We start from the raw sequence: 57,671 nt of genomic DNA, 5'->3' as shown, positions 1-57,671 counted from the left end.
CAATTAAATCTAATTTAATAGCACAACTCACAGGTCCAGTTCGTTGGACACAATCAGTACAAAGCATGGTGGCCGATGGTGCGACAAAATTTGTAGAGTGCGGACCAGGGAAGGTTTTACAAGGTCTTGTGAAGAAAATCGCTCCAGAAGCCGAAACAGCAGGTGTTTAAATTCAGGGATTAAATGATACAATGATAGAGTGAGCTAATAATTTGTTCATTTCTGTAAAAGAGAAGCCCAACTTGATTTTTCAGGTTGGGCTTCTTTAATTTTAAGAAAAGCGATTAAAATCGCCAACTATGGGAACAAAGGAATGTTTTTTATAAAACGATTTAAATCGTTTTTATCACCCTAATTGAAAATCCGTTGTTCCCTTATCTTAGCCCCAGAGCGAGTTAGATTATGAATGAGCTTCCAAAACCACACGAATAGCTTCTTGCGATAAATTAGCAATTTCCTCACCAGTTTTACCTTTTGGCTCAATTGGCTCAAGCACTGTCCAAGAGAGTTTTGAGAAAGAAACCAACGGGAAAAGACCACTGTTTGGGTCAAATTTATTGTTGCCTTTAATAGCAATCGGAACAACTAACGCATTAGGTGCCTTTTTCAGCAAAGCATTGATTCCACCTGCGGCAAATGGTTTCATCACACCCGAACGAGAGCGAGTCCCTTCTGGAAAAATTACAGCGGAATAATTATTTTCTCCAATATATTTACTCAAACGTAAGATTTCGCTTACAGCTTGTTTGCCATCTTTACGGTCAATTAGAGCCGCATTACTTTTATGCAGATTGTAAGAAATACTTGGGATTCCTTTCGCCAACTCTATTTTCGATACAAAAATCAATTTATATTTACGCAAAAACCAATACATGGCAGGAATATCAAAAGTACTTTGATGATTGGCAATAAAAACAATTGGTCGGTCAGTTGGTAGTTGATACAATTGTGTAAATTTTACAGTTGTTCCCGTCAGGTACCAACCATAGGTAATGAAAAAATTCAGTACATAGACAACTTTCTGTTGGGCATTTCGGCCGAAAATAGTAAAAGCTATCACTTGAAGTACGTGAAATATAACCAACAATAGGCCAAAATAGACCAAATACACCGAACTGAGAATGTAATCAATAATCTTTTTCATGTCACAAAAATACGTAAAAAGCACATAGTTTGCAGAAAAAGTGTAATAATCTGCGTTTTTTTCTAAAATAAGAAGTACCTTGCACCGTTGTTGAAACTAAACTTTACATTTCAGATACTAATATGGAATTATCCAATATGAGATTAGAGGTGATGAAGTTCGTTGGTCAAAAGATTGACTACTTTGTTGACGAATTTCTAAAACCGATTGACACAAACTGGCAGCCAACTGATTTTTTGCCTGACTCAAGAAGTGAAGACTTTTTGGTTCAAGTAAAAGAATTGCGTGAAACAGCCAAAGATTTGCCCTACGACTATATTGCGGTTTTAATTGGCGATACAATTACAGAAGAAGCTCTTCCAACTTACGAGTCATGGCTGATTGATGTTGTGGGAGTTGACCAAGTTGATGAGCCAAATGGCTGGGCCAAATGGGTGCGTGCTTGGACTGCCGAAGAGAACCGTCACGGAGATTTATTGAATAAATTTTTGTATTTATCTGGTCGTGTGAATATGCGTGCTATGGAAACATCAACACAGTATTTGATTGCCGATGGCTTTGATATTGGTACTGGTCGTGACCCATACAAAAACTTTGTTTACACATCGTTCCAAGAATTAGCAACTAATATTTCGCACCGAAATACTGCAAAATTGGCAAAAGAGTATGGAAATACGCCTTTGGCAAAAATTTGTGGTGTAATTGCCGCCGACGAAATGCGTCATGCAAGAGCATACAAAACTTTTATCAGTCATATTTTTGAAGTTGACCCATCAGAAATGATGTTGGCTTTTGAAGATATGATGAAGAAGAAAATTGTGATGCCTGCTCACTTCTTGCGAGAGACAGGAATAAATATGGGACAAACATTCTCTCATTTTTCAGATGCAGCTCAACGTTTGGGTGTTTATACAACCTATGATTACATCGAAATCATGGAGTCGTTGTTGAAAGACTGGAAAATTGATAGTATTCAGAATTTGAATGATGCAGGAGAAAAAGCTCGTGATTATTTGATGGCTCTCCCAAGCAGATTGAGAAGAGTAGCCGAACGTACGAAAATACCAAATATCGAATATCAGTTTAGTTGGATTTCGTAAGTTTTGGAGATAGATTATAAGTATTAATAATGAGTCACCCTTGACAAAATGGATTACTCAAACCCCTTCGTTAGGTTAGTTCTGTGAAGGGGTTTTCTTTTTGTCTTGACAAAACTTATTCCAAAGTTCTGTTCCTTTGGCTTGTTGCATATTTTTAAGTTGAAGTAAATCTACACACATTTTCTGCACATCTTTTGTGAGAGCATAAACCGCCGCACGAGCATAATAGGCATCAATATTAAGCGGATCTAAGGCTATACTTTTTGCTAAGTCTTTGATTGCCAATGAGTAACGTTTCGCTTCGACATTGATATTTGCTTGCATCAAATAATAATTCGATTCATTGGAATCAATTGTATCTTTTTTTGCTTCATCCCCTCCGCTTTTACGCTCCATTTTTTCAGACCAACCCATATCAAAGCTCATTTTTACCTCACTATTCACTGGTTTTCCTTCCCAAGTGGCCGGTCTCCACTTTCCTGCGGTTGATTTGATGGCTTTTATCAAATACTTGTTATAGTTTGAGTGTGTGCTTTCCAGAATATCAATTCCTTTAATCTCACCTTGTCTTGTGATGATGAATCGAGCATAAAAATCCCCAGCCTTATATTCTGGGAAGAAAAAGTTTTCAGAAATAAACTGAGAAGCCGACCTGTCAGCATCCATAAAGAGTGGTTCAAGATAATTAAATTTAGAGACAAAAATTGTATCCTGACCTTTGGTGCGAAATGTCTGTGGGCTAAAACCTAAATTATGAAAACGAGCAGGAATAAAAGATAATCTCAGAGCCTTTGACAAACTCGTTGAATCTAAATTTACAGCTCTAATAATAAGTTTTATATCATCTAAGCGTTCAATTTTGAAAGTTATGTTTTTACCGAAATACAAAGTATCATTTTTTACTTGGTAGGTTCCTCGCCCAGTTTTGCCGTTAATTGTTACTTGAAACGAGTCATTTGGCATGAATGTATAGCGTAATTGCATATTCCGAATGTCATCTTTCAGAATAGGACTACCATCATAGAGAGAAATATTATCTTTTACCCACTCATCAACAATTTTTTGTTTAAATGTTTGAGCAAAGATTTGTGTAGAGATGAATAGAAAGGTTAGTGTTTTGTACATTGCATAGATAGTTATGGGGGGACAATTTAGTGAAAAATGTAAAACAAAAAAAAGAGAAGATTTGATAACTTTCTAAAAACACTCCAAATCTTCGCCGAGGATTAATCACAAAATGTGTAAAAACGAAAAAAGGCTTACTTTTTCAAGTAAACCTTTTAGAAGGGAGGTAGATGGGGCTCGAACCCACGACCCTCGGTACCACAAACCGATGCTCTAACCGACTGAGCTACAACCTCCATGTTGCTTGTTCTAATTCACAAACCGATGCTCTAACTGACCGGCAAACGTTTTGTGAGCTACAACCTCCGTCTCGTATTTGAGACTGCAAAGGTAGAGGTATTTTTTTATTTCTCAAAAAAAATTTGCTCAAATTTATTCAACCTGCTAACTTCGGCATTATGAGCGAGCGTAGAACATCTTTTTTTGACACCAAAATAGAGTATTTAAAAGGTGTAGGGCCATCAAAAGCCGAGATTCTCAACAAAGAGTTGAATATCTTTACTTTTGGTGACTTGATAGAATATTATCCTTTTCGCCACGAAGACCGCACACAATTTCACCGAATTTGTGACTTGAACGATACGATGGCTGCCGCACAAATAAAAGGACGGTTGCGTTCTTGGGAAAAAGTAGGAGAGGGAGCAAAGGCTCGATTAGTGGGGCAGTTTACCGACGGCACTGGTATTTTAGAACTCACTTGGTTTCAAGGTATCACATGGGTCGAGAAAAACCTTCGACTTCAAGGCGATTATGTTGTTTATGGAAAACCAAGTGCATTTGGTAGTAAATGGCAAATTACGCATCCCGATATGGATGTGCTTACGCCTGAGAACGAACGAGGGGGATATTTTCAGCCAGTCTATCCATTAACTGATAAACTTCGTAAGAAATACATTGATAGTAAGCAAATTAGCCGTTGGATGCGGACTTTGCTCGAATCTGCCGTTACGAATATCAGAGAAACTCTGCCAGCTCCGTTGGTGCAGAAGTTTCGACTGATTTCTAAGCAGGAAGCAATCTATCATATTCATTTACCCATCAATCAAGAAGCACTTCGGCAAGCTACACGACGCTTAAAGTTTGAAGAGTTGTTTTATAATCAGTTTCGGTTGATTAAGCAAAAACTCATTCGTAAGCATGATTATGCTGGGCAGGTTTTTGATAAAACGAAGCTATTGACTGATTTTTACCAAAATCATTTACCCTTTGATTTAACCAACGCCCAAAAGAAAGTGATTCGGGAGATTTTCCATGATATGCGTTCGGGAAAGCAAATGAACCGACTATTGCAAGGCGATGTAGGTAGTGGAAAAACAATCGTGGCATTTATTACGATGTTGTTGGCTCTTGACAATGACGCCCAAGCGTGTTTGATGGCCCCGACCGAAATTCTTTCCGACCAACATTATACTGGTCTGAAAAAATTTGCTGATTTGATGGGTATTAAAATTGTTGAGCTCACGGGTTCGGTCGGAAAGAAACAACGCCGAATCATTGATGCGGGCTTGCTCGATGGCAGTATTAATATTATTGTCGGCACACACGCTTTGCTCGAAGACCACGTGCAGTTCAAAAATCTCGGTCTTTGTGTGATTGACGAGCAGCATCGTTTTGGTGTAGCACAACGAGCCAAACTTTGGGATAAAAATCAAAATTTCAGACCGCATATTTTGGTAATGACTGCCACGCCGATTCCTCGAACGTTGGCTATGACGCTTTACGGAGATTTGGATATTTCTATCATTGATGAACTTCCAAAAGGACGAAAACCCATCAAAACACTCCATAAATATGATGCAGACCGACTGCGAGTGTTTGAGTTTTTGAGAAGCGAAATTCAGAAAGGCCGCCAAGTTTATATTGTTTATCCACTGATTGAGGAGTCGGAAACGTTGTCATTCAAAAACTTAATGGATGGCTATGAGAGCATTGCGAGGGCTTTCCCAGAATATGCGTTGAGTATTGTGCATGGAAAAATGGGTTGGAAAGAAAAAGACTACGAAATGCAGCGTTTCAAGAATAAAGAAACCGAGATTTTGGTGGCAACGACCGTAATTGAAGTAGGTGTTGACGTGCCAAATGCTTCGGTGATGCTGATTGAAAGTGCCAATCGTTTCGGGCTTTCGCAGTTGCACCAATTGCGTGGGCGTGTGGGACGTGGAGCAGAGCAATCTTATTGTATTTTGATGACTGATCATAAATTGAGTAAAGATACCCGCCTCAGAATTGATACGATGGTCAGAACCAACAATGGTTTTGAAATTTCGGAAGTAGATTTATCGTTGCGTGGGCCAGGCGATATGGCAGGTACACAACAAAGCGGAATGCTTGACCTAAAAGTGGCGGATTTGGCTAAAGATGGCGAGATTTTGAAATACGCTCGTGAAGCTGTTATGGAAATTCTGGACAACGACCCCGAATTGGAATCGACTGAAAATCAGCCAATTAAACAGCACGTAAATGCTTTGAGAAGTAATGAAACTAACTGGAGTCGGATTAGTTGATTGCTGCGGAGTATTTTTGGTTTCGGTGTCTGATCGGAGTCGAAGACACTGAAACCAAAAACCTCATTCAAATTTATCTTTCATCAACCAACCCATGCAATACCTAAAACACCAAAAATTTGCCGATGTCGAAATGTTTCGCTTTGGATATTCACCCATTGGTAAGCCGTGGTTGAGTGTTTATTGCTATCTTATTGATAATGTATTGATTGACACCGCCCAGACAAATTGCCAAGAAAAAGTACTGGAAACTTTTCAAAATAAGCAAATTGATAAGATTTTACTCACGCACTGGCACGAAGACCATTCGGGCAATACTGCCAAGCTCGCTAAATTTCACAATGCTCAAGTTTACGCACATCCGTTCACACAAGAAAAACTCCGACAAGGTTTTGAGATTCTGCCCTACGAAAAATTCCTTTTCGGAAAAATAAAGCCATTTCGAGGAAAAGTGTCTGATTTTGAAGTATTTATCGAAACTCCGAATCATAAACTTGTACCCATTTTTACGCCAGGCCATGCCGAAGACCACACGGTTTTTCTGGAAAAAGAAAACGGTTGGCTTTTTTCGGGCGATTTGTATGTGGGTGTAAAAATCAGGGTTTTCCGTAAAGGCGAACAGTTTTGGCCGCAAGTTGAGGCTTTTCGTAAAATATTGACCTATGATTTTGATGTGTTGTTTTGCGGGCATCACCCTCGGCTGAAAGATGGTAAGAAAATGTTGGCTCAGAAACTCCAATATTTTGAGGACTTTGCAGGAAAAGCACACCATTTTCATCAAAAAGGCTTTACTACCAAAGAAATTATGAAAGCCATGAGGTTTCGAGAAAACAGCCTGTTAAAACTTTTACTCTCGAATGATGTTTCAGTAGAATATATGATTGAAGCGGCACTAAATAAATGTTGAAAATATTTTTTCTAAAACACTAACAAAGTGTTTCGCCTGAGTTAATCATACAAACAATTCATTGTAACTTGCTGGATATTAGCATTATACATTCTCAATTATACATTATCCATTATGCGTCAGCACTCATTTATTCTCTAAACTAAAAAAACAAAACTATGAATCGCAGAAATTTTATTCAGACTTCGGGTTTTACACTCGGAACATTGGCTCTTTCTGGAAAAAGTTTATTGGCTAATATGTTGGCCGAAAACCCGTACAAAATGCGTGAATTACGTGGCGGAGTGGGCGTTTTCACCGAACGTGGAGGTACGATTGCTTACCTAAATACTAAAAAGGGCTTTGCGGTTGTCGATTCGCAATTTCCCGACCAATCGAAGCATTTGATTGATGAATTGAAAAAGCTTTCCGAAAAACCTATTCAACTATTAATCAACACTCACCATCACGGCGACCACTCGGGCGGAAATATTTCTTTCAAAGGTTTGGTCGAACACGTAGTTGCTCACGAAAATTCGTTGAAAAACCAAAAGGAAACCGCTCAAAAGCAAAAATCGGAAGATAAACAATTGTATCCAGATGTTACGTTTTCGGACACTTGGAAGCAAAAAGTAGGCAAAGAAAGTATCAAAGCTCATTATTTCGGAGCGGGGCACACAAATGGCGATAGTTTTATTCATTTCGAACATGCTAACATCGTGCATACGGGCGATTTAGTTTTTAATCGTCGTTATCCGTTTGTTGATAGAGCGGCAGGTGCTTCGGTAAAAAGTTGGATTTCAGTACTTGATAAAGCCCTTTCGACTTTCGATAGCGAAACCCTTTTTGTATTTGGTCATGCCTTCGACCCTGAGAAAATCACAGGTACAAAAGAAGACATCAAAGTTTTTCAAGACTATCTTTCCAAACTTCTCGTATATACCGAAAAAGAAATAAAAGCAGGAAAAACGAAGGAAGAGTTTTTGAAAACAACAGCAGTACCTGGAGTTACAGAAATGAAAGGAGATGGCATTGTACGTAGTTTACAAGCCGCCTACGAGGAGTTGGGCGGAGTATAAAAAACGATAATGGCCTGACTTACAAATATTTATCAACCAATAAACATTTTTTCTGAACAAAGAGTTATGCTGATTATAGATAAAGACAATATCGTTTTTTTCAATTTAATCATGAACCGTTATGAGCAATGGTATGAATAGTGAGAAAGCAATTCTTTGGGCAGAAAAATGGACTCCGATTGTAATTGATGTTGAAGGTGTAGAGCATCCACCTCGTTATGAGGTTTCAAATTTTGGGAGGTTGAGAAGTTTTCAGAATAATGAAAAAGGCGAAATTATAAAAGGTTCTGTGATTCAGGGTTATCGTTCGTTGAATATCCGATTGCCGAAAGGCAAATCTTTTAACCGATACGTTCATAAATTGGTGGCCGAGACTTTTGTTGAAAAGCTAAGTCCCGACCACAAATTTGTGATACACCTCGATTTTGATAAACAAAGTAATCATTTTGAAAACCTCAAATGGGTTACAAAAGATGAAATGGTGGCTCATAATAAGCTAAACCCTGCGGTTATCAATAAGCCAATTCCAAGACGAACAAAAAACTATAAATTGACTGAAAGTAAGGTCAAGATGATAAAAAAGATGCTTCTGCATGACAGCACTCGCCTAAAAATGATTGCTAAGCAGTTCGGAATTACGCATACGCAACTCAACCGCATTCGTTCAGGCGAAAACTGGGGTTATGTTACGATTGATTGATATTTTACAAGGAAGGCTTCGCTCAAAGCGAAGCCTTCCTTATTATTGATTATCAAATTTTTAGATTTATAAAATCCTCATTTGCTTCAAAATTTTATTCGTAATTTCGATACGTTTTGCAACAAATTCGGGCATTTCTTTTTCTAAAGGCTTATTTACTCTCAGAGCAAAAAAGTAAAGATTATCTTTCTTTTCTACATACCCCACAAACCAACCAATATCTTTTCCACCAGCTTGAGCCCAGCCCGTTTTGGCTCGTAAAGTATAATCGGTGGTTTGTTCTCGAATCATTACACGCTTCACAATTTCAAAAGTGCGTTTCGAGAAAGGCAATTTTTCTTCGTGTAATTTCACCAAAAATTCCAGTTGATTTTTGGGTGAAATCTGCAAAGCTGAACTTTCTCCCAACCAAAAAGTAGTCAAATCTTTCCCGATATTGTGGTTGCCATACTTACAAGCCTTCAAATATTTATTGTAATTCTTCTCTCCAATTCGGCGAGCCAATTCCTGATAAAACCACACTGTTGAGTTTTTGTAAGCTTCGGTTAGGTTATGGTCTTTGTCCCAAACAGGCAGCCAGCGTTTTTGCCCATCCCATTTAATTATGTCATTTTCATCTTTAATTGCCCCAACTTCTAATGCAATCAATGAATTCGGAATCTTGAAAGTCGAAGCGGGCGAGGTTGCTCGTACAAAATCTGCTTTATCGCTTATTTTATAGGTTTTCTTTTTGAAATCGTACAGATAAAAACCGCCTTCAAGGTCGGCTTCTTTGAAATATTGGCTAAAATCGACCAATTCTTGGGCAGAAATACTGAAAAACGAACAAATAAAAAGGCTGGCAAAAAAGATTTTTTTCATTGCTTGGAGAAAGAAGGTTAATTTTGATGAAATGTTTACAAATATAGAAAGCAAAACCGAGAAATTCTCCGAAGAAAAAGGATTGTTCTGACAATATTTTGCTTTTAACTTTAAGAGTTTTAATATGAAATATCACCGAGTTTTAGTCGAAGCCATCGTTTTTGCTTTGCAACAGATTTTCAACGAAAATCGCCAAGCCGATAAAGTTATTGAGCAAGTTTTGAAATCAAATAAAAAGTGGGGGAGTAGAGATAGAGCCTTTATTGCCGAAAATACCTACGAAATTGTGCGTTGGTGGCGTTTGCTGAAATTCGTCTCAAATATTAACTGTGTAAAAGTTGAGGAGGAAGCACTTTTTTGGCAGATTTTTGGCTCTTGGCGAATACTTCAAGGCGATAAATTACCCGAATGGACGGAGTTTTCAAAACTTAATCCAAAAGAGGTTCTGGCACGAAACGAAGAAGCAAAAAATACCAGAAAAGTCAGAGAATCAATTCCTGATTGGATGGATGCCATCGGTGATCAAGAATTGGGCGAAAATTGGGAAGCTGAACTGCATGCCATGAACCATCAAGCAAGTGTCGTTTTAAGAACAAATACGTTGAAAGTCAACAAGTTAGATTTGAAAAAGGCATTCCGAGAAATAGGTATTGAAACTGAAACTCTGCCCAATGTAGTCGATGCTTTGGTTTTGCCGAAACGTGCCAATGTTTTCGCCACCGAACTTTTCAAGAAAGGAATGTTTGAAGTACAAGATGCTGGTAGTCAGCTAATTGCCTCGTTTTTGGATGTAAAAGCAGGAATGCGAGTAATTGATGCCTGTGCAGGTGCGGGCGGAAAAACGCTTCATTTGGCAACGCTGATGGAAAACAAAGGCCGAGTAATAGCGATGGACGTGGAGGATTATAAACTCCAAGAACTCCAACGCCGAGCCAAACGCAATGGAATTGGTAATATAGAAACCAAATTGATTGAAGCAAAAACTATCAAGAGATTAAAAGAAAGTGCCGACCGCCTTTTGCTTGATGTGCCATGTTCGGGTTTAGGTGTTTTACGTCGAAATCCGGACGCAAAATGGAAGTTGAAGAAAGATTTCTTGGAGAAAATCAAGCAAACCCAAGCCGAAATCATTACAAATTACTCAAAAATGCTCAAACACGGTGGTAAAATGGTTTACGCCACATGTAGCATTTTGCCTTCGGAAAGCGAAGAACAAGTACAAAAATTCATCACTCAAAACCCTGAATATCAATTAATTGAAGAAAAACGCACCTCGCCAGCCAAAGATGGCTTCGATGGGTTTTACATGGCTTTGATTGAACGAAAGTAAATGCAAAAAGCCCAACTGGCCTAAACTCAAATAGCCGTAGGTAAAACCTACGGACAAAAATTGAACCAGATAAAGGCAATCCTGCAAAGGGTTGAACAATAAGAGTTCAACCCTTTGCAGGATTGCTTGTTCAAAATTTATATCTTCCCAGAGTTTTACTCAGGGCTATTCAAGTTTAAGTCCGTTGGACTTGAAAAAGGATAAATAAATATTATTCTTTGGCTGGATTTCCTATTATCCACCCTTTTTGTGTATCAATTTTTCCTATATTTGACCAACAAATTCAACGCTATAAAACATACCTATTCAACAAAACCAAACTATGAAATACATAGCATCTATTGACCAAGGCACAACCAGCACTCGCTGCATAATTTTTGATAAAAAAGGAAACATTGTTTCGGTCGGACAAAAAGAACACGAGCAGATTTACCCAAAACCAGGTTGGGTAGAACATAATTCAGAAGAAATCTGGAAAAATACGCTCGAAGTAATTGCCAAAGCCCGAATCAATAAAAATATCAAGGTCGAAGATATTGCCGCTTGCGGCATAACCAATCAACGAGAAACCGCCGTAGTTTGGAACAAACGCACAGGAAAAGCCTACTACAATGCCATCGTGTGGCAAGATACTCGTGTGGGTGAAACTGTAAACGCCCTTACGAAAAGTCATGGTTCACAATTCTTTCAAGACCGCACGGGTCTGCCTTTGGCGACATATTTCAGCGGTTTGAAAATCAAGTGGATTCTCGATAACGTAGCAGGTGTGCGTGAAGATGCCGAAAAAGGCGAAGCAATTTTCGGAAATATGGATACGTTCTTGATGTGGAATTTGACGGGTGGCGTTAAAGGTGGCTTACACATTACCGACGTTACGAACGCCAGTCGAACGCAACTAATGAACCTCGAAACCGTTCAGTGGGATGCCGAGTTGGCCGCAATCATGAATATCCCACTACAAATGTTGCCCAAAATCGAGCCAAGTAGCAAAGTGTATGGCAAAATAGTATCCGATGCCATGAATGGTGTGCCATTAGCAGGAATCTTGGGCGACCAACAAGCGGCCCTCGTCGGACAAACTTGTTACCAACCTGGCGAAGCCAAAAATACTTACGGAACGGGTTGTTTTATGTTGATGAATACAGGCACAGAAATCGTTCCGTCGAAAGCGGGTTTGCTCACAACCGTTGCTTATCAGTTCGAAAATCAGCCAGTTCATTATGCACTCGAAGGCTCGGTTGCGATTGCTGGTGCATTGGTGCAATGGCTACGTGACAACATGGGAATCATTCAGAAAAGTACCGATGTGGAGGCTCTCGCCAAAACAGTTGAAGATAATGGCGGAGCGTATTTTGTTCCAGCCTTTTCGGGGCTTTATGCACCTTATTGGAAATCATCGGCTCGTGGCGTAATTGCAGGTCTTACTCGCTACGTAAACAAAGGCCACATTGCTCGTGCGGTTTTGGAAGCAACAGCTTACCAAACCCGTGATGTATTGGAAGCCATGGAAAAAGATTCGGGAATAGAAGTTTCGTCGCTCAGAGTTGATGGTGGAATGGTTGTGAATGAATTATTGATGCAATTCCAGTCGGATATGCTCAAAGTGCCAGTAATTCGCCCAAAAATGATTGAAACTACCGCATTGGGTGCTGCTTATGCCGCAGGTTTGGCCGTTGGTTTTTGGACAAACTTAGATGATTTGCTACAAAATTGGGGCAAAGACAAAACATGGAAACCAAAAATGAAAGCCGCCGAACGCAAGAAATTATATTTAGGTTGGAAGAAAGCAATCAAGCGTTCGTTTGATTGGGAGAAGTAAGAAAATGTAGAATTACGAATGTAGAATTACAAATTTTGAGTTTACCTTTGAGCCAATAATGAGTATTTTTTTATTCACTCATTCGGAACGGGCGGCGTTCCGCTTCACTCAATCACTCATTGAAAATGACAAAAGTAGATTTTTTAGTTATAGGCTCTGGCATTGCGGGTTTGAGCTTCGCACTGAAAGCCTCGGCAAAAGGTAAAGTATTGGTTCTGACCAAAGTAAATGCCGACGAAACCAACACCAAATATGCACAAGGTGGAATTGCGGCCGTTTTCGACCCTGACACCGATTCTTTTGAAAAACATATTAGCGATACACTCATTGCTGGCGATGGGCTTTGCGACCGAAAAGTTGTTGAAATTGTGGTTAAAGAAGGCCCAGACCGTATTCAAGAATTAATTGAGTACGGTACAAACTTCGATAAACACGATGGAGAATATGACCTTACTCGTGAGGGCGGACATTCAGAAAATCGAATTCTCCACTATAAAGATATCACAGGCAAAGAAATCGAACGTGCATTGCTCGAAGAAGTCAGCAAAAACCCAAATATCGAAATCCTGACGCATTACTATGCCGTTGAGCTAATCACGCAACACCATTTGGGCATCGAAGTAAACCGTGAAACCAATGATGTAACTTGTTATGGCGTTTACGCCTTAAATTTACAATCAGGAGAAGTCGAAACGATTTTATCGAAAATGACCGTGATGGCAACAGGTGGTGCGGGGCATATCTATTCGGCAACCACCAACCCTGTTATTGCCACGGGCGATGGCATCGCAATGGTTTATCGTGCCAAAGGACGTGTGCGTGACATGGAAATGATTCAGTTTCACCCAACATCACTCTACAATCCTGGCGAATACCCAAGCTTTTTGATTACAGAAGCCGTTCGTGGCGAAGGTGGTGTCTTGAAAAATAAAAAAGGCGAAGAGTTTATGCACGGCTACGACCCTCGTGGTTCGCTTGCTCCACGTGATATTGTTGCTCGTTCGATAGATGCCGAAATGAAAAAAACGGGTGAAGACCACGTTTATCTTGATATTTCGTTCAAACCAAAAGAGTTGATACTTCAACACTTTCCTAATATTTATGAAAAATGTCTGAGTATCGGGCTTGATATTACTAAAGACCAGATTCCAGTTGTTCCTGCCGCCCATTATTTGTGCGGCGGAATTTTGGTCGATGAAATGGGTCGTTCAACCATCAATCGTTTGTTTGCCTGTGGCGAATGTTCTTCAACGGGTTTACACGGAGCAAATCGTTTAGCATCCAATTCACTGCTCGAAGCAGCGGTTTTTGGCCACAGAATTGCCCAAGATGCCCTCGATGACTTTGATAATCTGACTTTCCAAGAGAACGTACCAGACTGGAATGAATTTGGAACAGAACAATCGAACGAAGAAATTTTGGTGACGCACAACCTCCGAGAATTACAAAGAATGATGGCCGATTACGTTGGAATCGTCCGTTCAGATTTTCGTTTGGAGCGTGCCATGCGACGCCTAAAACTTATCAAAGACGAAACCGAAGAGTTTTACAAGAAAACAAAGCTTTCGATGAAACTCTGCGAATTGCGTAATTTGGTGCAATGTGCCGAACTCGTAATCAAATGTGCCATGAAGCGTAAAGAAAGTCGTGGACTTCATTATACAACTGATTATCCATACAAGCTGGGCGGAAAGCCAGAAAACTCGGTTTTGTAGTAGCACAAGTTGAAAACTTGTGCGTGATACATAATATCTTTGTAGCATAAAAAGCTTAAAACTATGGGATTTAAAAAGTTCAAAATAATAGATGATGTCGTTAATCATTTCCAACTTTCCTTTCAGAAAGAGAACTTTCTATTTGATACAAAGCAAGAAAAAATGCCAGAATTTCTGAAGTCAGAGTTAGACTATGTAATGAAAAATATTCCTTACAAAGTTTCGGAGGCAGCAATCAGAGAGAACATTTTATACCCCATCTTAAAAGAAGTTTTCAAGAAATATGATGACAAACTGATGCTTTGGGCAAATAAAAGTATAAGTTTCAGTAAAGAATTAAGTGGAATGCCTGATTATATATTGGCCAAACAATCTGAACGAGGTAAAATTATTTTTGGTAAACCACTTTTAGCAGTGGTAGAGGCCAAAAAAGATGATTTTGAAGGCGGCTGGGCTCAATGCTTACTCGAAATGTACACCATTCAAAAGATAAATGGCAAGCCAGAAATACCAGTTTTGGGTATTGTAAGTAATGGCGATAATTGGGAATTTGGAAAATTAGAAGGGAATCTTTTTACTGAAAATGCACTAATTTATAGCCTATTTCCTTTGGATACACTTTTTTCAACACTCTCTACATTCTTCGAGTTATGTAAAGAAAATGCTGAAAAGCTATAAAATTGTATTTCTAAAATATTTTATCTATTTTTGCACCCCGATACTAAAAAGTATCAAGTTGCTTTGTCGAAGCGAATGGTTCTTTCGGCAGAGTTTTTTTACACTCTAAAAAAAAAATCGAACCAATGTCACAAAAAATCAGAATCAAATTGAAGTCATTTGACCACAATTTAGTGGACAAATCGGCTGAAAGAATTGTGAAAGCTGTAAAATCTACAGGTGCAGTTGTTAGCGGTCCAATTCCGTTGCCAACTCGTAAAGAAATCTTCACAGTTTTGAAATCACCTCACGTTAACAAAAAAGCACGTGAACAATTCCAATTGTGTACTTACAAGCGTCTTATTGACATCTATTCGGCAAGCCCGAAAACAGTAGATGCCTTGATGAAATTGGAGCTTCCAAGTGGTGTTGATGTTGAAATCAAAGTGTAGTTTTGATAAAACGTACTATAAAAAGCCTATTTGTTGAAAAGCAAATAGGCTTTTTTGTTGCATACCTACGGCATGCTAAGTGATTTTAGTATATTTTTCTTCTACCAATATTTAATCCCTACGGGATTTGAGTACACAAAAATCAACTATTATTAAGACATTTATAATATCTAAATGATTTATAATAAACACATTATGACTAAAATGCTCAGAATTCAGCACTCAGCACTCAGAACTCTTTGAGTCTATTGTTTTTATTCCTAAATTTGCACTAATTCTAAGCGATTTACATTCACCATAAAAGATTCAAGAAGTCAAAATGGCATCTACTAAAGAAAAAGCCCCAAAGGTTAAATACAGTAAAGAAACTTATATGTATTGGTACGAATCAATGTACCTCCAAAGAAAATTTGAGGAAAAAGCAGGGCAATTATATGGTCAGCAAAAGATTCGTGGTTTTTGTCACTTATATATTGGACAAGAAGCTTGTTCATCAGGAGCGGTTTCGGCTTTAACAAAAGACGATAAATGGATTACTGCTTACCGTGACCACGGACACCCGTTGGCACTTGGCACTGACCCAAACAGAATCATGGCTGAACTTTTCGGAAAAGTGACAGGAACAACCAAAGGAAAAGGTGGTTCGATGCACATTTTTGATAAAGACGTTAATTTTATCGGTGGACATGGTATCGTTGGTGCTCAAATTCCTTTGGGTGCAGGTATTGCTTTCGCCGAAAAATATAAAGGAACTCAAAACCTATGTATGTGTTATTTTGGTGATGGTGCAGTGCGTCAAGGTGCATTACACGAAGCATTCAATATGGCCATGACATGGAAATTGCCAGTAATCTTTGTGGTAGAAAACAATGGTTATGCAATGGGTACATCGGTAGAGCGTACTTCAAATGTGCGTGAGCTTTATACAATCGGAGAAGCTTATGATATGCCATCTGAACCAGTTGATGCAATGGACGTGGAGATGGTACACGAAGCTGTAAAACGTGCGGCTGACCGTGCAAGAGCAGGTGAAGGCCCAACTTTCTTGGAGTTCAAGACTTATCGTTTCCGTGGACACTCAATGTCTGACCCACAAAAATATCGTACAAAAGAAGAAGTTGAGCAATGGAAAAGCCGTGACCCTTTGGAGATGGTTCGTGACCGAATCTTGACAAACGGCGTTGCAACAGAAGCAGAACTTGATGCGATTGATGCGAAAGTAAAAGACATCGTTGAAGCCTCTGTAAAATTTGCGGAAGAATCTTCATATCCAGAGCCAGAAGCAGCATTTGAAGATGTTTATGTTGATACAGATTACCCTTTCTTGAGAGAGTAACGATACACTGAAATAATATTTTGAAGCCAGTTTTGACATTCAAAACTGGCTTTTTCTATAAATATACATCGAGTTTTTATTTATAATTGTCTGAAAATAAGATATTTATCATAAATTTGAAAAAAAAACACTTTTTCTAAAACATAAACACAAACATTCAGTTATCCTTATACTTTGATTTATATCTGAAAAGCCCGAAAGTGCTTTGTATATCTCGAATCTGAGAAAAACATCGCACAGAAATCTGACTGTGGAGCTAAACTAACTTTTCAATAAAGTAAAGAAATGAGTAATTATTCGATTAAAGATTTAGAACAACTATCTGGTATCAAAGCCCATACGCTACGGATTTGGGAGCAACGATACAACATTATCAACCCCAAAAGAACAGATACCAATATCCGTACTTATGATGATAATGATTTAAAACTCGTTCTGAATATCGCATTACTCAAAGACCATGATTATAAAATCTCCGAGATTGCGAAGCTGAGTTTAGAGGAGTTATCAAAAGAGGTTTTGGCCATTTCTGATAAACAACTCAATTATCCCGACCAAATTCATGCCCTCACGATTGCGATGATTGACATTGACGAAGAACGCTTCGAGAAGATTATGTCAACCAATATTCTCCAGTTTGGCTTCGAGAATACGATGATAAATATTATCTATCCATTCTTAAGCAGAATCGGTACACTCTGGGTTACTGGCTCAATTGGCCCAGCACAGGAGCATTTTATTACAAATTTAATTCGACAAAAAATTATTGTTGCGATTGATGGACAAATCATCAAACCTAACGCCGATTCTAAGAAATACATTTTATATACACCCGAAGGCGAATTTCACGAAATTCCGCTTTTATTTGCTAATTTTATCTTGCGAGCAAGACACAACAAGGTGATTTATTTAGGGCAAAGTATGCCATTTTCGGAGTTGGAATTTATTTGTCAACACCATAAGCCTGATTGTTTGTTTACTGTTATTACGTCAACTCCTGGGCAAGATGAAATACAGCAGTATGTCGATAAACTTGGTGATACTTTTCCTGATGTGAAGATTTTACTAACGGGATATCAAGTAATTGCACAAGGTCTTGATTTACCAAAAAACGTTGAAGTAGTAAATAACGTAAGACAACTAATGGAATTTGCCGAAGGTTGATAATAATAGTCGGCAGTCGATAATCCAAAACAACGCAATAAAAAAAGTGGCTTGATTTTCTAAAAATCAAGCCACTTTTTTTATTTACTGAGATGTAATTTGTTCCACATCTTTAAGATGTGGAACAAATGTTTTATATAATCTCCTTATTTTTCCCTTTCGTGAAAGTATAAATCAAAACACCAATTCCGAGCAATACGGCAGGAATACTCAAGATTTGTCCCATATTCAATGCCATTTTATCTTCAAAAGCTTCTTGGTTTTCTTTCAAGAATTCATAACAGAAACGAAGACCAAAACACCAAATCAAGAAAATTCCGAGAAGCAAACCACGAGGCGTTTGTGCCTTATACTTATTCCAAAGGAAATACAATACTCCAAAAAGCACTAAACATGAAAGAGCTTCGTATAATTGTGCTGGGTGGCGAGCAAAACCTTCGGGTGTCATCACAAGATTGCCGTCAGGCGACATACTGAAAAGATTAAATCGAAACGCCCACGGCAGATTACTTTCTTTGCCCACAATCTCGTGGTTCATTAGATTTCCCATACGAATGAAGAAACCTGCTAAGGCTACCGTAATTACTATGCGGTCAGCCACCCACAAGAATGGTTGGTCTTTGTGACTGCGAGCGTAGATAATCAAAGCTGTTACGATTCCGACCAAAGCACCGTGGCTTGCTAAGCCTTGGTAGGGTGGGGTAATCATATCGAGCAGAAAAGTGCCTGGATTTTTTAGAAAACTATCAAATTCATAGAAAAAATAATGTCCAAACCGTGCACCAATAACAGTGGCTACTATCATGACGAATAGAAGTGTATCAAGGTCTTTTTCGGATTTGCCTTCTTTTCTGAAAATATTGAGCATAATTTGGTAGCCCAACAAAAAGCCCGAAGCAAACAAAAGCCCGTACCAGCGTAATTCAAAACTACCAAGTTTTGCTATAATCGGATTGACATTCCACGGAATTTCTAAAAGAGTCATCTATAATTGGTTTTGAAATTTCCTCAAAAATATGAGTTTTCTCTGAGAGGTTGCGTAATTTTGTGACAGATTGTTTAAAAATGTTGTTAGTGGTAAGTATTAATGTAGAATTAAGAATGTATAATGTAGAATGTATAGTGTTGATTATTAGCAAATTATACAATTGACACTGTAACTTTTATCTCTTTTATAAATCGTAGATTTAGTGATAAATCTAAAAAACAAACAAGTATTACTCATCTTCTATCCATATTATTCCCCCATCGGGGGGCAGGGGGCTTATGAAAATAAACATCGGTATCATTGGTGGGGCTGGCTACACAGGTGGCGAATTGCTCCGTATTTTGCTCAATCACCCACAGGTAAATATTAGTTTCGTTAATTCGAAAAGCCAAGCAGGAAAACCTGTTTATTCAACGCATACAGATTTGATAGGCGAAACCGACTTGCTTTTTACCGACCAAATGCCTTTCGACGAAGTTCAAGCAATTTTTCTTTGCTCGGGCCACAACGAATCGAAAAAGTTTTTGGCAGAAAATACGATTCCTGAAAGCCTCAAAATCATTGACTTAAGCACCGATTTCCGTGACCAAAGTAATGGTTTTGTCTATGGTTTGCCCGAATTACAACGTGATTTGATAAAAACAGCAAACAAAATAGCCAACCCTGGTTGTTTTGCCACGAGTATTGAGCTGGCTTTGTTGCCTTTGGCCAATGCAGGATTATTGAATGAAGATGTACATGTGAGTGCCGTAACGGGTAGCACGGGAGCAGGACAATCGCTTTCGGCAACTACGCATTTTAGTTGGAGAAACAACAATATCTCTATCTATAAGGCTTTTACGCATCAGCACCTAAAAGAAATCAACCAAAGTCTTAAAACTTTGCAACCTGCTTTTGGGAAAGCCGTAAACTTTATTCCTTATCGTGGGAATTTTAGTCGAGGTATCATGGCGAATGTTTATACCAAATTTGCAGGAACGATTGAAGAAGCAAAAGAATTGTATAAGAATTATTATGCTTCGCATCCATTTACGAATTTGAGCGAAGCGGCCGAAATAGACTTAAAGCAGGTCGTAAATACCAATAAGTGTATTCTGCATCTCGAAAAACACGATGATAACTTATTGATTACAAGCATCATTGATAATCTAACCAAAGGAGCTTCTGGTCAAGCCGTACAAAACTTAAACCTTGTTTTTGGATTAGAAGAAACAACTGGATTGAAATTGAAGTCGGTTGGTTTTTGATAAGTTTTTTCCTTTTCGTTGCCTTTGATTTTCTTTTTTCGCTGCCTGAGCGGAGTCGAAGGCAGCGAAAAAAGAATCTTTCTCCTTCATAAAATTTCCTTTCTGCAATATTCCGCCATATTTTTTGTTATAAAACTGCCATAAAAGGTTAAATTTGTAGGTCTAAAAAATAAAATGCTGATAATCAGACACTAAAATCTTGACATATTGTCCGATTTTTGGTTTTGGTTAGGTATTTGTTACCAGTAAAACTTTATAAAAAGAGAATTAACGAACAAGAAATATAAAATGCTTAATTTTTTAACAAAAGGTATCAGCCAGATTTTCGGTACGAAGTCTGATAAAGATAACAAAGAGTTACAACCCTACGTAAAACTCACCAACGAAGAATTCGTGAAACTTGCGAGCCTTTCGCACGATGAATTTAGAGCTAAGACTAAAGAACTACAAGACTATATTGCTCAGAAACTTTCGCACATTGACGACCAAATCGACGCCCTCAAAGAAGGAATCGACAACAATCCCGATATGCAGGTTGACGAAAAAGAGGTTAGTTTCAAGAAAATTGATACCTTGAAATTGGAGCGAAACAAAGAGTTGGAAGTTGTTTTGTTAGAAATTCTTCCGAAAGCCTTTGCAATCGTTAAAGAAACCGCTCGTCGTTTCTCCGAAAACTCTGAAATTGCAGTTACGGCAACACACCTCGACCGTGAGTTGGCCATGAGAAAATCGCACATCACGATTGAAGGCGACAAAGCTATTTGGAAAAACCAATGGGTAGCAGCAGGAAACCTAATGACTTGGAACATGGTGCATTACGATGTTCAGATTATCGGTGGTGCGGCACTTCACAAAGGTAAGATTTCGGAAATGGCTACTGGTGAAGGTAAAACATTGGTGGCTACTTTTCCAGCGTTTTTGAATGCTTTGGCAGGAAAAGGCGTACATATCGTAACGGTCAATGATTACTTGGCTCGTCGTGACTCCGAGTGGATGGGGCCAATTTTTGAATTTAATGGCATCACTTGTGAGTGTATAGATAAATATCCTGCCAACTCAGCCGCTCGTCGTGCTGCCTATCGTGCGGGAATTTGCTACGGAACAAACAACGAATTTGGTTTCGATTACCTACGTGACAACATGGTAAACGACCCTGAAGAACTCGTACAGCGTGAACACCATTATGCAATGGTCGATGAGGTTGACTCAGTTTTGATTGATGACGCTCGTACGCCATTGATTATCAGTGGCCCAATGGCTCGCACGGGTGACGAAGAATTGTTTATTTCTCTAAAACCACGTATTCAGAGAATTGTAGAAGCACAAAAAGCATTGACCAATGGTTATTTGAATGAAGCCAAAAAGTTAATTGCTGCTGGAAATAAAAAAGATGGTGGTTTGGCTTTATTCCGTGCATTCCGTGGTTTACCGAAAAACAAACCATTGATTAAATACCTTTCGGAGTTCGGAATGAAAGCCATGTTGCAAGAAACCGAAGCAATCTACTTGGCAGAAAACCAAAAATTAATGCCAGAAGCCGATGCTCCGTTATATTTTACTATCGACGAAAAAAACAACTCAATCGAGTTGACGGATAAAGGTATTGATTTCTTGACAGGCGAAAGCGAAGACCATAGCTTCTTCGTAATGCCAGATTTAGGTGTTGATTTGGCAGCCATCGCAAAATCTGACTTAAATGAGCAAGAAAAAATCTTGAAAAAAGATGAAGTCATTCGTGATTATTCTACTAAAGCCGAGCGTATTCACGCCGTTAACCAATTATTAAAAGCCTATACTTTATTCGAGAAAGACGTAGAATATGTGGTAATTGATAATAAAGTAATGATTGTTGATGAGCAGACAGGTCGTATTATGGATGGCCGCCGTTGGTCAGATGGTTTGCACCAAGCCGTTGAAGCAAAAGAAAACGTAAAAGTTGAAGACTCGACTCAAACTTACGCTACGATTACGCTTCAAAACTATTTCCGTATGTACCACAAATTAGCGGGTATGACGGGTACGGCCGAAACCGAAGCGGGCGAGTTCTGGAAAATCTATAAATTAGATGTAGTTTCGATTCCGACCAATAGAAGTGTTGTTAGAAAAGATCAAGAAGATAAAGTTTACAAAACCGTTCGTGAAAAATATAATGCCGTTGTTGATGAAATCACGGAATTAGTTAGCATTGGTCGTCCAGTTTTGGTGGGTACAACTTCGGTTGAAAATTCTGAGATTTTGAGCCGAATGCTCACACTTCGCAAAGTTCCACACCAAGTATTGAACGCTAAACAACACGCCCGTGAGGCCGACATCGTAGCGGAAGCAGGAAAACCTGGTACTGTGACGATTGCAACCAACATGGCTGGTCGTGGTACTGACATTAAACTAACGGCCGAAAGTAAAGCGGCTGGTGGTTTGGCAATTATCGGTACCGAACGCCACGATTCTCGTCGTGTTGACCGCCAATTACGTGGTCGTGCGGGTCGTCAGGGAGACCCAGGAACTTCGCAATTCTTTGTTTCTCTCGAAGACCAATTGATGCGTTTGTTTGGTTCTGACCGTATCGCTTCCGTCATGGATAAAATGGGTATGGAAGAGGGCGAAGTGATTCAGCACTCAATGATTACGAGTTCGATTGAAAGAGCCCAAAAGAAAGTGGAAGAAAATAACTTCGGCACTCGTAAGCGTTTGATTGAGTACGATGATGTAATGAACGTTCAGCGTGATACCATCTACAAACGTCGTAGAAATGCCCTTTTTGGCGACCGTCTTTCGTTGGATATTGCCAACATTTTGTATGATACTTGTAGCGACATCGTGATGAATGCCGAAGGCAACTACGATGAGTTTGAACTACGTTGTATGCAAAAATTGGCGATTCAGCCAGAAATTGCTCGTGGCGAATTCTCAAAAGGAAATCCGAAACTCGTAGATAGACTTTATTTACAAGCTGAAAGAGCCTATAAAGCCAAAAACGACGAGATTCGTAAGAATATGTTGCCAGTTTTGGAAAATGTTTTGAAAGACCGTCGTGCTTTGGTAGATGAGCCATTTATTGCGATTGTGGGCGATGGAAATCAAAATATTGGTCTGTACTGTAACTTGAAAGCAGCCGTTGATAGCGAAGGCCGTGAATTGATTAAAGAAATCGAAAAACACATTTCGTTGAGCGTGATTGACCAAGAATGGAAAGAACACCTCCGTGATATGGATGATTTGAAACAATCGGTTCAGAATGCTTCTTACGAACAAAAAGACCCATTGTTGATTTATAAATTTGAAGCCGTTGAGTTATTCAAAAACTTCTTGAATAAAGTAAACGCCGATACCGTAAGTTTCTTGATGAAAGCAGGTATTGTAGAGCTTCGTTTCCAACAAATGGCTCCGCCAAAAGTCGAAACACCAAAACTTCAAACCAATAAATCGAGTGATGAAGAGGGTGGAGATGCTCCAGCAAAATTGAATCCTTTGCGTAATGTAAAAATAGCTGACCGTAATCAACGTGTGAGCGTACAGTACAAAGATGGTACCGTAAAACGTGACATCAAATACAAAAACGTAGAAGATGATGTGATTGCAGGAAAAGCAGTTTTGGTTGAATAAAACCGCAATAGATGTATAACAAAAAGGCTGTCTCGAATTATTCAAGACAGCCTTTTTGTTATAAAGTAAGGCTTAACGATTAGTATAAGATGTTAAACCTGCCGCATATTTTGATGCAGTTGTTACTAATTTTCCAGTAGCATCTTTTGCTTGTGTAGCCAATAAACCACGAGTAATGATGGTGTATGCTCTTCCTGGAGTAACACCTGTGAAACTCAAAGTCTGAGAAGCGGTAATACTACCCTCTGTTGTTGTTGTTGATGTACCGTTAAGTTTTACCACAACAGGAACTGTTACCGAACCACTGATATAATTTGGCAATTCAACCGCAATAAACTTATCTCCACCTTCTTTTGGTTTTATTCCCGTAGCAGCACTTGAACCTAAAATTGTTACTTCGGCATCAGCGGTATTTGCCACAAGGTTTATCACTCTAAAAAATACTTTATTGCCAGAAGTCGCTGGTAAATTGTCTTGAACGACAATAGGAGAATAGCTTGGGGCTAAACCCGTAGCTATTACAGTATAGAGTTTACCAGATTCGAGATTAACATCACCCGAAAGAATTACAGCATTATTGACTGTTGGGGTAGTAACCGAAACTTTAGCAGCACCTGCCGATAAATTGGCATAATCTTGTGCAGGAAATGCACTACCATAATTAATAAGCCCAGGTGTAGTAGGGGCAACTGTCAACAGACCCGAAACTTTCTTGTCGTTCACAAAAATTGCAACTCCCGGAGCATCTGGAGCAGCATGAACAAACTTAACTTTCGCACCCTCTGCCGTTATGAGATTAGTTAGAAAGCTATTTTCATCGCCGCAGCCTCCCAAAAAGAGCGTCGAAATTAAACTTATTGATAAAAGGTATTTCTTCATTTTAAATATAATTAAACATTTTTATCTCGAAAAATAAAAAAGAAATGAGAGACTTATTTTTTAGAAAACCACAATTCGTACGTATGATAATCATTGTTATTACCACCGATGAGGTCGAGCGAATTACGATTCCATACATATTCAGAATTGTATCTTGGACGCACACGTTGAGCGGGTTTGCCATTATTATCAGCCGATAGCTGCGTAGTTACTGGCAAGGTAAAGCCTAAGAAAACATCGCTGCTATAATTATAACGACGCATATCAACCCATGACTCTAAACAGCCAATTCCCCAAAGCGAAATATACTTTTGGGTCATAATATCGCTAAGTTTCAAATCGGCAGCAACATTTATTACAGCAGCACTTGCTAAATAATCTGTTTGGTCTTTGGCTGCCACACCAACATAATTCATGTGTGCCGTGATACCATTTTTGTAGGCTTCAAGAGCTTTTGCTTTATCTCCTTTTTTGAATAAGGCCTCAGCTTTGATGAATTGCAATTCCGAGTAAGTCATAATCGGATAATCAATTTTATCTTGGAACATATATTTTCCTGTGAGAGCTGTTACACCAGGTACGGTATTCCAAAGAGTCGGGATACGAGTATTGACATTGGCAGAATTCGGGTCGCCGAAAGTTGTATTTACTCCACGGTATGTTCCATCAACTGAAGGCGAAAGCGTAAGTGCCAAACGAGGGTCTTTCGCTTTAAGGATTGTGCCGTCGAGCAAAGCAACTATGTAAGCACTTTGGCGATAACTACCCATATTATTACGAGTTGGACCAAAGAAATTGGCATCGGTCGAGCTTGTTCCTGCGTGCGGAATATTAAAGTTATCGGCATTACTTACAAATGATTTATCTACATACTCAATTACTTTATCAGGGTTATATGTGCTTTTATTGCTTAAATGGTGAGCATTACGTGCCAAAACACCATAAACAAACTTTATCCATTTGGTGCGGTCGCCTTTGTAAACTAAATCGCCACGAGATAAAGATGCTGTTGAAACAATACCATCCGTACGGTTAAGGTCAGTCAGAGCATTATTAGCTACACGTACAACCTCTGCGTAAACTTCCTCTTGCGTATCATAGTCGAAAACGTAACGGTTTGGCTCAAACATTTCTTTCAAAATCATTTCGCCGTGATAATCGGTTGTTGACTGCCAGCTCCATGCTTGAATCGCTTTTGCTACACCTGAGTAGTCCCATTTGCCTTTTTCTTCTCCGTCTTTGATTTGCAACAACAAATTTTGGCCGAGAGCGTAATAATGTTGCCTCCATTTTTCACCAGCGGCATCGCTACCAGCGGCATATCCATGTCTGTCCCAAGTGTTACCCGCTGCCGAAGCATGCCAGTTTTGAATGTATTGACCAATATAACGAGAATCGAAAGCTTCACCACGCACCATACTTTGAAGTAAAGCAGGTAAAAGTACATGCCCTTCAGCAACCTGTGGGTTACTTGGGTCTTGATTGATGTCGAGGTATTTTTCGCAGCTACCCAAGCAAAGGCTTAGAAAAAGTAGTGCGAGTATTTTTATTTTTTTCATTTTGTCTAAAACTTAAATTTTTCACATAAACCTTAATTAAAACCCTGCTCTAATACCAAAAGTAATATTACGAGGCATAGCCAAAGTACCATAGTCGAAACCACTGGCACCAGCACCTCCCGAAGTAGCGGTAGTACCGTTTACGTTAGGGTCAGCACCTGTGTAGTTGGTTAGCAAAAAGAGGTCAGTTCCTGTTACGAATACGCCTGCTGAACGGAAAACTTTCAAAGGTTTTAAGATTCTTTCAGGAAATGTATAAGCTAATGTAATATCTCTCATTCTCAACCAATTGATGTCTTTTTCTACAAATTCAGACTCTGGAAGCGAGGTAAAGAAATCCGAACGATATAATGGTGAAACTTGAATCGTATTTGTTGTTGGGTTGTCAGAGTTTTCAAGTCCATCTCTCAACACACCTTTAAATACAACTGGGGTTTCACGGTCTAAGAATTTATTGCTCAAACCAGTTCTAAACATATAAAAAGCGTTTCCATTAAATACATCGCCGCCTTTACGAATATCAAGCAAGAATGAGAGATTGAAGTTTTTATAGCTAAATTTGTTCGTCAAACCAATCGTAAAATCTGGTGTTCTATCGCCAATTGGCAAGAAGTTGGCATTGATGATTGGCAAACCACTACTTGGATTTATCAAAATATCGCCTTTCGGATTTCTCAAATAGCTATATCCACCAATCGCCATTGCACTTCCAGCACCACGTTGGTTATAATCAAGATTCATGTTGCGGAAATAATTTTCTAAATCACCCACGAAAGCACTTGCACGAGCATTACCAAACAACCAAGTATCCGAATTATAGTATTCAGGAACACCCGCAGGAAGGTTTTTTACATCGGTTTTTAGTTTTGTGAAGTTTAATAGCATATCCCAATTGAAATCAGTTTTTTTGATTACATTGGCACGAAGTTCTACTTCTGTTCCTTTATTATAAAAATCACCACCATTCAACAAACCAAAAATAAAGCCCGTTCCGTAGCTCAAACGTTGCGTAACGATTTGTGCAAAACGGTTTTGTTGATAGTAAGAAGCATTGATTCCAAAACGATTTTGAAGAAATGATAATTCAGTACCAACTTCAAAACTTTTACCTTTTTCAGGCGTAAGGTTTTCATTCCCACCAAAGAAACCGTAAGCAAAACCACCACCAGTAGTAGTTTGTGGTGTAAGGCTTGATAATACTTTGTACGGTGGTGCATCTTTACCAACTTCGGCATACGATGCTCTAATTTTACCAGAAGTAAGCCATTGAATATCTTTAAATGCGGGAAGCTGAGTAAACTCAAAAGCCGTATTTATCGAAGGATAAAAATATCTATTGTTTGCTTTTGGTAGGGTAGAAGACCAGTCGTTTCTTCCCGTTACTGTTACGCTTAATAAATTATTATAGCTCCACATCATTTGGGCAAACACACCCATACGGCGTTGTTGAACAAGTGTCAATTTCGCACGTTGGGTAGTTGGGTCAGTATTATTGATACTATTGAAGTCAGAAATATATAATTTCTCACCATAAGAAGCATTTACTTCATATCTGCTATCATATACATCGCCACCGACTTGGGTTGAAAATCTAAATTTTCCAAATTGCTTATTTACAGAAGCAATCAAGTTACTTGTAATTAATTGACCGTTCTCTACATAATTATCAATCGCACCTTTACGACCAATACCTAAGTTAGATTCTGGATTTACGAAGAAATTACCCAATGTTGAATAAAACTCTGGCCCAAAACGCCCTGTAAATTTCAACCAAGAAGTTGGCTTATAATTCAACTCAAAACGTCCAATCGTACGAGTAGAACGGTCTTGGTTTTTGTTGCGGTTTAGGTTAAATAATGGATTATCAAGCTCGCCAGAGTCAGAAATCAAACGACGACGAGTTCCATCAGGGTTTTGCCAGTTTGTAATATCATCATTTGCAGGCCAAGCCAATAAACCAATATAAAAACCACCATCACTACGAATAGGCTTCACATTGAGCGACTTTAAGAACTGAATTGAGGTCGAAATATCTAATTTTGGACTAATATCAGCATCACCCTTCAACATGATTGATAAACGCTCATATTTGGTTGTTGGTACAATACCTCCTTGATTAGTGTAAGTAGTAGAAAAACGGTATCTAACAGCATCTGTTCCACCTTGCACACCTAAATTATGTATCTGAGTTTTACCTGTTTGGTAGAAATTATCTAAATTATTGTAGATAGTAGATTCCGTACCATATTTTGGCCCAAAGAATGATAAAGCAGTAGCCGAAGGCGAACCATTGAAACCACGACCATATACTTGCTGTGTTTCGAGTGTACGATACACTTGAGAGAAACCAAACGAGTTATTATAATCAACCCTTGGACGACCTTTCTTTGCTTTTTTGGTTGTAATTAAAATTGCTCCCGAAGCTCCATCCTGACCATAAAGAGCCGCCGCTTCTGGGCCCCTCAAAACTGTAATAGTTTCAATATCTTGAGGGTTAATTTCACCTGCACGGTTCATATAGTCATTACCACGGTTAGGACCATCACTCACCAAAGCACCTTGACCGAAAGTACGGTTATCAAGAGGTAAACCATCAACCACAAAAAGCGGGCTGTTGCTTCCTCCAATTGATGTTACTCCACGCAACTGAATTTGAACCGAAGCTCCAGGTTGCCCACTGGTTGAGGTCATACTCAAACCTGCGGCACGCCCTTGTAAAGCGGTCATAAAGTTTGAACGTTGCGTTTCAGCAACATCATCACCTTTTACCTCTTGAATAGAGTAACCAAGCGTGCGACGGTCTTGTTTGATACCTTGAGCGGTTGTCACGACTTCTTCAAGCATTGCGGCAGATGATGCCAAAACTAAGTCAATTGTAGTTTGATTGCCAACTTTTACACTTTGTGTATCGAAGCCAAGAAAACTAAATACTAAAGTAGCATTTTGAGGAACAGTTATTTTGTATTTACCATTTCCGTCTGTAGAAGTACCTTTGCTTGTACCTTTGACTGAAATACTGACACCGGGCATTGCCGAACCATCTTCTGAAGAAGTAACCGTTCCGCTGATTGATTTTTCTTGGGCTAAGGCTTGCTGATATAGAAAAACAGAAAGAACCACGACCCAACATCGTAGAGTTTGTTTCATATAGAATGTAGAAAAAAGGTTTATTGATGACTAAACTATCGCAAGATAATAAAAAGTAGTGTAGTTGCTTATTGCTCTTAAATGTTTTCTTAATGATATATGACTACGATCATAATAATTTGAGCAAATATCTATGTTTGTAATGTGCCTAAAATGTAATTTTTGAAACATAATTTCGGCAAAATACGATTATTGGCATAATTTTTATCAAAGTATTTATAGAAGTTCAAAATCAATTTCATAACTTTGCACTCCGAAAAAGTTTAGAGTTAAGTAAAAATATTATTTTTTGAAAATTAAACTTGATTATCAATTAGTTAATCAAGTAAATCCGATAAATTAAAGCGGTAGTCGCACTATCAAAACAATGGCAAAAAAAGAAAAATCAGGTCTTGACATCATCGAAAGTCCAGAAGCTTTACAACAAGAATTCAACAAAGCAGAAGGCTTCTTGAAAAACAACCAAAAATTATTGACTATCATTGGTGGTGGTATTTTGGCAGTTGTGTTAGGAGTAGTTGGGTATAATTATTATACAAATTCTCAAGACGAAGAGGCACAAGCAGCTATGTTCAATGCTGTTTACGCTTTTGAAGCCGATTCATTAAAACAAGCTCTAAACGGAACAGGTGGAAACGAAGGGTTATTGGCTATTGCTGATAACTACGGTGCATCGAAAGCTGGAAACTTAGCAAAATTCTATTCAGGCGTTGCTTTAGTAAAACAAGGCAAATACGATGAAGGTATTGAGCAATTGAAAGGCTTTAGCTCAAACGACCTACTCGTGCAAGCAAGAGCGTATGTTTTGATTGGTGATGCCTACATGGAAAAGAAAAGCGTTGAAGATGCTATCACTTACTATCGAAAAGCGGCAGATTACCAACCAAATAAAACCTTCACACCTGTATATTTAATGAAACTTGCTACTGCTTACGAAGTTGCTAAGAATAACAAAGAAGCAATTAGTGTATATAGCGAGATTATTGAAAAATACCCAGAATCAATTGAAATTGGTAACGCCAAGAAATATAAATCCAAACTCGAAGGCACTGTCGGCGAGTAAGAACTTGGTTATGCAATAAAAATATAATCAAAGGGATAAGCCGAAGTAGGTTTATCCCTTTTTTTAATTTATCTCGAAAAAATATGTCGTCAGCTAATAAAAATTTAAGTGAGTTCAATACTGCAGGCTTACCTGATGTGAGCCAAAAACGTTTTGCAATCATCGTTGCTGAATGGAACGAAGAAGTAACCGAAGCTCTTTTTGAAGGTGCGTATAAAACCCTCATAGAAAATGGTGTAAAAGCAGAGAATATCGTAAGAGCCAATGTGCCAGGCAGTTATGAATTGAGTTTTGGTTCGCAAGTATTTGCTCAAAAAGCCGATATTGATGCTGTCATTGCTATCGGTTGCGTGATTCAAGGCGAAACCAAGCACAACGACTACATCAATCATGCAGTAGCACAAGGATTGACCAACGTTTCGTTGAAATATAATAAGCCCGTTATTTTTGGCGTATTAACCCCAAACAACCAACAGCAAGCCCTCGACCGTGCAGGCGGTATTCACGGCAATAAAGGCGATGAAGCAGCGATAACAGCGATAAAAATGTTAGGGTTAGCCTAAGAAAATGCAAAAAACAAGACCAAACATATCGAAAACAGCTTTTTGGGATGTCAATTTTGAAGAAATTGATTTCGAGAAGAATAATGTCTTTGTTGTGGATAAAGTCTTTAATTATGGAAAATTCAATGACCAATTAGAGCTAATTCGATATTATGGGGTCGAAAATATCAAAAAGATGATGGTTCAAGTACCCTATTTTAGGAAAGAGGTTTTTGCTTTTATTTGTGGTTATTTTCAATTAAACCCCACTGAATTCAAATGCTATTTACGGAGACAGTCGAACCAGACACACTGGGAGTTTTAAAAGAGTTGATGAGACTTCCTGTTTTAGAAAACTTTGCACTCGTTGGTGGAACAAACCTATCTTTAAAACTTGGCCATAGAATATCAGTAGATTTAGATATTTTCAGTAATGAAGATTTTGAAAGTGATTTAATTATTCCTGAAATTAAAGCCAAATTTGATAATTTTGAGGTCTTACGTAAAACGAAAAGGTCTTTTGCTGGGGTAATCGGAAATTTAAAGATAGATATTGTTTTACACCAATATCCTTACTTACATGAAATAGAAGAGATTGAAGGTATTCGTTTTGTTTCGATTCCAGATGTCGTTGCAATGAAATTAAACGCAATATCGAAAAGAGGGGCAAAGAAAGATTTTTATGATTTGGCAAATCTTCTTGATTTATACTCTATTGAAGAAATGTTGTCGTTCTTTAAAACAAAGTACAGCAATGAGGAAATAGGTTTTGTAGTTCATTCGATGTATTATTTTGAAGATGCTGAAATGCAAGAGAACCCAATTTCTTTAAAAAATGAAACATGGGAAGATGTCAAGAAAAAAGTACAAAAATCAGTTGATGATTTTATAAATAGACGTTTGTCATAATGCCCAAAATTACACTCGAAACACAAATTAATGCTCCAATTCAAATCTGTTATGATTTGGCGTTAAGTGTAGATTTACACCAACTTTCAACTGCTAAAACAGGCGAACGTATTGTGAGTGGCGTAAGTGAAGGAGTGATGAAATTAGGCGAAAGTGTAACTTGGCGAGCAAAACATTTTGGGGTTTGGCAGGAGCTAACCAGTAAAATCACGGAAGCACAGTCGCCAAACTATTTAGTAGATGAAATGCAAAAGGGCATTTTTAAATCTCTGAGACACGAACACTATTTTCTTCAGGAGAATCAAACAACCATCATGAAAGATGTATTTATGTTTGAATCTCCGCTCGGGTTTTTAGGGAAAATTGCCAATAAAGTCATTTTAGAGCGTTATTTAACCAGTTTTTTGCAAGAAAGAAATTTAGTAATAAAACAAATTGCGGAATCTGGAAAATGGCGAGATATTTTAAGAAAAAATTACTGATAATCAACAAGCTAAATAACACACTCATTTAAAACGTATTCATTCAAAATTAAATTAAAAAATGCAAGTTTGGAAATTTGGCGGGACTTCAGTAGGTAAGCCCGAGCGTATGCACTCAATCCGTAATCTTATTACTGAAGATGGCGGTCGTAAAATCGTAGTTTTGTCGGCTCTTTCTGGCACTACCAACTCTCTTATTTCTATTGGCGAGTCACTTAAAGCGAATAATGATGCCGAAGCAAACGAAAAAATCGAGTCGCTTTATGCTCATTATCAGTCTTTTATCAAAGAATTATATAAAACCGAAGAAGGATATACAAAAGGCAAGACTATCATCGACAATGAATTTAATTTCATTCGCTCGTTGGTAAGTATTAAGCCTTTTACGCTCAAACAAGAAAAAGAAATCGTTGCCGAAGGCGAACTACTTTCTACGCAAATGTTTGAAGCTTATTTGCAAGAAGAAGGCGTAAGCTCAGCTCTTTTGCCAGCTCTTGATTTCATGTTAATTGATGCCGACAACGAGCCAGTTTTGAGTTTTACAGAAGAAAAACTCACAGCTATGCTCTCGCAGTTGGAAGACAAGCAAATATTTATCACACAAGGTTTTATTTGTCGTAATCCTCGTGGCGAAGTTGACAACTTAAAGCGTGGTGGTTCTGATTATACCGCTTCATTGGTTGGTGGAGCAATTCGTGCCGAAGAAATCCAAATCTGGACAGACATCGACGGCATGCACAACAACGACCCAAGAATCGTGAAGCGTACCTTCCCTGTGCGTGAGCTTACTTTCGAGGAAGCCGCAGAACTGGCGTATTTTGGTGCAAAAATTCTTCATCCGAGTACAATTACCCCAGCAAAAATGCGTGGCGTTCCAGTGCGTTTGAAAAACACCATGGAGCCAAACGCTTACGGAACGCTCATCGCTGACAAAACAACCGATTCGGAAATCAAAGCCATTGCTGCCAAAGATGGCATCACGGCTATCTATATTCACTCGACTCGTATGCTGAATGCCTACGGATTTATGAGAAAGGTATTTGAGGTTTTTGAAAACTTCAAAACGCCAGTGGATATGATAACAACATCGGAAGTTTCGATTGCGGTAACAATTGATAATGCTGAAAATTTAGATAAAATCACGGCAGTTTTAGGTCAATTTGCTGATTTGGAAGAACACGACCGTAATCAATCAATCATTTGTATCGTAGGAAATTTCATGGCTGATAAAGCAGGTATTGCTCTAAAAGTAATGGAAGCCATGCGTGATATTCCAATCAGAATGATTGCTTATGGTGCATCGGAGCATAATATTTCGCTGTTGGTTGATACCAAACACAAAAACGAAGCCTTAAATGCTTTGAACGAAGGTTTGTTTAAGTTTGATTGATTTAATCAGCTACAACTTCATCACTAATTAAGTTCATAACGATTAGTGGCGAAAGCCACTAATCTAATACATATAATAGAAATGCTACAACTCAATTATATAAAAGAAAACAAACAAGCTACGATTGATAGCTTGAAGCGTAAGTATTTCAAGAATGCTGAAGAAACGATTGAAACGGTTTTAGGAATCGACCAAAAACGTCGTGAAACACAAGCCGAATTGGATTCAACTTTGGCAAGAGCCAATGCTTTGGCCAAAGAAATTGGCGGCTTGATGAAAGCAGGCAAAAAAGAAGAAGCCGAAGCCGCTAAAGCCGAAACTGCTGAGTTGAAGGTAAAATCAAAGGCTTTGGAAGAAGACTTAAAGGTTTCTGAATCAGAGCTTTACGATGTAATGGTTACTATTCCAAACCTTCCACATGTAAGTGTTCCCGAAGGACGTACACCCGAAGAAAACGTGAATGTTTTTCAAGCGGGTGAAATTCCAGAGCTTCACGAAGCGGCTTTACCACACTGGGAATTAATCAAACAATACGATATTATTGATTTTGATTTAGGAAATAAAATCACGGGTGCGGGTTTTCCTGTTTACAAAGGAAAAGGTGCAAGAATTCAGCGTGCCATGATTAATTTCTTCTTAGATGAAGCATTGGCGGCTGGGTATTTCGAAATCCAACCACCTATTCTAATCAATAAAGATTCTGGCTTTGGTACAGGTCAATTGCCAGACAAAGAAGGACAAATGTATCACTCAACTGCCGATGATTTATATTTGATTCCAACTGCTGAAGTACCAGTAACGAATATTTACCGTGACGTAATTTTATCAGACAATGATTTACCCATCAAAAATGTAGCCTATACGCCATGTTTCCGTCGTGAGGCAGGAAGTTGGGGGGCACACGTGCGTGGATTGAATCGTTTGCACCAATTTGATAAAATAGAAATCGTGCAGGTGCGTAAACCAGAAGAATCTTATCAGGCTCTCGACGAAATGGTTGAACACGTAAAAACATTGCTCGAAAAACTTGAACTTCCTTATCGTATTCTTCGCCTTTGTGGAGGAGATATGGGCTTTACATCGGCCCTTACGTATGACTTTGAAGTATATTCGGCTGCTCAAAAGCGTTGGTTAGAAGTTAGTTCTGTTTCAAACTTTGAGTCATACCAAGCCAATCGTTTGAAACTTAGATACAAAGTGGATGGCAAAACGCAGTTATTGCATACCCTCAATGGTTCGGCATTAGCTTTGCCACGTATTTTGGCATCAATTTTAGAAAACTTCCAAACACCAGAAGGCATCAAAATACCAAAAGTTTTAGTGCCTTATTGTGGTTTTGAAATGATATAGTTTGTCGATTTTTTCGTAGGAACGTCCAACTTGGACGTTCTTATCAGTAAAAAGAGCCTCGTTTTCATTGAAAATGAGGCTCTTTTGCGTTATAAATTAAATTTACGATTGATAATACATCATAGTCTGCAAGTTGCTTTATTAAATATGCTGCATTAATCAAAATTCCCAAACAAAACCCAAAGATGGTGTTACCGAAACATCATTATTATCTAAAATGAGCGGAACGGCATTTGAGCCATCTCTACGAAGTGGCAAGCCATCAGTGGTTTGGAAGCCAGTATTGTCGGCATTTCGGGCAAAAGTATATTGAGGAAATGCTGGACTTTTGAACAAAAGAGCATTTTGCACATCTAAATAAAGGTCGAAAGTAGTTTTCTTAAAATTCCACTTTTTATCAACCCTAAAATCAAGTCTTTTGAAATTACCTAATCTGCCTTGATTCAATCTTGAATAATCAAGTGTTCCACGGCCAACCAACGAGTAATTTGCTTGCGATGCAGCCAAATCGAATGGAGTAAATGGAGCTCCACCTTGCGAAAGCCATTTCAAGCCCATCTCCCAACCACGTTTGAATTTACGACCAAGTTGTGCCGAAAGAATATTTCGAGTATCCCAAGCCGAGGAAATCAGTTTGCCATCTGCTCCCGAAAACTCACTTCTGAAAAGTGTATAACTCAATACACCAAAGATATTTTTGGTTAATTTTTGCTGGAAAAAGAACTCTACTCCGTAGCTTCTTCCCGTTCCAATCGACGTAACTCGTTCGTTTCCAATTGCTCCGAAATCGCCACCTTCATTGGCCAACGAAATTCCTCGTGTAACCGTAACTGGATAGTTTTTGTATTTTTTATTAAAAGCTTCAACCGTAATTCTGGTCTGTGGTGTCGGAATAAACTCCAGACCTGCCACCAAATGGTCTGACTGAATGTATTTATTGCCAGTATTCGTAAAACTACCATCTTCCTGATAACCCAAAACTGTATAAATCGGCACTTTAAAATAACGCCCAGCCGAAGCATTGACTCGCCATTTATCAGCAAATTGATAACTCAAAGAAGCTCTTGGGCTTAGCGTTTCGAGCGGTTTATTGCCATCAGTGGTAAAAGAATTCATATCAGTTCTAATTCCTGCCGAAAGACTTAGCTTTTCGTTGAAAAATTTCCTTGAAACTTGCCCGAAAGCACCGTATTTAAAGAAATTAATGTCAGTGTTGAACGTAACCTTTCGCTCAGGTTGAACAAGTTGCCCAACGGCATTTCTGATTTCTCGACTGAAAATATTAAAAAAGTCGTTGTTATACTTCACATATTGCACAACCGCACCGTAGCTGTATTCCCACTTCCCTTTAAACTGATTTACGTCAATTCTGAACTTATTTTCAATTTCTTGCGATTGCGAATTGAAAACTCTGAGTGTTGGGTCTTCGCTTTTTCCATCTTCATAACGGTCGAGGGCGTTATCAAACATATTTCTACTCAAAGCAATATTTACGTAGCCATTCGTGATAAGTCTTTTTAAGGAAGCACCAACCGTATAATTCCATTGTTTGATAAGCGGGTTTGAACGCAAAATATATTCCTTCGAAGCATCGGTTTCTTTTGGTACGCCAAAATAAAAATCATCAATCGCACCCACGCCGATTAAGTTGAGGGTTGTTTTTTTATTGAATTTATGCGTGATTTTGTACTGAAAATCCCAGTAACTTGGGCGGATTGGCAAGTCGAGAGCCGAAAACAAAAGTTGCAGATACGACCTACGTGCCGAAGCCAAAAAGGTTGTTTTCTGCGAAATTGGCCCTTCGAGCGTTGCCGCCACTTCGGTCGAACTTAGTCGGACATTTCCCTCCACCTTATTCGGATTTCCATCTCGTTGTTTAAATTGTAGCACTGAAGAAAGTGCATTGTCATAACGAGCATTGAAACTACTCGTCGAAAGTGTGGCATCTTCAATAAACGAAACATTGAGAATACCCGTTGGGCCGCCCGAACTTCCCTGAGTGGCAAAGTGATTGATTACGGGAATCTCGATTCCATCTAAATAAAAAACGTTTTCGTTGGGGCCGCCACCTCTAATTACCAAATCGTTTCTGAATCCACCTACCGAACCAGCCGTTCCGCCAACGCCAGGCAAAACGCCAATCACCCGTGAAATATCAAAGTTTCCACCTGGATTATTCTTAATTTCTTCGGCAGTAAGTTTCTGAATCGAATTAGGGGTTTCAACATTTGCCACCGAAACCGAGCGATTCACCACCACTTTTACTTCATCTAATGTTTGTGTTTCTTCTTCAAGTTCAAACGTAACCTGTTGTGCGTTTCCAGTCGTGAGGTTAATATTGAATTTCGTAAGGGGTTTATAACCAACCAGCGTAGCCTTTAAATTATAACTACCTACGGGTAAAGTTAGCTTAAAATTGCCCTCAATATCAGTCGTAACGCCTTTTTGTGTGCCTTCAACAGCAATCGTTACACCAACGAGGTATTCTTGGGTTTTACGGTCTTTTACGATTCCTTGTATTTCGCCTGTGCGTTGAGCATGAGCTACATGTAGGCATAGAAAAAAGCTGAGTAAATAAATGATTTTGTGCATAAAACAATGGTTTGAATTTGTGTTTCGAGTATCTTTCCAGATGCTTCGCAACATTTTTAGTTGATATGTGTTTAATCAGTAAAACAAAACACTCAAAAAAATGTTTTGTTTTTGTACTAAAAATTTTTAAATTGGTATAAAAAAACACTTTTTGTTTCGATCGAATACTCAAAAAATAAATGAATTATAGCATTTTACAGAAAATAATAGGCGATTTAGAAAGTTTTGAGGCCGAGCAGTCATCAAAGAATATTTCGATGGAAGATTTTGTGGGATTTCTGAATCAGAAATATTTGGGGCGAATATTAGCTCCGAAACCAGTCGAAGCTCCTACCGAAAACGAAGAAAATAACATCGGACAATTAGTAGCTTTTATGTACCGATACGCCAAAAGCTACATCAAAAAAGCTTTGGAAGAATCTACAATTTTGACTTTGGATGATTTTGGGTACTTAGCGGCCGTTTGGCAATATGGCAATTTGACCAAAACCCAAGTTATTGAAAAGAATATCCATGAGAAAAACACTGGCATGGAAATCATCAAAAGGCTGATAAACAATCAATTACTTGAACAACGTGACGATGAAACTGATAAGAGAAGCAAACGCCTGAAAATTACGCCACTGGGGCAAGCAGAGCTTTTCAAGTCGTTTGATGGAATGTTGAAAGTAAGTAAGATTATCTCTGGAAAACTGAGTGATACAGAAAGATTGCAACTCTTTTATTTACTCAACAAATTACATAATTTTCATAACCCGATTTTCTTGAACGAAAAAGAAACAAGTGTCGATAAACTTTTAGAAAAATATTTTTAATGAAAAATGCCTTCAAAATAACTTTTGAGGGCATTTTATTAATATTGAGCAAACATTATCGTGCTGTTTCCATCATGGCGAGCAATTGGTCTAATTCATATTCCAATACTCGGCCATTTTGTTTGAGCTTCTTAATATCTTGTAATTCTACACCATTACGCACATAAGTTGGCGTTGTGTTTAATGCTGGATTACGGTATCCTTCACGCATGAACCGTTGAATCATTGCCTTGATTTGCTCCGTTGTATCTTTCTGCTCAACTTTTGGCTCATTAACTTCGGCATAAGTAGCTGTTTCTTCAACAGGGTTTTGTGTACTACTTGTGTTTATAACAGTTGCACCAACCGAAGCTGTTGGCTGTGGCACAGATGCCATCACCGTTGTAGCAACAGGTGTTTTTACTTTTTCAACGATAGGTTCTGGAATTGGTTCTGCTTCTACAACAACTAAATCAAAACCAGCCGCTACAATCGTTACACGCACTTTTTTGCCCAAATTCGGGTCAGTCGCAAAACCGTGTTTGAATAAACTTGCCTTGCTTTGGATTTGGCTTTCGACAAACTTCGTCACCAAAGTTTGGTCAGAAAGTTTGATTTTATATTCTGGGCTATAGGCAATGCTCAATAAAACTCTTTGAGCTCCGCTTATATCGTTACTTTCAAGCAGTGGCGAAGATAAAGCCAACTTGATGGCTTCTTCCACTCTTTTATCTCCTTCGGCTTCAGCTGTTCCCATTACGGCTTGGCCAGCACCACCTAACACTTTCTTCACATCAGCAAAGTCAAGGTTGATGATACCAGTACGAGTAATTAACTCAGCGATACTTTTCACACCATTGGCCAATACATCATCGGCTTTAGCATACGCTTCTTCAATGTCCATATCGCCAAATTGCTCTTCTAAACGCTCATTTTTGATAATCAGAACAGTATCGCAATTTTTCTTTAATTCTTCAATCCCAAGTCTTGCTTGTAGAATCTTGTCACCACCTTCAAATGGAAAAGGGTCAGTTACGACAGCAATCGTGAGAAGATTCATTTCTTTTGCGATTTTGGCAATTACAGGTGCAGCACCAGTACCCGTTCCACCACCCATACCTGCCGTAATGAAAACCATTTCGGTTGGCTCTTTGAGTAGTTCACGAATCGCTTTTTCGCTTTCTTCGGCAGCTTTCTTACCCATTGTCGGCTCGGTTCCAGCACCTAAACCTTTAGTAAGTTCGACACCTATTTGTAGTCTTTTTATTTCGGGATTGGCTGATTCCAAAGCCTGTTGGTCAGTATTACAAATAACCAAACCAATGTCATCCACACCCATGTTGTGCATGTGTTTCACGGCATTACAGCCAGCACCACCCACACCTATTACTTTGATAATGTTTCTGAATTTGTTCTTTGGGACAAGTTCGTAGTCTGGTTCTTCTGACATCGTAATAAACTTTTATAGATTAGGAAAAGCTGTTTTTGTCTTCAAAAAGGTTTTTTCTAAAAATTTTTGATAAAAACGAAGTTTTATCAAAAATGGCAAAGTATTTCAAATATAATAATAATATCCGAAAAAATTATAGGTATCCCTTATCATCGCCCAAGTCGGTTTTTGAGGCTTGTACTTGACGTTTTAGCCATCCAAAAAGACCACCGCTTTGCTGAGGCTCTTCTTGTGGAGCAGGTTGTTCAACTTCTTTATAACGACCAACATTGCGGTTTTCAAATCCATTTGTAGGGTTTGGTGGCAATTGACTCTCTGGAATTTCGCCCCAAATAACCTCTTGTGGCACACGCTCATCGAGTGGTAAAAAACCTGATAAGACCAATCCAACAACAGTTGCATATTTAGGGTCAATAATTTTGCTCAAAGCACTCTCCCCGATGTTACGAACCGTATTTCCAACTCTTATGTTCATGCCGTTGGTTACTTGGTCGAACACATCTTTTATCATTCGAATATTGGCTGTGCCACCAGTAAGTACAACACCACTGATTAGCTGGCCTTCATACCCAGAGTGCATGATTTCAGCCATTGCCATTGCTGCAATTTCTTTCAGACGCTCTTCAATGATAATACTTACGTTTTTAGCAACGATTTCTTTATCTGGTAAACCTTCAACGCCTGGGATTTTTATAATATCGTTCTTTCCAACCTCATCGGGTGGAACATCGCCCATGATGAGTTTGAGTTTTTCGGCATGGTCAGGTAAAATTTGGAATGCTTTTACAAGGTCATTCGTAATACTTTTTCCCGCAAAAGGAATTACTGAAATATGGCGTAAGCCACTTTCGTGGAAAATAGCCACTTCGGTTGTATCTCCTCCAACATTTACTACAGCTACGCCCAATTTTTTATCTACTTCGCTCAAAACCGACATAGCATCGGCCAAAGGAGAGAAGAGCGTATGAACTATCTTTAACGGAATAAAACGCTTATTATCTTGAATCTTTACGCCAACACTCTCAATGGTTTGTTGGAGTGCAATATGCGGGTCATTTGGTGTTGAAATCAAAAAGAAATTTCCACCGAGCGTTACGCCAAAGCGGCCAATTGGGTTTTCGGGAACTAAGGCCCGGTCAATGATAAACTCCTGCGGGAAAGTGTGAATAATTACGTTTCCTGCGGTTGGACGAAATGATTTACGAATATCAACCGCCAGTTTCTCAATTTCCTCTTTGCGAATCGTTGTGCGGCTGTCATTACGAGTCAAGAAGTTTTGGTGACTTCTCCCTTCTACATATTCACCTGAGATATTTACAATTACATTTTGAATATTGATGTCGGCTTTGTCGGATAATTTGGTGAGAATACGGTCAATGTCACGGGCAGTAAACTCTAAATTTACGACCGTTCCATTAGAAACACGTCCTCGTTGGGTAGGTTCTTCAACCATATCAAGAATTTTCACTTTCCCGATGTGGTCCATAATCCCAGCCACAGCACAAATCTTTGTGCTACCAATATCAATACCTACAATTACACCTTTATTCATTCTTGTATTATTTTATAAGGCTTTTAGCCCGAAAATAGTGGCTAAAAGTCACAGCTCTTACTTACATACTATTTGGCCGTCATATTTCACACTCACCGACGAAAAACCATCCCAACCCTTTACAGGTAGAATTTGGTTGTAAAATATCTTTAATCTATTTAATCTATTTTCAATATTTGCTGGTTCGCCAAACTCAATAATATGATTTCCAACTAACGGAACAATGCTAATATCGCCATTACTATCAATGTTTAGTTGCGTGAATTGTGCCTTCAAAAAGGAATCCTCGTTGATAAAATTTATAAATTGTAGATTCTTTTCCTGACGCTTTGCTTTTAAGCTCGACAAATTTCGGAAATATTCGCCCGAAAGCAATAAAATTCTTGCGGAATATCTGTCAGAGAGTGGAAAAAAGCTTCCATCGGCCTCTACATATACGTCATCACGGCCATCAGACATTAAAATTCTAGCAATTGGAATGTGTTGTTCGATATCAATATTGAGTGTTCCTTCCACACCACGAAATACTTGGCAGCTTTTTATTTGGCGATTACGTAATACTCTTTGTTCGATTTCTCGAAGGTCAATTTTATCGTAAAGTTTACCAACAAGCTGGTCGCTACCATATTTTGTAGCAAGGGCTTCGATGTCTTGTTTGGTGATAAAAAACTGTTCGTCGGCATTTTTAATATTTACTTCGATTTTCTTACAGCGATTTGATGAAAAGCTATCTGTCGAAAAAGCAATCAATACCAACACACTGCACACGGCTATTATTCCTAATAGCACTTTGCCAATTTTTCCGAAGTTAGTATTACGAAACATTTTTATAGGTATTAGGAAAATTTGTTATAGGGAAACTGGTTATTGGTGAATTTGTTATTAGTAAATTTCGGGGCCGACCCGTGTGCTTGTTGGTAAATAATTTATTCAGAATATGAACGTTGACCAGTAACAAATAACTAATCACCAACTCACAACTGCTTCAAAAACTCACTTTGATTATCCAATGTTTTAAATTCATCAGCAGTTTTTGGTTCTAAATCGTTTTTACAAAGGTTTTTTAGGCGTTCGATGTCTTGATTCCAACGATAACCATCAAAATAAGCCAAGCCTTTGTGGTCTCGGATTTTATACAAAGCCGATGATTTATAGGCAGTTCCGAGATAAACATGTTTTAGTCCATTTTCTTTTCCCCACTTAATTACTCGCCACATGAGCCATTTGCCAATCGAATGGGTTCGCATATACTCAGTATCAAAAAATGCAAACCAATAATGCAACATATCGCCTTCAAGAACGGCAAAGACAAAACCGATTAGTTTACCATCAATGCAAAATCTGAAAATGTGAGTGCCTGTTTCTCTTGATAAAATATATTGCCACCGCTCCATGCTCATATTATCATCACCGATGCGTTGCGAAATGTATTCTTGACTAAGACCTACGAAATCTGCGTCATTTAAGTCGAAATTTTCTTTTTTGATTACTTCTAACTGAATATTGAGCGGCTCAACTAAACGATTCACTCGACGATTTTCTGAGGTATCTTCAAATCTATCAAGTTCAACCCTTAGGCTGCGTGCTAAGTAAAAAGTATCACCTTCGATGCTCAAATTTCCTGTATAAGGCAGGAAGCCTTTTTCATAGATTTCCGGTAATTCGCTTTGTGATTCTTTCAAGCAATAAATTGCATAGTCGAATGTATAAGTCGAATAATCTACTCTATTTTCAGAGAAAAAAATCTTCATAATTTCTTAGGTAAAACAAAAGAACACTATTGCCAGTGGACTATCGACCATTAATGATTTTCAGAACTTCAGTTGCTATCTCTTTTCCAGCATTTGGTTTGGCCAAAGTTTTTATATTTTGACTTAGTTCTTGCATATCAAACTTGTTATCTGCCAGTTTTATTACATTATCTACCAAAATATCCCTTGCTTCGGTATCTTTTACCAACCAAGCAGCTTTTACATTGACCAAACTCATGGCATTTTGTGTTTGGTGGTCTTCGGCGGCTGTTGGAAGCGGCACTAAAATTGAAGGTTTTTCTGCCAAGCAAAGCTCCGAAACCGACAAGGCTCCTGCACGAGAAACAACCAAATCGGAGGCGGCATAAGCCAAATCCATTTCATAGATAAAATCCGAAACAAAAACTCGTTGTGTTTGTAGCGACTCAACTGCTTGTTTGGCTTTATCAATGAATAGTTTGCCTGTTTGCCAAATAACTTGCAAATCGTTTGAAATTAAATCATTCAGACCCGCAAAAATAGCCTCGTTAATAGTTCTTGCTCCTTGACTTCCACCGATTACTAAAAGCGTTTTGCGTTCGGGGTCAAGTCTGAAATGGTTGAATGCTTGCTCTCTTTTTGAGGCTGTTTCTAAAATATCTTTTCTTACTGGATTTCCCGTCATTACAATTTTTTCTTTCGGAAAAAACTGCTCCATATTTGGGTAGGCAACACAGATTCGTTGTGCTTTTTTAGCTACAAATTTATTGGTTACGCCTGCAAAAGAGTTTTGCTCTTGTATAAGCGTAGGTACTCCTAAAAAGTTTGCCATGATGAGCGTTGGGCCGCTGGCATAACCACCAACACCAATCGCAATATCAGGTTTAAAATCTTTAATAACTCGGTAGGTTTTCCAAAGGCTTTTTATCAGCTTGATAGGCAAACCCAAATTGGCCAACATATTAGAGCGATTAATGCCCGCAATAGGTAAACCTATGATTTTGTAGCCTGCCTTTGGCACTTTTTCCATTTCCATTTTACCTTCAGCTCCAACAAAAAGAATTTCGTTGGCAGAATCAATGGCTTTTAACTCGTTTGCAATTGCAACCGCTGGATAAATGTGTCCGCCAGTACCACCACCGCTAATAATGATTTTTTTCATATAACACCCCTCCGCCCCAAAAGGGGAACTTTTATTTGGTTTGAGCCACAGGTGGCTTATTTTTCAAATATTAAATTGATTTTTAAGCATTTAAAGACTTTTCGTCATATTCTTCTTTACTCACACTTAGCACAATACCAATAGCAACAGAAGTAAAAAGGATAGAGGTTCCTCCCATGCTCATCATTGGCAGAGTCTGACCCGTGACGGGGCCCAAGCCGACATTGATAAACATGTGAATAAATGCTTGAAAAACAATACTAAAAGTAAGACCAACACACAAAAGACCTCCAAATGCCCGTTGGGTGTTGCTTACATTTTTCAGCCCCCTATACAAAAGCCAAAGATACAAACCCATGACGAGGATTGCTCCCAACATTCCATATTCTTCGACAATAATTGCATAGATATAATCAGAAAAGGCCTCTGGGAGGTAGTTTCTCTGAAAACTATTGCCAGGTCCTATGCCAATTGCTCCACCACGTGCTATTGCAATCATGGCTTGTTCTTTTTGAAAATTATCGTCTCGGTCAGGGTTTCCAATGTCTTTATCTCGATTTATATCAATTTTAGCAAAGGCTTCAATACGCTCAAGTACAACCTGTCCACGTCCAAACTCCACGCCTTTCGAATATAGATAAATACTTATACCCATCACTACTACCAATGCTCCAATAACCGAAAACGCCATTCGGAATAAATATCGGCCTGGTACTCGTCCCATGTACATAATCAAGAAACACGTTACGCCTAATATAATCGCCGTTGAGAAATTTGTAATGGCAAGCATTCCGCATAGTAAACCGCACCAAAAAATTAATCCCATGAGTGTTTTTTGGGTATATTCTACATTTTGGCGGCGAGCTAACATGGCAGCGAGGTTTGTGATTAGAACCAAACGAACCAAATCGGAAGACTGAAATGAAATACCAAAAAGGTTAATCCAACGTTTTGTTCCTCCAACTGTTGTTCCGAAAAAATAGGTATAAAGTAGTAAAATAGGGGTAATCCAAAGTAAAATCTTTGAAATACCGGCATATTTTGTGTAGTCAATGCGATGAATGCCCCAAACAACCAAGAGGCCGAGCAATAAGTGTCCAGTATGATTTATGAGATAACTTTCGGTGTTTCCGCCTGCTTTTTTGTAGGCGAGTGCAGAGCTGGCACTGTAAACGACCAGCATACTGAATAATGATAGAAGCACGATGATGAACCAGATTTGCCAGTCACCACGTAGTTTGTCTTTCAACCACGTTTCCATGATTTTGCTTTGGCAGCACGAGGCCCCCGATTAAGATTATAAGGAATAAGCACGATTATGGTTTTAAAAATCAGACAAGTCTTTGTCTAAATTTAAAACTCGTAACAAATGTAAATTATTTCAAAATGAAAGAAAAGAAAAATTCGAGAAATTTATTTTAGGGCTTACAAGCGATATGTTTTTAACTCAAAAGCCAATATTTTACACTTTTTGCAAAATTTTATTTGGTTTGACTGTTTAAATTGGTAAATACTTTTAATAAATATCATTCACTGAAAATGTCAATTTCTATCAAAAATAGATGTTTTAGACTCAAATATTGAAATAGTTTTTTATTAACTTTGACTTTTACACTATATTCAAAGCTTGACCAAATGCCTATTAAAAAACGTACATCCCGAAAGTCATTTTTGGGATTTTTAATCGTATTATTTTTTTCATTTCAATTAAAGGCTCAAGTTAAATCAGAGCTATTTACTCAAGAAATTGCCGAAAAACTGTCGGCTTTACCTTTGCATTGTATTAATCAAGAATTTCCTAATAAAACAGGGCATAGTTCAGATACGGCAGATGACCACAAACTGCTACCGTCTCAATTACACCCAAGTTTTTATGGTTGCCTTGATTGGCATTCGAGTGTTCATGGACATTGGATGTTAGCGAAATTATTGAAGGTTTTTCCTCAAATAAAAGAGAAAGAAAAGATTATAAGTGTTTTGAATAATAGTTTCATGCCCGATAAAATCAAAACAGAAGCAGAGTATTTTACGAAATACAAAACTACAGTGACATTTGAGCGAACTTATGGGTGGGCGTGGGTTTTAAAACTTGATCAAGAATTACTAACTTGGAACGACCCACTTGCACAAAAATGGCACCAGAATCTACAACCCTTAACAAAAGAAATCGTTAGGCTTTGGACTGCCTTTTTGCCTAAACAAACGTATCCTAATCGTACTGGTGTACATCCAAATACAGCTTTCGGGTTGGTGTTTGCCTTAGATTGGGCGAGAGCAACGAAAAGTCTTGAATTTGAAAAAGCAATCATCGAAAAAGCTAATCAGTTTTATAAAAACCAAAAAAATGCACCTGCGTATTTAGAACCTGACGGCTCTGATTTTCTTTCTCCAAATCTGGAAATTGCTGACTTGATGCGGAGAATTATGCCACCAAAGGAGTTTGAAGCTTGGTTTAAAGGTTTTCTTGAACCTAAATCAATTCAAAATTTACTACAACAGCCAGTTGTTAGTGACCGAAAAGATTACCAAATAGTTCACCTTGATGGTCTTAGTATTAGCAGAGCATGGTGCTTCAAAGGCATTGCATCAGCATTGCCGAAGAGTAACCCACTTAAAGCCAAACTTGAGCAAACATCAAATACTTTTCTGAAAAATGCACTTCCAAATGTCACTTCTGGGAATTATGGCGGTGACCACTGGTTAGCATCATTTGCAGTTTATGCAATTTTTGATTAGTTAATTTAGAAATAAAAAAAGCCAAATCAGATGTAAGGTAAATTACATCTGATTTGGCTTTTTTATTGTAAAATCGGCAAGTCTATTTTTCGCTTAATTTCGCTTTATTAGCAGCCTTAACGACTAAGAAAATTACCCAAGCGATAATTAGAAACTGAATAACGATTTGGATGAAGTTGCCATACATGATATTTACTGGGTAAACGCCTTTATCATCTGGCTGTCCTAAGTGTAGAGCAAGTGTTTTAAAATCGACACCAGCAAGGAAAAAACCAACGATGGGCATAATAATATCATCAACTAATGAAGTTGTGATTTTACCAAATGCTCCACCAATAACTACACCTACGGCCAAATCAAGGACATTGCCTTGTGCTATAAATGTTTTGAATTCTTTTAGCATAAGCATATATAAATTAAAGTTTTAGAGAGAATCCTAAATTAAAGCCACCAGTTGCTTGCCAAACAGATTTATATCTCGGTTTGCCTTGAGCATCTACTTTGTTTTTTACATCATCTTTTGATATTTGGTCTAAATCTCTGATAAATATCGCTGCCAAATTGACATTAAAATACTTGTTAATCTTAGCTGTAGCTATCAGATTAATATTATGGTCAAGAGGTTTTGATTTTGGTAAAAGAGCCAAAAACATTTGGTCACGAATTTTAAGATTAATGTTTTTAGAAATATCTTTATCAAAAGCAATAACGCCTTGAAGACCGAGTTCTGTAAGTGTTGTTTGGCCTTTTTCTACGCCGTAAGACCTATATACTCCATTCACTAATTTTTGAGTATTCTGAAATATTGTAGCATTATTTGAAATAAAAGTAGTACGCCCAGCAAGACCTAATTGTGTTACTAAATAAGGTTTGGGTTTCCATTCTAACCCACTTGCCAATGTTAAAAAACCAGGTGATAAAAACTTAGAAATGATTGGTTTTGTAGTAATTGTATAATCAAACCCTTCATCAAATTGTGAAAAAAAGTTTAAACTTGAATACCAATTAAGTGTTTTATGTACAACTCTTGTATATTTTGTGTCTAAAAATATACGGTCAACACCTTTTCTAACTTCTTTTGTGTCACTTTGGTAGAAATTTGTTAATCTTCCATATTGTAATTGTATATCATTTGTCCATACTCCTTTCCCTTTTGTATAAACAGCCAAATTATTGAAGTATCCACCCAAAGTGAGGTTGTTTATACCGCCACCTTGCCAGCTTTTACTAAATGCGGCTCCTGTAAAAGTAAAACCAAGTTGTGTATTACGAGTCCACCAACCAACCCGAAGCGAATCTTCGTGAGTTTTAGGTGCTTCTTGGGCGAATGTTAATGCAGCAAAGGATAAGTAGCAGATTGTTAAGAAAACCTTTTTCATTACAAAATAGGAGTTTAGTTAATGATTTGTTTAACTACTGATTTTAAATAAATAATTAAAATTTCAGAATATCGAACTATCAACACAAAGAAATGTGACAATAGTTTTAAGACTTTGGGAAGAAACAATAGTAACAGCAGAAAGTAGAAATTTAAAAAAATGACCCCACCGAATGTTTATCTCGAATGGGGTCATTTTGTATTATTCAAAAACCGTAACGGTTTTCGATTGTAAAACTTGTAAAGGAAATATTGTCTTCGAATCTTCAGTTTTGAGCGTAATGGTTGTATTATCCATCGCAACAATTTCTCCTTTTATACCATCAATTGCAATAACTTGGCCTTCTCTATAACGGTTTTTGCTGTAAAATGAAGAAATAATATTCAACAAAATTTCTTTTGAAGCAAAACCGTAGCCAATAGCAAATGAAAAAATAATTCCACCAACTAAGAGGTTAAAACTTGATTCTAAAAGACTTGTATTGATTCCCACTTGTGCTACTGACTGAATCACGAAGATTATCAATAAGAAAAAGAAAATGGCAGTTCCGATGAGTTTGCCTGCTGCAATATTAAATGATTTACAAAGTGTAACCACAAAGTTTTTGAGAGCATCAGCCAAAAACACTCCTGCTGAAAGCATCAATGCCGAAGAAATGAGCTTAGGAATAAATTCTACTAAAAGCTTCACCATATCCGAAATTGCTGGCACGCCAAGTGTATCGGCGGCTGGGCGAAGCATAAAAATCAAGATGAAATAATAGAGTGTTTTGGATATAATCGAACTTAACTTAATATCCATTTTTAAGCTCTTTATTGCATCAATTTCGTTGAGTTTTTCGCCTACTTTATCAACTCCTACTTGTTCGAGCATTTTCTTTGATACTGCAGCCACCATTTTGGCAACTCCCCAACCTATTAATAAAATGATTACAGCACCTATCAGATTATAGAAAAATGTCATGAAACTTCTAATCATGTCATTAAAAGTTGCCAGTAATGTATCAGTAAAGCTTAACGTTGGTTTCATGTATTTTTTGATTTAAAAAGGGTTTTATTGCTTACTCAATTATCTTTTGGTTCTAATTCCTGTAAGAGTTTTACTCCTGCCACTATTGTTTCGCCCAAAAACATTTGTACGATTTGCATGGCGTCCCGAATAGCATCTATTTCGGCCGTTAGCATTCCTTTCAGATGCTCCGGAGCGGTGGCATTCTCATCGAAATCTTCCATTGTTGTTATTAAAGTATAAGTTTAAGGTAATTTGTTATTTTTTCCAGAACCAAATGGCTTTGGCTAATACAATTATAAAGAAAACAATATTTTCTGTATAAATTTTTCTCAATTTTTCTTTCGTTCTCATCAGACGCATTTTTACGGCACTTTCACTAATCTTGAAAGTATCGGCAATTTCTTTTATACTAAAATCGTCTTGATATTTCATTAACAAGATAGCCCTTTCATCTGGGTCGATTTTCTGCAAGGCTTTTTTCAAATCCTGTGCTTGCATTTCGACTAATTCTGAGTCATCATCTTCTTGTTCGAGGTCAAAGTTTTCGTCGAGAGCAGTTTCGGCTTGTTTTTTAACAATCCTCATTTGGTCCATGCAATAATTATAGGTAATCGAATACAGCCAAGTTGAAAACTTAGCTTGTTCTTTAAAACCACCAATTTTTAGGACTAATCGTAAAAAAATATCGTGAGTGAAATCTTCGGCTTGAGCTTCGTTTTTTACAAAGGAAAGGCATTTCCTGTAAACTTTATCAACGTAACGGTCGTAGAGTTCTTCAAAATAAAGATTTCGTTGGGTTTCGATATACAGTCGAACCAACTCCTCATCGGGCGTATTTTTAAATGCTTTATTTTTCAATTTTGACCAAGTGGTTAGCAAAAAGTAACACTTTTTAGTGTTTTTTCTTTGTGTAGTAATCTGAGCAATTCTTATACCATAATCACAGAAATTTACAGTAGCTTAGGGAAAAACCAAAATGTATGTTCGTTTTCTGAACGAATGGATACTTTTTTACGAAATTTTTTGATTATGCATATCAAATATTGGTTTTTTTCGACAAAAAGTCAAATTTCAAGCAAAATTTAATAGTATGCTTGCATAATATTATTTCTTTTTTTTACTAACTTTCGGAATCTTTATAAACCTTACATTTCAAAAAATAAAAACATGACAGCAAAAGAATATTTACAGAACACAGCTTCGAGACTTACAGCAGCAGATATTGATGGCGTAACAACTACTTTGCATTTTGATTTTGGTGGCGGTGCTGACTATTCGATGATAGTGGCAGACGGAAAAGCAGAGTTTGCGGAAGGTTTTATAGGCACAGCCGAGTGTGTTGTGAAAGCCGATGCCGATGATTTTGTGAAGATTGCCACGGGCGATATGAACCCAATGATGGCCATGATGATGGGAAAACTAAAATTATCGAATCCAGGGGCAATGATGAAATATGCTAAAATGTTGGGGTTGATGTGATGTAATGTAGAATTGAGAATTAAGAATGTAGAATTAAGCTTTCTGTACAAAAGCCTTTAATCATATCAGCACGTTAAATATTTATGGCAAAGAACTATTTCAATAAAAGAAACGTGGACTTCTTGCTTTATGAAGTTCATGAGGCAGAAACGCTGACGCAACACGCTCGCTATGCCGACCACAATAAAGAGACGTTCGACATGACGATTGATGCAGCCACGCAAATTGCTGATAATCTGATGTTTCCGTTTGTGAAAGATGTCGATAAAAATCAACCCGAACTCAAAGATGGAAAAGTAACGGTTCATCCAGCCATCAAAGATTATTTGAAAGCTCTCGGAGAATCGGGTATTATTGGTGCTGACTTTGACTATGAAAATGGTGGAGCTCAAATGCCCGTAACGATAACGAGTATTTTGGGTTATATCTTGATGTCGGCCAATAATGGAATGATGTTTACGGGCCTTACGGCAGGTGCAGCTCGTTTGATTGCCAGTTTTGGTTCGCAAGAATTGAAAGATACTTATATTCCGAATATGATTTCGGGAAAATGGCAAGGTACAATGTGCTTGACCGAACCACAGGCAGGAAGTTCGCTATCGGATATTACTGCAACAGCCGAACCATTGGCCGATGGGACGTATAAAATGCGTGGGCAGAAGGTGTTTATTTCGGCGGGTGACCACGATGCTACTGATAATGTGATACATTTATTTATTGGTCGTATCAAAGGTGCTCCGCTCGGCACTAAAGGAATTTCGTTGTTTGTGATTCCAAAATATCGCATGGATGGCACCGATAATGATGTGACTTCGATGGGAATTTACCACAAGTTAGGGCAGAAAGGTGTTCCTGCCATGCACTTGGGCTTTGGTGATAAAAACGATGATTGTATCGGATATTTGGTTGGAGAGCCAAATAAGGGCTTGAACTATATGTTTCAGATGATGAATGAAGCTCGTATAGGCGTAGGTATCACGGGAGCTTCAATTGCATCAGCTGCTTATTATGCGGCACTTGAGTACGCAAAAGAGCGTCCACAAAGCCGTCGATTGAATCAGAAACACGCACTGGATGCTCCACAAATTCAGATTATTCAGCACCCAGATGTGAAACGAATGTTGTTGTTTCAGAAAGCCGTTGTCGAAGGTTCGTTGTCACTTTTGCTCGAAACTTCAAAATATTTCGACCTTTCTGAAGCATCTGACGACCCAGAAGAAAAAGAAAAGGCTCATTTGTTGCTTGAATTGCTGACGCCAATTGCCAAAACTTTCCCTTGTGAATATGGTATGAAGGCAATCAGCGATGCGGTGCAGTGTTTTGGTGGTTATGGTTTTACGGAAGATTTTCCTGTCGAACAATATTATAGAGATATTCGTATCACGCCAATTTATGAAGGAACAACGGGTATTCAGTCGCAAGATTTACTGGGCCGTAAAGTGCCAATGGCAGGAGGGAAGGCAACTATGCTTCTCGCTCAAGAAGTTGGTAAAACTGTAATGGCGGCTTTGCAATATGATGAATTGAAGCGTTATGCACTTTCGCTAAAAGAAGAAGGCGAACGTTTACAAAAAGTGACCATGCACTTGCTGGGAATTGCTGGAACGGGCGATGTTGAGCGTTTCTTATCAGATGCGACACTCTATATGGAAATGTTTAGCTTAAATGTAGTAGCTTGGCAATGGTTGAAACAAGCGGTTGTGGCCAAACAGAAGTTAATAGTTTCGTCGGATAATGCCGATGATGTTGAGTTTTATGAAAGTAAGATTCATACAATGAAATATTTCTTCCACTACGAGATTCCGAAAACGCAAGGCTTAGCTACTCGATTGATGGATGAAGAAGTGTTGACGATTATGACAGAGAAAGAGGTTGTGATGTAAAAAAGTCAACAGTTTACAGTCAACAGTCCACAGTTAAACAAAACCCCCGAAATAGAAATTCTACTTCGGGGGTTTTTGTTTTACAGGCAACTATTTTTAAGTTTGCAGAAATACAATTTGTATTCCTATGGACTTGTGGACTGTTGACCGTGGACTAATCAATTCTTACCACTCGTCTGAGTTCCAGCAGGTTGTGATTGTTTCGCTTGTTGCATAGGGTTTTGGCCTTGCGGACGGAACGAACCTTGTTTAAATGCTTGGAATTTCGTTGGTTTTTCTGGTTCACGTGGGAACGCATTATTTTCAGTGTCGATATCAGCAATTTCGTAGAATGGGTCGAGTGTAAACTTCGTTACCTTTTTCTTTGTCGGAATTGTTTTCTTCACTTCTTTGTCATTTAAACGCCAGATTTCTGCAGGAATTCTAACGATTTCGTTAGTTCCATCTTCATAATCCATTTTGATGATTACGGGCATTGGTAAACCACCTTTGTTTTTTACCTTCAAAACATAGTAGTTCATTCCTGATTCCAATAATTTACGCTCATCTTCGCTCAAACTCGATTTATATTGCTCAGATTTTTGTTTGTCTGCCGAAGTTACAGCGTATCTGTCATAAGAGTTATAGAAATCTCTCATCGTAGAATCAGCCTCAACAACTGTTTGCTTAATATCGGTTTGATTACGAATATTGCTTAACGTTTGTTTTTTTGCTTCTGCATCAGCTTTTTCAGCCGCTTTTTTAGCGATAGGGTCTTGATTATCAGCAGCGTACCATTCAACTTCTGCTAAGTCTTGGTCGGCAGGCTCAACACCGTAGAACCAGCCTTTCCAGAACCAGTCTAAATCAACACCCGAAGCATCTTCCATCGTACGGAAGAAATCGGCAGGAGTTGGTGATTTAAACGCCCAACGACGTGCATATTCTTTGAAAGCATAGTCGAATAATTCACGACCCATTACAGTTTCACGCAAGATATTTAAGCCCGTTGCTGGTTTTGCGTAAGCATTTGGCCCGAACGCCATGATGTTATCCGAACTCGACATGATTGGCACTTGTTGTGTTTTGTCGGTTTTCATGTACGGAACGATGTACTGAGGCTCGCCACGACGAGAAGGGAAGTTTCTATCCCACTCTTGCTCGGCCAGATATTGACAGAAAGTATTCAAACCTTCGTCCATCCAGGACCACTGACGCTCGTCAGAGTTTACAATCATTGGGAAGAAATTATGACCAACTTCGTGGATAATTACGCCAATCATACCTGCTTTTACTTGTTCAGAATAAGTGCCATCTGGCTCAGGACGGCCTCCGTTGAACGAAATCATTGGGTATTCCATACCACCACCAGCAGTTGCATGGCAAGAAATAGCCACTGGATAAGGGTACTGAACCGTACGATTTCCGTAGCTTCTTAAAGTGTGTTCAACCGTGCGAGTTGAATATTGTCCCCAAAGAGGATTTCCTTCTTTTGAATAGAACGACATGCTCCAAATTTTGCGTCCGTTGTTATAAACATCGGTTTGCATGGCATCCCATATAAATTTACGTGAAGATGTGAAAGCAAAGTCACGTACGTTGGTTGCTTTATAAATCCAAGTTTTTTTACCTGTTGGCTTTCCTTTTTCGGCAGCTTCAGCTTCGGCCTGTGTTACGATAAGTACAGGTGTTTTTGAATTAGCCGCTTGTTGGAAACGCTTTAATTGCTCAGCACTTAATACTTTATCATAGTTTTGGCACTCGCCAGTTGCACCCACAACGTGGTCGTTAGGTACGGTGATTTCTACTTTATAATCTCCGAAAGGAAGTGTAAACTCGCCTTGTCCTAAGAATTGTTTGTGTTGCCAGCCATTTACATCATCGTAAACCGCCATACGAGGGAACCAGTGTGCAATGAAGTAGTTGTAGTTGCCATCTTTAGCAAAATACTCCATACCTGAGCGGCCGTAGTAGTTAGTAATGTTATAATTCCAGTCGATACGGAAAGCATAAGATTGACCTGGTTTTAAAACAACAGGAATATCAATACGCATCATTGTGCTGTTGATGGTGTATTTCAAATCTGCTCCAGTTTTGGCATCTTTCACAACCGTAATTTTGTAGCCATATTCTTTATTGCCCGAAATTCCACCAAAAACTGATGAAGGAGCATTTACGTTTTGAAGAGCATTGAACGACATTCCTTGAGCATCAACTCCACCAGTTTTTGTCATGGCATTGATTGATGTTTTCTCAAAGAGATTTTGGTCAAGCTGCAACCACAAATAACGCAATTCATCTGGCGATTTATTGGTGTAGGTGATAACTTCCGTTCCGATGATTTTCTGATTCGCATCGTCTAACTCAGCTTTGATGTCGTAATCGGCTTTTTGTTGCCAATAGTCTTTTCCTGGAGCACCAGAAGCTGTACGATAAGTGTTTGGGGTTGGAAGTTCGGTTCCCATTTGTTCAAAACGGGTGTTTGCATTATACTGATTGCCGCCTTGTTGGGCAAACGAGAATAATGCTTGAAGAATCAGAAGCGTAGCGAGAAGAAGTTCGCTTACATGCAACGCTCTACCTAATACTGATAGTTTTCTCATAAAGCATGATGAAGGGTTAGTGAAATTAAGAATGTAGAATTAAAAATTAAGAATGATTTTACGCCAAACTATGCATTAATTCTTCTACTTATTATTTATTAGCAAATATAGAGATAAATGCCAAAACTACCTCAAAATAAGGCAATTTCAGATAAATTCGAGATAAATTGGATTTTACTTACGACGAGGCTTATGGGCTATCGATGCTACTACTGCAATTTCGATGCTTGCTCCACCAGGTAAATTAGCCACCCCAACCGTAGTACGTGCAGGAAAGTCGCCCGTGAAGTACTTGCCATAAATTTCGTTTACTTTCGCAAAGTTGTTCATGTCTTTGATATAAATGGTTGTATTTAAAATATCACTCAACTTTGCATCAGCAGCCTCTAAAACCGCTTTGATGTTTTCCATGATACGAACTGTTTCGGCTTCAAAACCACCATCCACAAGTTTGCGGGTAGCTGGGTCGAGGCCGATTTGGCCAGCCACAAACAGAAAACCATTGGATTTTACGGCCTGACTGTACGGAGCAATCGGCACGGGTGCTTTATCGGTCTTGATGATTTCTTTGTGCTGTGCAAAGGCAAGATTTGTGGCGAAAAACAAGCATAGAATTAGTTTTTTCATGATTTCTTTTGGTTTTTTATTCGGTCTGTACCGAAGGTTTGACCGAAAATGATAGATGAAGATAATATTTTTGCAATTTTCTTCAATTTGCCCGAAAAAGCAAGGTTTTATAAAACGAAAGAGCTTAGTTTCTGAAACTAAGCTCTTTCTATACAGAATTTTATTCTTGTTCTAATTATATCGTTTTTCGATTTCCTCTAAACTCATGCCTTTTGTTTCAAAAACGATGTATTTGGCGAAAAGTAAACCGAGTAGTACGACTGTCATATAAATAGCAAAAATACCACCATTTGTGCCGAGCGATGTTGCCGCCAAAATCGGAAAGGAATAAGCTACGCCCGCATCAAAAAGCCAATGGTTGAAACTTCCCATACTCGAGGCAAAACCTCTGATTTTGAGTGGATAAATTTCTGAAATTAATAACCAGCCCAATGGCCCAAGGCTAATGGCAAAGAAAATAATATAGACATAAACGCCGCCGACAAGCATAATTTTTTGTAGTTCGGGGCTAAGAGAATCTTTCATATAGAAAGCCAAACCAACGGTTGCTAAACAAGCGGCTGTTCCGAGAAGCCCTGTGTAGAGAATTTGTTTTCTGCCAAATTTATCTAAAATCATAATGGCCAAAAACGTAGAAGCCGCATTGATTACGCCCACACCCACGGTGGCGAGTGCAGCCGTATTGCCTTCGGGAAATACATTCTTGAAAATATCAGTCGAAAAATAAATAATGGCGTTGATGCCCGAAAATTGTTGAATAAAGAAAATACCAATACCAATAAACAACGGAATACGTAAACGCTTGCTAAACAGCATTCTCCAGTCACCTTTGTTGTGTTTTTCGTCTTCGATGATTTGTCGAGTTTGAGCAACTTCAAGCAATGCTTGTTCGGGGTCACGCAAGCGATTTAAAACTTCAAGAGCTTCGGCATCACGACCTTTTCCAATTAACCAACGTGGACTTTCTGGCACAAAAAACATTCCGACCATCAGAATTGCGGCAGGAATAAAGCCCGTCCAAAACATACTTCTCCAGCCATCTTCTTGCTCAGCAAAGAAATAGCCAACCACATAAGAAAGTAAAATTCCGAGTGTAATGGCGAGTTGAAAGAAAGTGACAAGTTTACCTCTTTTATCAGTTGGAGCTATTTCTGCCAAATAAAGTGGCACGGTTGAGGCTACGATTCCAATCGCTAAACCCAAAAACAAACGTCCAATGATTAGAAACGAAACCGATGGAGCAATGGCGGTAATAATCGAACCAACAACAAATACAAAAGAAGCAATGATATTGATTTTTTTACGACCCAATAAGTCGGTCAAGGGGCCGCTAATAAACGGCCCAGCCATACCGCCAAACAATACCGCACTGACAATAAAGCCCTCAGTTTCGGGGCTTGGGTTGAATTTTGTACGAAGTTGAGGCAAGGCAACATTGATAACGCCTGTATCAAAGCCAAAAAGTAGGCCGCCCGTTGCAGCAACGGCAGCAATAAAATAAAGGAGTGAGTTTTTATTCATCCGAAGTTAATAGGTTAAGTAAGTATTAGGATTACAAATAAACTAAACTTTAGTGAAAAATGCCTAAATTTCGGTTTAATTTATAAGACAACTTTTCGGGTTGTCAAAATCGCTTATAATGTTTTTAGATAAATTATATCTT

49 protein-coding genes and 1 tRNA gene (2 of these 50 running past the window's edge) are annotated in these 57,671 nt (G+C 38.4%); 27 read left to right on the top strand and 23 right to left on the bottom strand.

Features of this window, described 5'->3' with window-relative positions; all coding sequences use genetic code 11:
* Nucleotides 1-170: the 3' end of an ACP S-malonyltransferase gene (gene fabD / locus ABR854_RS14865; RefSeq protein ID WP_350266201.1), read on the top strand. It extends 703 nt beyond the left edge of the window; 170 of the gene's 873 nt are visible here — the last part of the coding sequence; the start codon falls outside the window, past its left edge; its stop codon occupies nucleotides 168-170.
* A 230-nt stretch (nucleotides 171-400) separates the two neighbouring features.
* Here the strand turns inward: fabD and ABR854_RS14860 are convergent, their stop codons facing one another.
* Entirely contained in the window at nucleotides 401-1,144 is a 744-nt protein-coding gene (locus ABR854_RS14860; protein WP_350266200.1) for a lysophospholipid acyltransferase family protein, read from the bottom strand.
* Between the two features lie 122 nt (nucleotides 1,145-1,266).
* Here ABR854_RS14860 and ABR854_RS14855 point away from each other — a divergent pair, with 122 nt between their 5' ends.
* Nucleotides 1,267-2,244 carry an acyl-ACP desaturase gene (locus tag ABR854_RS14855; protein ID WP_350266199.1) on the top strand — a complete coding sequence of 326 codons (978 nt, stop codon included), beginning with the start codon at nucleotides 1,267-1,269 and terminating at the stop codon, nucleotides 2,242-2,244.
* A 75-nt stretch (nucleotides 2,245-2,319) separates the two neighbouring features.
* Here ABR854_RS14855 and ABR854_RS14850 read toward each other — a convergent pair whose 3' ends face one another.
* Both ABR854_RS14850 and ABR854_RS14845 read right to left on the bottom strand, forming a co-directional pair.
* The gene (locus ABR854_RS14850; RefSeq protein ID WP_350266198.1) at nucleotides 2,320-3,369 is read right to left on the bottom strand and encodes an energy transducer TonB; all 1,050 of its coding nucleotides are present in this window, start codon (nucleotides 3,367-3,369) and stop codon (nucleotides 2,320-2,322) included.
* Between the two features lie 161 nt (nucleotides 3,370-3,530).
* A tRNA-His gene (locus ABR854_RS14845) sits at nucleotides 3,531-3,606 on the bottom strand.
* A gap of 161 nt (nucleotides 3,607-3,767) precedes the next feature.
* Between ABR854_RS14845 and recG the strand changes: the two genes are divergently transcribed.
* From recG to ABR854_RS14825, 4 genes are all read left to right on the top strand, one after another.
* On the top strand, nucleotides 3,768-5,873 hold the full coding sequence (recG, locus tag ABR854_RS14840; protein ID WP_350266291.1) for an ATP-dependent DNA helicase RecG: 2,106 nt from the start codon (nucleotides 3,768-3,770) through the stop codon (nucleotides 5,871-5,873).
* 94 nt (nucleotides 5,874-5,967) lie between these two features.
* Nucleotides 5,968-6,780 (top strand): MBL fold metallo-hydrolase, encoded by an 813-nt coding sequence (locus tag ABR854_RS14835; protein ID WP_350266197.1) that lies wholly within the window; start codon nucleotides 5,968-5,970, stop codon nucleotides 6,778-6,780.
* Nucleotides 6,781-6,938: 158 nt separating this feature from the next.
* Nucleotides 6,939-7,838: an MBL fold metallo-hydrolase gene (locus ABR854_RS14830; RefSeq protein WP_350266196.1), complete on the top strand. Its 900-nt coding sequence runs from the start codon at nucleotides 6,939-6,941 to the stop codon at nucleotides 7,836-7,838.
* 133 nt (nucleotides 7,839-7,971) lie between these two features.
* A complete protein-coding gene (locus ABR854_RS14825) occupies nucleotides 7,972-8,538 on the top strand; it encodes an NUMOD4 domain-containing protein (RefSeq protein WP_350266195.1) in 567 nt (188 codons plus the stop codon).
* 66 nt (nucleotides 8,539-8,604) lie between these two features.
* On the opposite strand, the gene blaOXA is transcribed toward ABR854_RS14825, so the two are convergent.
* Entirely contained in the window at nucleotides 8,605-9,399 is a 795-nt protein-coding gene (blaOXA, locus tag ABR854_RS14820; protein WP_350266194.1) for a class D beta-lactamase, read from the bottom strand.
* Nucleotides 9,400-9,523: 124 nt separating this feature from the next.
* Between blaOXA and ABR854_RS14815 the strand changes: the two genes are divergently transcribed.
* The 7 genes from ABR854_RS14815 to ABR854_RS14785 all read left to right on the top strand — a co-directional run bounded on the left by ABR854_RS14815 (nucleotide 9,524) and on the right by ABR854_RS14785 (nucleotide 17,872).
* Nucleotides 9,524-10,729 (top strand): RsmB/NOP family class I SAM-dependent RNA methyltransferase, encoded by a 1,206-nt coding sequence (locus ABR854_RS14815; RefSeq protein WP_350266193.1) that lies wholly within the window; start codon nucleotides 9,524-9,526, stop codon nucleotides 10,727-10,729.
* A gap of 322 nt (nucleotides 10,730-11,051) precedes the next feature.
* On the top strand, nucleotides 11,052-12,548 hold the full coding sequence (gene glpK, locus ABR854_RS14810; RefSeq protein ID WP_350266192.1) for a glycerol kinase GlpK: 1,497 nt from the start codon (nucleotides 11,052-11,054) through the stop codon (nucleotides 12,546-12,548).
* Nucleotides 12,549-12,673: 125 nt separating this feature from the next.
* Entirely contained in the window at nucleotides 12,674-14,263 is a 1,590-nt protein-coding gene (gene nadB, locus ABR854_RS14805) for an L-aspartate oxidase (RefSeq protein WP_350266191.1), read from the top strand.
* Between the two features lie 63 nt (nucleotides 14,264-14,326).
* The gene (locus tag ABR854_RS14800; protein WP_350266190.1) at nucleotides 14,327-14,941 is read left to right on the top strand and encodes a hypothetical protein; all 615 of its coding nucleotides are present in this window, start codon (nucleotides 14,327-14,329) and stop codon (nucleotides 14,939-14,941) included.
* 125 nt (nucleotides 14,942-15,066) lie between these two features.
* Nucleotides 15,067-15,372: a 30S ribosomal protein S10 gene (rpsJ, locus tag ABR854_RS14795; RefSeq protein WP_188767361.1), complete on the top strand. Its 306-nt coding sequence runs from the start codon at nucleotides 15,067-15,069 to the stop codon at nucleotides 15,370-15,372.
* A 319-nt stretch (nucleotides 15,373-15,691) separates the two neighbouring features.
* Nucleotides 15,692-16,708 carry a pyruvate dehydrogenase (acetyl-transferring) E1 component subunit alpha gene (pdhA, locus tag ABR854_RS14790; protein ID WP_350266189.1) on the top strand — a complete coding sequence of 339 codons (1,017 nt, stop codon included), beginning with the start codon at nucleotides 15,692-15,694 and terminating at the stop codon, nucleotides 16,706-16,708.
* Between the two features lie 285 nt (nucleotides 16,709-16,993).
* Nucleotides 16,994-17,872 (top strand): MerR family transcriptional regulator, encoded by an 879-nt coding sequence (locus tag ABR854_RS14785; RefSeq protein ID WP_350266188.1) that lies wholly within the window; start codon nucleotides 16,994-16,996, stop codon nucleotides 17,870-17,872.
* A 133-nt stretch (nucleotides 17,873-18,005) separates the two neighbouring features.
* Here ABR854_RS14785 and lgt read toward each other — a convergent pair whose 3' ends face one another.
* Complete coding sequence (gene lgt, locus ABR854_RS14780; protein ID WP_350266187.1) at nucleotides 18,006-18,857, bottom strand: prolipoprotein diacylglyceryl transferase; 852 nt, start codon at nucleotides 18,855-18,857, stop codon at nucleotides 18,006-18,008.
* Between the two features lie 281 nt (nucleotides 18,858-19,138).
* Here lgt and argC point away from each other — a divergent pair, with 281 nt between their 5' ends.
* Both argC and secA read left to right on the top strand, forming a co-directional pair.
* Nucleotides 19,139-20,107, top strand: coding sequence for an N-acetyl-gamma-glutamyl-phosphate reductase (argC, locus tag ABR854_RS14775; protein ID WP_350266186.1), 969 nt, complete (start codon nucleotides 19,139-19,141; stop codon nucleotides 20,105-20,107).
* A gap of 288 nt (nucleotides 20,108-20,395) precedes the next feature.
* Nucleotides 20,396-23,710 (top strand): preprotein translocase subunit SecA, encoded by a 3,315-nt coding sequence (gene secA / locus ABR854_RS14770; RefSeq protein WP_350266185.1) that lies wholly within the window; start codon nucleotides 20,396-20,398, stop codon nucleotides 23,708-23,710.
* Nucleotides 23,711-23,782: 72 nt separating this feature from the next.
* Here secA and ABR854_RS14765 read toward each other — a convergent pair whose 3' ends face one another.
* From ABR854_RS14765 to ABR854_RS14755, 3 genes are read right to left on the bottom strand one after another with little or no spacing between them, the layout of a single operon-like run.
* Nucleotides 23,783-24,589 (bottom strand): DUF4397 domain-containing protein, encoded by an 807-nt coding sequence (locus ABR854_RS14765; RefSeq protein WP_350266184.1) that lies wholly within the window; start codon nucleotides 24,587-24,589, stop codon nucleotides 23,783-23,785.
* A gap of 53 nt (nucleotides 24,590-24,642) precedes the next feature.
* Nucleotides 24,643-26,148, bottom strand: coding sequence for a RagB/SusD family nutrient uptake outer membrane protein (locus tag ABR854_RS14760; RefSeq protein ID WP_350266183.1), 1,506 nt, complete (start codon nucleotides 26,146-26,148; stop codon nucleotides 24,643-24,645).
* 36 nt (nucleotides 26,149-26,184) lie between these two features.
* Entirely contained in the window at nucleotides 26,185-29,295 is a 3,111-nt protein-coding gene (locus ABR854_RS14755; protein ID WP_350266182.1) for a SusC/RagA family TonB-linked outer membrane protein, read from the bottom strand.
* Nucleotides 29,296-29,662: 367 nt separating this feature from the next.
* Between ABR854_RS14755 and ABR854_RS14750 the strand changes: the two genes are divergently transcribed.
* The 7 genes from ABR854_RS14750 to serS all read left to right on the top strand — a co-directional run bounded on the left by ABR854_RS14750 (nucleotide 29,663) and on the right by serS (nucleotide 35,031).
* Nucleotides 29,663-30,358 (top strand): tetratricopeptide repeat protein, encoded by a 696-nt coding sequence (locus ABR854_RS14750; protein WP_350266181.1) that lies wholly within the window; start codon nucleotides 29,663-29,665, stop codon nucleotides 30,356-30,358.
* A gap of 83 nt (nucleotides 30,359-30,441) precedes the next feature.
* Entirely contained in the window at nucleotides 30,442-30,921 is a 480-nt protein-coding gene (gene ribH / locus ABR854_RS14745) for a 6,7-dimethyl-8-ribityllumazine synthase (protein ID WP_350266180.1), read from the top strand.
* Nucleotides 30,922-30,925: 4 nt separating this feature from the next.
* A complete protein-coding gene (locus ABR854_RS14740) occupies nucleotides 30,926-31,225 on the top strand; it encodes a DUF6922 domain-containing protein (RefSeq protein ID WP_350266179.1) in 300 nt (99 codons plus the stop codon).
* Nucleotides 31,180-31,809, top strand: a complete 630-nt coding sequence (locus ABR854_RS14735) for a nucleotidyl transferase AbiEii/AbiGii toxin family protein (protein ID WP_350266178.1) — start codon at nucleotides 31,180-31,182, stop codon at nucleotides 31,807-31,809. The genes ABR854_RS14740 and ABR854_RS14735 overlap by 46 nt, the downstream gene beginning before the upstream one ends.
* The gene (locus tag ABR854_RS14730) at nucleotides 31,809-32,291 is read left to right on the top strand and encodes an SRPBCC family protein (protein WP_350266177.1); all 483 of its coding nucleotides are present in this window, start codon (nucleotides 31,809-31,811) and stop codon (nucleotides 32,289-32,291) included. The genes ABR854_RS14735 and ABR854_RS14730 overlap by 1 nt, the downstream gene beginning before the upstream one ends.
* A 61-nt stretch (nucleotides 32,292-32,352) precedes the next feature.
* On the top strand, nucleotides 32,353-33,681 hold the full coding sequence (locus tag ABR854_RS14725) for an aspartate kinase (protein WP_350266176.1): 1,329 nt from the start codon (nucleotides 32,353-32,355) through the stop codon (nucleotides 33,679-33,681).
* A gap of 81 nt (nucleotides 33,682-33,762) precedes the next feature.
* On the top strand, nucleotides 33,763-35,031 hold the full coding sequence (gene serS, locus ABR854_RS14720; protein WP_350266175.1) for a serine--tRNA ligase: 1,269 nt from the start codon (nucleotides 33,763-33,765) through the stop codon (nucleotides 35,029-35,031).
* Between the two features lie 159 nt (nucleotides 35,032-35,190).
* Here the strand turns inward: serS and ABR854_RS14715 are convergent, their stop codons facing one another.
* Nucleotides 35,191-37,623, bottom strand: a complete 2,433-nt coding sequence (locus ABR854_RS14715; protein WP_350266174.1) for a TonB-dependent receptor — start codon at nucleotides 37,621-37,623, stop codon at nucleotides 35,191-35,193.
* Nucleotides 37,624-37,802: 179 nt separating this feature from the next.
* Here ABR854_RS14715 and ABR854_RS14710 point away from each other — a divergent pair, with 179 nt between their 5' ends.
* Nucleotides 37,803-38,438, top strand: coding sequence for a MarR family winged helix-turn-helix transcriptional regulator (locus ABR854_RS14710; protein WP_350266173.1), 636 nt, complete (start codon nucleotides 37,803-37,805; stop codon nucleotides 38,436-38,438).
* A 55-nt stretch (nucleotides 38,439-38,493) separates the two neighbouring features.
* Here the strand turns inward: ABR854_RS14710 and ftsZ are convergent, their stop codons facing one another.
* The 6 genes from ftsZ to ABR854_RS14680 form a co-directional block, all read right to left on the bottom strand.
* Nucleotides 38,494-39,867: a cell division protein FtsZ gene (ftsZ, locus tag ABR854_RS14705; protein ID WP_350266172.1), complete on the bottom strand. Its 1,374-nt coding sequence runs from the start codon at nucleotides 39,865-39,867 to the stop codon at nucleotides 38,494-38,496.
* A 133-nt stretch (nucleotides 39,868-40,000) separates the two neighbouring features.
* Complete coding sequence (gene ftsA / locus ABR854_RS14700; protein WP_350266171.1) at nucleotides 40,001-41,419, bottom strand: cell division protein FtsA; 1,419 nt, start codon at nucleotides 41,417-41,419, stop codon at nucleotides 40,001-40,003.
* A 57-nt stretch (nucleotides 41,420-41,476) separates the two neighbouring features.
* Complete coding sequence (locus ABR854_RS14695) at nucleotides 41,477-42,244, bottom strand: cell division protein FtsQ/DivIB (RefSeq protein WP_350266170.1); 768 nt, start codon at nucleotides 42,242-42,244, stop codon at nucleotides 41,477-41,479.
* A 149-nt stretch (nucleotides 42,245-42,393) separates the two neighbouring features.
* The gene (locus ABR854_RS14690; protein ID WP_350266169.1) at nucleotides 42,394-43,170 is read right to left on the bottom strand and encodes a GNAT family N-acetyltransferase; all 777 of its coding nucleotides are present in this window, start codon (nucleotides 43,168-43,170) and stop codon (nucleotides 42,394-42,396) included.
* Nucleotides 43,171-43,210: 40 nt separating this feature from the next.
* Nucleotides 43,211-44,311 carry an undecaprenyldiphospho-muramoylpentapeptide beta-N-acetylglucosaminyltransferase gene (gene murG / locus ABR854_RS14685; protein WP_350266168.1) on the bottom strand — a complete coding sequence of 367 codons (1,101 nt, stop codon included), beginning with the start codon at nucleotides 44,309-44,311 and terminating at the stop codon, nucleotides 43,211-43,213.
* Nucleotides 44,312-44,393: 82 nt separating this feature from the next.
* Nucleotides 44,394-45,572 (bottom strand): FtsW/RodA/SpoVE family cell cycle protein, encoded by a 1,179-nt coding sequence (locus tag ABR854_RS14680; protein ID WP_350266167.1) that lies wholly within the window; start codon nucleotides 45,570-45,572, stop codon nucleotides 44,394-44,396.
* A 374-nt stretch (nucleotides 45,573-45,946) separates the two neighbouring features.
* Here ABR854_RS14680 and ABR854_RS14675 point away from each other — a divergent pair, with 374 nt between their 5' ends.
* Nucleotides 45,947-47,047, top strand: a complete 1,101-nt coding sequence (locus ABR854_RS14675) for a DUF2891 domain-containing protein (protein WP_350266166.1) — start codon at nucleotides 45,947-45,949, stop codon at nucleotides 47,045-47,047.
* A gap of 82 nt (nucleotides 47,048-47,129) precedes the next feature.
* Here ABR854_RS14675 and mscL read toward each other — a convergent pair whose 3' ends face one another.
* The 5 genes from mscL to ABR854_RS14650 form a co-directional block, all read right to left on the bottom strand.
* On the bottom strand, nucleotides 47,130-47,450 hold the full coding sequence (gene mscL, locus ABR854_RS14670; RefSeq protein ID WP_350266165.1) for a large conductance mechanosensitive channel protein MscL: 321 nt from the start codon (nucleotides 47,448-47,450) through the stop codon (nucleotides 47,130-47,132).
* A 13-nt stretch (nucleotides 47,451-47,463) separates the two neighbouring features.
* Complete coding sequence (locus ABR854_RS14665; protein WP_350266164.1) at nucleotides 47,464-48,426, bottom strand: DUF3078 domain-containing protein; 963 nt, start codon at nucleotides 48,424-48,426, stop codon at nucleotides 47,464-47,466.
* Nucleotides 48,427-48,627: 201 nt separating this feature from the next.
* Complete coding sequence (locus ABR854_RS14660; RefSeq protein WP_350266163.1) at nucleotides 48,628-49,455, bottom strand: mechanosensitive ion channel family protein; 828 nt, start codon at nucleotides 49,453-49,455, stop codon at nucleotides 48,628-48,630.
* Between the two features lie 35 nt (nucleotides 49,456-49,490).
* Nucleotides 49,491-49,658, bottom strand: coding sequence for a hypothetical protein (locus ABR854_RS14655; protein ID WP_350266162.1), 168 nt, complete (start codon nucleotides 49,656-49,658; stop codon nucleotides 49,491-49,493).
* A 34-nt stretch (nucleotides 49,659-49,692) separates the two neighbouring features.
* Nucleotides 49,693-50,295 carry an RNA polymerase sigma factor gene (locus tag ABR854_RS14650; RefSeq protein WP_350266161.1) on the bottom strand — a complete coding sequence of 201 codons (603 nt, stop codon included), beginning with the start codon at nucleotides 50,293-50,295 and terminating at the stop codon, nucleotides 49,693-49,695.
* Between the two features lie 309 nt (nucleotides 50,296-50,604).
* On the opposite strand from ABR854_RS14650, the gene ABR854_RS14645 reads away from it, so the two are divergent.
* A complete protein-coding gene (locus ABR854_RS14645) occupies nucleotides 50,605-50,916 on the top strand; it encodes an SCP2 sterol-binding domain-containing protein (protein ID WP_350266160.1) in 312 nt (103 codons plus the stop codon).
* 83 nt (nucleotides 50,917-50,999) lie between these two features.
* Nucleotides 51,000-52,799, top strand: coding sequence for an acyl-CoA dehydrogenase (locus tag ABR854_RS14640; protein WP_350266159.1), 1,800 nt, complete (start codon nucleotides 51,000-51,002; stop codon nucleotides 52,797-52,799).
* A 158-nt stretch (nucleotides 52,800-52,957) separates the two neighbouring features.
* Here ABR854_RS14640 and ABR854_RS14635 read toward each other — a convergent pair whose 3' ends face one another.
* The 3 genes from ABR854_RS14635 to ABR854_RS14625 form a co-directional block, all read right to left on the bottom strand.
* Nucleotides 52,958-55,381 (bottom strand): M1 family metallopeptidase, encoded by a 2,424-nt coding sequence (locus ABR854_RS14635; protein WP_350266158.1) that lies wholly within the window; start codon nucleotides 55,379-55,381, stop codon nucleotides 52,958-52,960.
* A gap of 174 nt (nucleotides 55,382-55,555) precedes the next feature.
* Nucleotides 55,556-56,008: a RidA family protein gene (locus tag ABR854_RS14630; RefSeq protein WP_350266157.1), complete on the bottom strand. Its 453-nt coding sequence runs from the start codon at nucleotides 56,006-56,008 to the stop codon at nucleotides 55,556-55,558.
* Nucleotides 56,009-56,179: 171 nt separating this feature from the next.
* Complete coding sequence (locus ABR854_RS14625) at nucleotides 56,180-57,529, bottom strand: sugar porter family MFS transporter (RefSeq protein WP_350266156.1); 1,350 nt, start codon at nucleotides 57,527-57,529, stop codon at nucleotides 56,180-56,182.
* A gap of 118 nt (nucleotides 57,530-57,647) precedes the next feature.
* Between ABR854_RS14625 and recF the strand changes: the two genes are divergently transcribed.
* Nucleotides 57,648-57,671, top strand: the 5' end (the start) of a protein-coding gene (gene recF / locus ABR854_RS14620; protein ID WP_350266155.1) for a DNA replication/repair protein RecF. Its footprint extends 1,059 nt past the window's final position; 24 of the gene's 1,083 nt are visible here — the first part of the coding sequence; its start codon is at nucleotides 57,648-57,650; the stop codon falls past the right edge of the window.

The organism is Emticicia sp. W12TSBA100-4, assembly GCF_040253585.1.
Taxonomy (GTDB): Bacteria; Bacteroidota; Bacteroidia; order Cytophagales; family Spirosomataceae; genus Emticicia.
Note: the sequence above shows the minus strand (reverse complement) of the source record. Positions and strands in the feature narration are given on the sequence as shown.

Bases quoted from the DNA above. Each gene is read 5' to 3' on its own strand.
- lgt (WP_350266187.1), bottom strand. From the start codon at position 18,857: ATGACTCTTTTAGAAATTCCGTGGAATGTCAATCCGATTATAGCAAAA.
- ABR854_RS14860 (WP_350266200.1), bottom strand. From the start codon at position 1,144: ATGAAAAAGATTATTGATTACATTCTCAGTTCGGTGTATTTGGTCTAT.
- glpK (WP_350266192.1), top strand. From the start codon at position 11,052: ATGAAATACATAGCATCTATTGACCAAGGCACAACCAGCACTCGCTGC.
- ABR854_RS14660 (WP_350266163.1), bottom strand. From the start codon at position 49,455: ATGAAACCAACGTTAAGCTTTACTGATACATTACTGGCAACTTTTAAT.
- ABR854_RS14715 (WP_350266174.1), bottom strand. From the start codon at position 37,623: ATGCACAAAATCATTTATTTACTCAGCTTTTTTCTATGCCTACATGTA.
- ftsA (WP_350266171.1), bottom strand. From the start codon at position 41,419: ATGAATAAAGGTGTAATTGTAGGTATTGATATTGGTAGCACAAAGATT.
- ABR854_RS14730 (WP_350266177.1), top strand. From the start codon at position 31,809: ATGCCCAAAATTACACTCGAAACACAAATTAATGCTCCAATTCAAATC.
- pdhA (WP_350266189.1), top strand. From the start codon at position 15,692: ATGGCATCTACTAAAGAAAAAGCCCCAAAGGTTAAATACAGTAAAGAA.
- ftsZ (WP_350266172.1), bottom strand. From the start codon at position 39,867: ATGTCAGAAGAACCAGACTACGAACTTGTCCCAAAGAACAAATTCAGA.
- rpsJ (WP_188767361.1), top strand. From the start codon at position 15,067: ATGTCACAAAAAATCAGAATCAAATTGAAGTCATTTGACCACAATTTA.
- ABR854_RS14625 (WP_350266156.1), bottom strand. From the start codon at position 57,529: ATGAATAAAAACTCACTCCTTTATTTTATTGCTGCCGTTGCTGCAACG.
- ABR854_RS14750 (WP_350266181.1), top strand. From the start codon at position 29,663: ATGGCAAAAAAAGAAAAATCAGGTCTTGACATCATCGAAAGTCCAGAA.
- serS (WP_350266175.1), top strand. From the start codon at position 33,763: ATGCTACAACTCAATTATATAAAAGAAAACAAACAAGCTACGATTGAT.
- ABR854_RS14690 (WP_350266169.1), bottom strand. From the start codon at position 43,170: ATGAAGATTTTTTTCTCTGAAAATAGAGTAGATTATTCGACTTATACA.
- ABR854_RS14640 (WP_350266159.1), top strand. From the start codon at position 51,000: ATGGCAAAGAACTATTTCAATAAAAGAAACGTGGACTTCTTGCTTTAT.
- argC (WP_350266186.1), top strand. From the start codon at position 19,139: ATGAAAATAAACATCGGTATCATTGGTGGGGCTGGCTACACAGGTGGC.
- ABR854_RS14850 (WP_350266198.1), bottom strand. From the start codon at position 3,369: ATGTACAAAACACTAACCTTTCTATTCATCTCTACACAAATCTTTGCT.
- ABR854_RS14665 (WP_350266164.1), bottom strand. From the start codon at position 48,426: ATGAAAAAGGTTTTCTTAACAATCTGCTACTTATCCTTTGCTGCATTA.
- ABR854_RS14735 (WP_350266178.1), top strand. From the start codon at position 31,180: ATGCTATTTACGGAGACAGTCGAACCAGACACACTGGGAGTTTTAAAA.
- ABR854_RS14675 (WP_350266166.1), top strand. From the start codon at position 45,947: ATGCCTATTAAAAAACGTACATCCCGAAAGTCATTTTTGGGATTTTTA.
- nadB (WP_350266191.1), top strand. From the start codon at position 12,674: ATGACAAAAGTAGATTTTTTAGTTATAGGCTCTGGCATTGCGGGTTTG.
- ABR854_RS14765 (WP_350266184.1), bottom strand. From the start codon at position 24,589: ATGAAGAAATACCTTTTATCAATAAGTTTAATTTCGACGCTCTTTTTG.
- ABR854_RS14825 (WP_350266195.1), top strand. From the start codon at position 7,972: ATGAATAGTGAGAAAGCAATTCTTTGGGCAGAAAAATGGACTCCGATT.
- ABR854_RS14655 (WP_350266162.1), bottom strand. From the start codon at position 49,658: ATGGAAGATTTCGATGAGAATGCCACCGCTCCGGAGCATCTGAAAGGA.
- ABR854_RS14815 (WP_350266193.1), top strand. From the start codon at position 9,524: ATGAAATATCACCGAGTTTTAGTCGAAGCCATCGTTTTTGCTTTGCAA.
- ABR854_RS14835 (WP_350266197.1), top strand. From the start codon at position 5,968: ATGCAATACCTAAAACACCAAAAATTTGCCGATGTCGAAATGTTTCGC.
- ABR854_RS14725 (WP_350266176.1), top strand. From the start codon at position 32,353: ATGCAAGTTTGGAAATTTGGCGGGACTTCAGTAGGTAAGCCCGAGCGT.
- ABR854_RS14785 (WP_350266188.1), top strand. From the start codon at position 16,994: ATGAGTAATTATTCGATTAAAGATTTAGAACAACTATCTGGTATCAAA.
- ABR854_RS14740 (WP_350266179.1), top strand. From the start codon at position 30,926: ATGCAAAAAACAAGACCAAACATATCGAAAACAGCTTTTTGGGATGTC.
- ABR854_RS14800 (WP_350266190.1), top strand. From the start codon at position 14,327: ATGGGATTTAAAAAGTTCAAAATAATAGATGATGTCGTTAATCATTTC.
- ABR854_RS14695 (WP_350266170.1), bottom strand. From the start codon at position 42,244: ATGTTTCGTAATACTAACTTCGGAAAAATTGGCAAAGTGCTATTAGGA.
- blaOXA (WP_350266194.1), bottom strand. From the start codon at position 9,399: ATGAAAAAAATCTTTTTTGCCAGCCTTTTTATTTGTTCGTTTTTCAGT.
- ABR854_RS14630 (WP_350266157.1), bottom strand. From the start codon at position 56,008: ATGAAAAAACTAATTCTATGCTTGTTTTTCGCCACAAATCTTGCCTTT.
- ribH (WP_350266180.1), top strand. From the start codon at position 30,442: ATGTCGTCAGCTAATAAAAATTTAAGTGAGTTCAATACTGCAGGCTTA.
- ABR854_RS14755 (WP_350266182.1), bottom strand. From the start codon at position 29,295: ATGAAACAAACTCTACGATGTTGGGTCGTGGTTCTTTCTGTTTTTCTA.
- ABR854_RS14635 (WP_350266158.1), bottom strand. From the start codon at position 55,381: ATGAGAAAACTATCAGTATTAGGTAGAGCGTTGCATGTAAGCGAACTT.
- mscL (WP_350266165.1), bottom strand. From the start codon at position 47,450: ATGCTAAAAGAATTCAAAACATTTATAGCACAAGGCAATGTCCTTGAT.
- murG (WP_350266168.1), bottom strand. From the start codon at position 44,311: ATGAAAAAAATCATTATTAGCGGTGGTGGTACTGGCGGACACATTTAT.
- ABR854_RS14855 (WP_350266199.1), top strand. From the start codon at position 1,267: ATGGAATTATCCAATATGAGATTAGAGGTGATGAAGTTCGTTGGTCAA.
- ABR854_RS14645 (WP_350266160.1), top strand. From the start codon at position 50,605: ATGACAGCAAAAGAATATTTACAGAACACAGCTTCGAGACTTACAGCA.
- recG (WP_350266291.1), top strand. From the start codon at position 3,768: ATGAGCGAGCGTAGAACATCTTTTTTTGACACCAAAATAGAGTATTTA.
- ABR854_RS14710 (WP_350266173.1), top strand. From the start codon at position 37,803: ATGAATTATAGCATTTTACAGAAAATAATAGGCGATTTAGAAAGTTTT.
- ABR854_RS14680 (WP_350266167.1), bottom strand. From the start codon at position 45,572: ATGGAAACGTGGTTGAAAGACAAACTACGTGGTGACTGGCAAATCTGG.
- ABR854_RS14830 (WP_350266196.1), top strand. From the start codon at position 6,939: ATGAATCGCAGAAATTTTATTCAGACTTCGGGTTTTACACTCGGAACA.
- ABR854_RS14760 (WP_350266183.1), bottom strand. From the start codon at position 26,148: ATGAAAAAAATAAAAATACTCGCACTACTTTTTCTAAGCCTTTGCTTG.
- secA (WP_350266185.1), top strand. From the start codon at position 20,396: ATGCTTAATTTTTTAACAAAAGGTATCAGCCAGATTTTCGGTACGAAG.